This is a genomic window from Streptomyces sp. CBMA123, assembly GCF_014596465.1.
Lineage (GTDB): Bacteria > Actinomycetota > Actinomycetes > Streptomycetales > Streptomycetaceae > Kitasatospora.
Map to the genome: position 1 here is coordinate 1 of NZ_MECK01000290.1, position 51881 is coordinate 51881.

Genomic DNA, 51881 nt, shown 5'->3' on the forward strand with positions numbered 1-51881 from the left:
CGATCGAGGCCGGGGATGTCAACATATCTGGCGTTGACTTTTGGCACGCTGTTGAGTTCTCAAGGAACGGACACTTCCTTCGAGCCGCCTTCCAGCGGGCCCTCCGGGCGCTTCGTTCTTTCGTGTTCCCAGCTTATCAGATGTTTTCCGCTCCGTTTCCGGGGCTTCGTTCATCCAACTCGCCGGTGTCTTCCGGGGCTTGACGCCCTGTCCGACGTTTCAAACTCTAGCCGATCCCCGCTCCGAAAAGCGAATCCAGCTGCAATCCGATAAAAGGCGCACGCCGAATAAGCACCGAGCCGCCACGCGAAAAGCGAAACGACCGGCACGAACCGGAAGTGGTGTTTCAAGGGATTGGCTACCTCGGGACCGTCCGCGCAGACGCGTGTCCGGTGCTCCCTGCCAGGCAGCTCGAAGAACTGTACGCGCATCTGCGTCCGGATGCAAACGACCTGCAAAAGGGGCAGGCCGGGCCCCGGAGAGAGGGGTCCGGCCTGCTGGACGGGAGGGCTCAGCTGTTGGTGGGGAAGCCGAGGTTGATGCCGCCGTGGGACGGGTCCAGCCAGCGCTGGGTCACGGCCTTGCCACGGGTGAAGAACTGCACGCCGTCCGGGCCGTACGCGTGGGCGTCGCCGAACAGCGAGGCCTTCCAGCCGCCGAAGGAGTAGTAGGCGACCGGCACCGGGATCGGCACGTTGATGCCGACCATGCCGACCTCCACCTCGAACTGGAAGCGCCGGGCCGCGCCGCCGTCGTTGGTGAAGAGGGCGGTCCCGTTGCCGTACGGGTTGGCGTTGATGAGCGCCAGGCCCTCGTCGTAGGAGGCGACGCGCACGACGGAGAGGACCGGGCCGAAGATCTCGTCGTTGTAGACGGACATGCCGGGCTTCACGTGGTCGAACAGCGTGGGGCCGAGCCAGAAGCCGTCGGTGGTCGGGCTGCCGTTCTTGTCCTCGGCGGTGACCGGGTGCTTGCGGCCGTCCACGGCGAGCTCGGCACCGTCGGCGACGCCGGACTCGACGTAGGAGGTGACCTTGTCGCGGTGCTGGCCGGTGACCAGCGGGCCCATCTCGGATTCGCCGTTGCAGCCGGGGCCGACCTTCAGGGTGGCGATCCGCTGCTTGATCTTGTCGACCAGCTCGTCACCGATCGGGTCGACGGCGACCAGGACGGAGACGGCCATGCAACGCTCGCCGGCCGCGCCGAAGCCGGCGTTGACGGCGGCGTCGGCGGCGAGGTCGAGGTCGGCATCGGGCAGCACCAGCATGTGGTTCTTGGCGCCGCCCAGGGCCTGCACGCGCTTGCCGTAGCGGGTGCCGGTCTCGTAGACGTAGCGGGCGATCGGGGTGGAGCCGACGAAGCTGACCGACTTGATGTCCGGGTGCTCCAGCAGGCGGTCGACGGCCACCTTGTCGCCGTGCACGACGTTGAAGACGCCGTCCGGCAGGCCGGCTTCCTTCCACAGCCCGGCCAGGAAGTTGGCCGCGGACGGGTCCTTCTCCGAGGGCTTCACCACGACGGTGTTGCCTGCCGCGATGGCGATCGGGAAGAACCACATCGGCACCATGGCCGGGAAGTTGAACGGCGAGATGATCGCGACCGGGCCGAGCGGCTGGCGGATCGAGTAGACGTCGACGCCGGTGGAGGCCTGCTCGGTGAAGCCGCCCTTGATCAGCTGCGGGATGCCGCAGGCGTACTCGACGACCTCCAGGCCGCGGGCGATCTCGCCCAGCGCGTCCGAGTGCACCTTGCCGTGCTCGGACACGATGATCGCGGCCAGCTCGTCGCGGCGGGCGTTCAGCAGCTCGCGGAAGGCGAAGAGCACCGTGCTCCGCTTGGCCACCGAGGCGGTGCGCCATCCGGCGAAGGCCGAGGCGGCGGCGGCCACGGCCTGGTCGACCTCGGCGATCCCGGCGAAGTCCACCTGGCCGGCGACCTGGCCGGTGGCCGGGTCGAAGATGTCACCGCGGCGGGGCGCCGCACCGGCGGTGGCGACCGACTGGCCGCCGATCCAGTGAGTGATGTGCTTGCTCAAGTCCGTCTGCCTCCGAAGTCCCGGGCGGCGTCCTGCCACCGGTCCGGTCTGGCGCCGCCCGCGAGTGGGCCGGGCGACGGAAATTCACGGGGCTACCGCGCTACGTCTTCCAGTCTGGTGGCCGCCGGGGCACGGCTCAACGAACAGGCTGACGGGGATCGCGGATTCAGCCTTACAGGTCGTCCGGTCACTGCGCCGGACGGGTGAAGCAGGACGGGAGCAGCCTCAGGACTCCTCGTCCTCCAGGTACGGGTCGTGCAGCCCGTCCGCCGCCTCCTGGGTCTCCAGCAGGTCGAGCCGGAGGTCCTGCGCCCAGGCGAGCGCCCACCGCTTGAGCCCGTCCACCGCCCCGGCCTCGACGCCCCGGGCGCGGAACCGGCCGTCCGCCGCCTCGGCCAGCGTCTCCAGCCGGTCGGCGAGCGCGCCCGGCTGGAAGTCCGGGTCCAACTCCCCCGCCAGGGCGAGTAGTTCACCCTCGCGGTAGTTGCGGGTGAGGGCGTGCACATCGATCAGGTCACGCGGCATGCCCCGGTCGACCAGCAGCGTGGTGGTGAGTGCCGCCGCGTCCTCCAGGGCGACCACCGGCAGCACCACCGGTGGCTCGCCCGGCTCCGTCACATCGCGGTCCGCCCCCGGAGCACCGGCATCCGCCTCCGGAGCACCGGCGTCCGCCTCCGAAGTGCCGGGTCCTGCCTCCGGAACGCCGAAGTCCAGCCGCACGGGCCGGTGGCCGAGCGGCTCCTTCCGCAGTTCCACCGAGTGCGACCGCCCGCCCAGCGCCAGCCGTACGGTCAGCTGTTCCAGTCGCGGCGTGCCGGGCCGCTCGACGGCCACGCCGCCGGCCGCGCGGTACGCCTCGGCCAGCGCGGCGGCCACCTCCGGCAGGTCGGCCCCGCCGGTGGCCAGGGTGAGTCCGTCCTGCGGGCAGGCGGCGACGCCGTGGGCGCGCAGCGCGTGCCCACCGGCCAGCGCCAAGCCGTACCGGGCGCAGACGGGCCCGGCGAGCGCGGCCAGGCGCAGTTGGGCGGGTCCCGGCCGGAGGGACGCGTCGACGGCGTGCGGGGCGGTGGTCACGCCTCCAGTCTGACCCGGCCCACCGGCCCGCGCGCTGCCGTCGGGAACCACGCGCTGCCGTCGGAGGCACCCCGCGCAGTACCAGTCCCCGCAGTGCCAGCCCCGCGCTACCAGCCCCCGAGCCCCGCCGCCGCCTCGTGCAGGGCCAGCTCCAGCAGTACCGGGTCGTTGAGCCGCCCGGAGCCGTCGGGCGGCACCAGCCAGCGCACGCCCCGGCTGCTGCGCCCGGGATGGGGGACGACGATCCAGGTGCCCTCCCCCGCGCAGCGCACACCGGTGCCGACCCAGCGGGCGGCGGTGCCGACCGGCATCAGGAAGCTGACGTGCTCCTCGCCGAAGTCGGCGAGGACCGGACCGAGGACCGGGCCGCAGGACCCGGTGTGCAGGCCGCCCAGGACGTCCAGGGCGGCGCGCCCGAGCGGCCCGGCGACGGCGAGGACGTCCCAGCGGCGCCCGGCCGGTAGCAGCACCAGGCCCAGCCCGGTGCGTTCCCACTGCTCCCGGAAGTCCTCCGGGTCCGCTGCCACCTGGGCGAGCCAGTGCAGTCCGGTGCTCTCCATGTCGTGTCCCCGCTTCTCGCCGTTCGTGCTGGTCGGGCGCGGCGGGGATAACGAGACCCGCCGCCACCAAGGAGAGGCGGACGGCGGGTCCCTCTTACACAGGTCTCTTACACAGGTCTCTTGGTCAGGTCTCCTGCACAGGGCTCCTCCCCGGGCTCTTGCGCGAGTCCCGGGACGTACCAGGTCCTACCGGGCGGGGGCCGGCGGTCAGCTGTCGAAGCCGAGCCCCAGCCGGTCGAGGGTGCGCAGCCAGAGGTTGCGGTGGCCGCCGTTGCGGTCGGCGCGCTCCAGCGAGCGGGTGGTGATCTCGATCCCGGCCCAGCGCACCGGCTCGGGCGGGAACGGCAGCGGCTTGGAGCGCACCATGTCCAGCGAGGTGCGTTCGGTGCGCTCGCCGGCGAGCAGGTCGAGCATCACCTCGGCGCCGAAGCGGGTGGCGCCGACGCCGAGCCCGGTGTAGCCGACGGCGTAGGCGACCTTGCCCCGGTACGCGGTGTCGAAGAACGCCGAGAACCGGCTGCAGGTGTCGATGGCGCCGCCCCAGGCGTTGGTGAAGCGCAGCCCCTCCAGCTGTGGGAAGCAGCGGAAGAAGTGGTTGGCCAGCGTGCGGAAGGTCTCCGGCCGCTGGTCGTACTCGTGCCGGACGTGGCCGCCGTAGTGGTAGACGGCGTCGTAGCCGCCCCAGAGGATCCGGTTGTCGGCGGAGAGCCGGAAGTAGTGGAACTTGTTGGCGCTGTCGCCGAGCCCCTGCCGGCCGCGCCAGCCGATCGCGGCGAGCTGCTCGTCGTCGAGCGGCTCGGTCATCAGCGCGTAGTCGTACACCGGCACGACGTATGGACGGACGCGCTTGAGCAGGGACGGGAACACGTTGGTGCCGAGCGCGACCCGACGGGCGAAGACCCGGCCGTACGGGGTGCGGGCCGCCATCCCGCTGCCGTGCTCCCGCAGCTCGGTGGCCCGGGTGTGCTCGAAGATCCGGACGCCCTGGCCCAGGCAGGCCTCCTTCAGGCCCCAGGCGAGCTTGGCGGGGTGGACCATCGCCACGCCGTCCTTGTCCCAGAGGCCGCCGAGGAAGGTCGGCGAGTTCACCTCGGCGCGCAGCTGGTCGGCGTCCAGGACGGTGAGGTCGAAGCCGTAACGGGCGACGGCCTCGGCGACCTCGTGGAGTTCCTCGACCTGGTGGGGCTGGGTGGCGACGTCGATCTCGCCGGTGCGCTCCCATTCGGCGTCGATGCCGTAGCGCTTGAGGGTGGCCTCGATCGCGTCCAGGTTGGCGGCGCCGAGGCGTTCCAGCTGGGCGAGTTCGGCGGGCCAGCGCTCCAGGCCGTTGCCGAAGCCGTGGGTGAGGCTGGCCGCGCAGAATCCGCCGTTGCGCCCGGACGCGGCCCACCCGACCTCGTTGCCCTCGACCAGGACGACGTCCAGCGAGGGGTCGCGTTCCTTGGCGATGAGGGCGGTCCACAGGCCGGAGTAGCCGCCGCCGACGACCAGCAGGTCGCAGGTGGTGTCGCCGACCAGGGCGGGCAGCGCCTGCGGCCGGCCGGGGTCCTCCAGCCAGAAGGGGGTGGGCCTGGCGTCACTGAGCGCGCGGGCGGAGTCCATGCATTATCAGCCACTTTCCACAGATAGGTGATGGTTCGGGCCACCGCTGACCGACCGTACGTCAGGCGGTGGCCTTCCGGCGGTTGCCGAGCCACTGGCCGGCCACGGTCAGCGCGACCGCGGCGACGAACATCGCGGTGCCGATGACGTTCACCTGCACCGGGATGCCGCGCTGCGAGGCGCCCCAGACGAACATCGGGAAGGTGACCGTGGTCGGGCCCGAGTTGAACTGGGTGATGATGAAGTCGTCGAAGGAGAGCGCGAAGCTGAGCAGCGCGCCGGCGGCGATGCCGGGGGCGGCCAGCGGGAGGGTGACCCGCAGGAAGGTCTGGACGGGGGTCGCGTAGAGGTCCTGGGCGGCCTGTTCGAGCCTCGGGTCCATGCTCATCACGCGCGCCTTGACGGCCGTCACCACGAAGCTGAGGCAGAACATGATGTGCGCGATGAGGATGGTGGTGAAGCCGAAGGGGATGCGCATGTTGAGGAACAGCGTCCCCAGCGAGGCGGCCATGACCACCTCGGGCATGGCCATCGGCAGGAAGATCATCGCGGTGGTGGCCGAGCGGCCGCGGAAGCGGTAGCGGGCCAGCGCGAAGGCGACCATGGTGCCGAGCACGGTGGCGCCGATGGTGGCGAGCACCGCGATCTGCAGGCTGAGTGAGAGCGACTGGCACATGTCGGCCACGCCGCAGGGGTTGGTCCAGGCGTCGGTGGAGAACTCGTTCCACTCGTAGTTGAACTTGCCGACCGGCTTGTTGAACGAGAAGGCCAGCACGACCAGGTTGGGCAGCACCAGGTAGGCCAGGGCCAACAGCCCGGCTAGCACCACCAGGTGGGCGCGGACCCACTTCAGGATGCGGGACATCAGACCAGTTCCTCCGTCCCGGCCTTGCGCATGTAGACCGTCACCATGCCCAGGATCAGGGCCATCAGGATGAAGCTCAGCGCAGCCGCCGTGGGGTAGTCGAGCACGTTCAGGAACTGCTTCTGGATGCCGTTGCCGACCATCTGCTCGCTCGGCGAGCCCAGCAGCTGGGCGTTGATGTAGTCGCCGGAGGCCGGGATGAAGGTGAGCAGGGTGCCCGCGACCACGCCCGGAAGCGAGATCGGGAAGGTGACCTTGCGGAAGGTGGTGAAGGGCCGGGCGTAGAGGTCGCCGGCCGCCTCGTGCAGCCGGGGGTCGATCCGCTCCAGCGAGGTGTACAGCGGCAGGATCATGAACGGCAGGAAGTTGTACGTCAGGCCGCAGACCACGGCGAGCGGGGTGGCGAGCACCCGGTCGCCGGAGGTGAGCCCGACGGCGTTGGTCACGTCCAGGACGTGCAGGGTGTTGAGCGCGCCGACCACCGGGCCGCCGTCGGACAGGATGGTCTTCCAGGCCAGCGTGCGGATCAGGAAGCTGGTGAAGAACGGCGCGATGACCAGGATCAGGATGACGTTGCGCCAGCGCCGGCTCGCCTTGAAGGCGATGGTGTACGCCAGCGGGTAGCCGATGGCCAGGCAGAGCACGGTGGCGATGGCCGCGTAGGAGAACGAGCGGACGAAGTGCCACTTGTACTCGACCAGGGCGTCCCAGTAGGTCGCGAGGTGCCAGGTGACCTTGAAGCCCGCTTCGAGCGAGCCGGTCTGCAGCGAGGTGGACGCCTGGTAGACCATCGGGACGGCGAAGAAGACGACCAGCCAGGCGATGCCGGGCAGCAGCAGCCAGTACGGCGTGAGCTTGCGCCGGGGCTTCGGGGTCCGGTCGCCCAGCGGACTGCTGTTCGGAGGTACGGCCTGCGGCGGCGCCGCCGGGGTGGTGGTGGTCACGCGGCCTCCTCCCCGGTGCCCGCGTCGATCGCCTGCGAGGCGTCCAAGGCGAAGGAGTGCGCCGGGTTCCAGTGCAGCAGCACCGGGGCGCCGGGGACGATCCGGGCGTCGCGCTCCATGTTCTGCTCGAACACGGTGACCTCCTGGCCGCCGTCGGTGCGCACCACGTACTGGGTGGAGACCCCGATGAAGCTGGAGTCGAGCACCGTGCCGGCCAGCCTGTTGCGGCCCTCGGCGACCTCCTCGGCGGCGTGGGTGATGGTGATCTTCTCCGGGCGCACGCCCAGGTGGACCTGCTTGGCCTCGGTGGCGCAGCGGGCCTTCGGCACCGCGAGCCGGGCGCCGCCCACGCTGAGCAGCAGGTCCTCGCCCGCGCCGCCGGTGACCTCGGCGGGCAGCAGGTTGGACTGGCCGAGGAAGTTGGCCACGAAGGTGCTGCCGGGGTTCTCGTACAGGTCGGCGGGCGCCCCCAGCTGCTCGACCCGGCCGCCGTTCATCACCGCGATGGTGTCGGCCATGGTCATGGCCTCCTCCTGGTCGTGGGTGACGTGCACGAAGGTGATGCCGACCTCGGTCTGGATCCGCTTGAGCTCCAGCTGCATCTGGCGGCGCAGCTTGAGGTCGAGGGCGCCGAGCGGCTCGTCCAGCAGCAGCACCTGGGGGTGGTTGATCAGCGCGCGGGCGACCGCGACGCGCTGCTGCTGGCCACCGGAGAGCTGGTGCGGCTTGCGCCGGGCGTACTGGCCGAGCTCGACCAGCTCCAGCATGGACTCCACCTGCTTCTTGACGTCCTTCTTGCCGCGTCGGCGCAGGCCGAAGGCGACGTTCTCGAAGATGTCCAGGTGCGGGAAGAGCGCGTAGCTCTGGAAGACGGTGTTCACCGGCCGCTTGTACGGGGGCAGGGCGGTGACGTCCTGGCCGCCGATCAGGACGGTGCCGCTGGTGGGCTCCTCCAGGCCGGCGATCATGCGCAGGGTGGTGGTCTTGCCGCAGCCGGAGGCGCCGAGCAGGGCGAAGAAGGAGCCCTGGGGGACGGTCAGGTCGAGCGGGTGGACGGCGGTGAACGAGCCGTAGGTCTTGCCGATGCCGGTGAGGCGGACGTCGCCGCCGGCCGCGTCGCGCAGCTGGTCTGTCATGGGGTGTCTTCCTGGGTCTGTCGGCCGGGGGTGGGGTCAGGCGCCGATGAGCTTGGAGAACTTCTGCTCGAAGTCGCTCTCCTCGCCCTCGGTGAGGGTGCGGAACACGTGCGCCTTGGCCGCCATCTCGGGGGTGGGTACGACCAGCGGGTTGGCCGCGCTGTCCGGGGCGATGGTGGCGAGCTCGTCCTTCATCCCGGTGACGGCGGAGACGAAGCCGATGCCCGCGACCAGCTGCGCCGCGATCTTCGGCTGATAGTAGAAGTCGATCAGCTTCTCCGCGTTCGTCTTGTGCCGTGCCTTGGCCGGGACCAGCATGTTGTCGGTCGAGGCGAGGTAGCCCTTCTCCGGGATCACGAACTCGATGTCCGGGTTGTCGGCGCGCAGTTGGATCAGGTCACCGCCCCAGGCGACGCAGGCGGCGATGTCCCCGGAGGACAGCTCCTGGCCGTAGTCGTTGCCAGTGAAGCGGCGGATCTGCTTGTCGTCGACGGCCTTCTGCATCCGGGCGATCGCGCCGGCGTAGTCGTCCGCGGTGAACTTCGCCGGGTCCTTGCCCATGTCCAGCAGGACCATCCCGATGCTGTCGCGCATCTCGGAGAGGAAGGTGACCCGGCCCTTGAGTTCGGGGTCGTCCAGCAGTTGGGAGACGCTGGTGACCTCCTTGCCCCTGGTCGCCTTGCGGTTGTACGCGATGACGGTCTGGATGCCGGCCCAGGGGTAGGTGTAGAGCCGGCCCGGGTCCCAGTCGGGGGCGCGGAAGCGGGCGTCGACGTTGGTGATCGCGGTGGTGACGTTCGCCGGGTCGAGCTTCTGCGCCCAGCCGAGCCGGATCAACCGGGCGGCCATCCAGTCGGTGAGCACCACCAGGTCGCGGCCGGTGTCCTGGCCGGCCGCCAGCTGCGGCTTGACCTTGCCGAAGAACTCGACGTTGTCGTTGACGTCCTCGTTGTACTTCACCTTGACGCCGGTGGCCGCGGTGAAGGCGTCCAGGGTGCCGTGCTTCTGCTTGTCCTTCTCGTCGGTGTCGATGTACAGCGGCCAGTTGGAGAAGTCGACCTCCTTCTCGCTCTCCGAGAGGTCCTTGGCGGCGTTGGCGGTCGAGTCGCCGGTCGCCCTGGGGGCCGCCGGGATCCCGCAGGCGGCCAGGGTTCCCGCTCCGGCGGTCAGCGCGGCGGCGCGCAGCAGGCTGCGGCGGCCGACCGCGGCCCGCCCGCTGGTCAGACTGCGTTCCCAGGCCCTGCGGACCGGTTCGGGCAGACCGTCGGTGAGCTCGTCGAACGCCTTGAACGCCTTGAACGCCATGGAACGGGCCTCCTGGGGAAGAGGGGTGCGTGGGGGAGCACCCCGGTCTGGGGGGTTATCTGTCTCCGAAGACGGTGCGGTGCCAGTCCTTGCGGGCCACCGCGGTGGTGTCGAACATGACGTGCTTGACCTGGGTGTACTCGTCCAGCGAGTACTGCGACATGTCCTTGCCGTAGCCGGACGCCTTGTAGCCGCCGTGCGGCATCTCGCTGATGATCGGGATGTGGTCGTTGACCCAGACGCACCCGGCCGCGATCTCCCGGGTGGCGCGCAGCGAGCGGTGCACGTTGCCCGTCCAGGCCGAGGCGGCCAGGCCGTACGGGGTGTCGTTGGCCAGCCGCAGGCCCTCGTCGTCGCCGTCGAAGGGCAGCACCACCAGCACCGGGCCGAAGACCTCGCCCTGGACGACCTCGCTGTCCTGGGCCGCGCCGGTGATCAGGGTCGGCGCGTAGTAGGCGCCCCGGGTGAGGTCGAATCCGTCGTGGCCCCGAGCCGGCGCGGGGCCGCCGGTGACGACGGTGGCGTAGCCGCGGGCGCGCTCCACGAAGCCGGCCACCCGGTCCCGGTGGGCGTAGGAGACCAGCGGGCCGAGGTCGGTGTGGGGGTTAAGCGGGTCGCCGATCCGGATCGCCGCGTACAGCTCGGCGACCCCGGCCACGAAGGCGTCGTAGAGCGGGCGTTGGACGTAGGCGCGGGTCGCGGCGGTGCAGTCCTGGCCGCCGTTGATCAGCGAGGCGGCGACGGCGCCGTGCACCGCGGCGTCCAGGTCGGCGTCGTCGAAGACCACGAAGGGAGCCTTGCCGCCGAGTTCCAGGTGGGTGCGCTTGACGCCGGCGGTGGCCAGTTCGGCGACCCGCCGGCCGACGGCGGTGGATCCGGTGAAGGAGACCATCGCGACGTCGGGGTGGGAGACGAGGTGCTCGCCGGCCGTACGCCCGGCGCCGGTGACCACGTTGACCACGCCGTCCGGGATGCCCGCCTCGGTGCAGGCCCGGGCGAACATCAGCGAGGTCAGCGGGGTCAGTTCGGCCGGCTTGAGGACGATGGTGTTGCCCGCCGCGATCGCCGGGAGGATCTTCCAGGCGGCCATCTGCAGCGGGTAGTTCCACGGCGAGATCGAGCCGACCACGCCGATCGCCTCGCGTCGTACGTAGGAGGTGTGGTCGCCGGAGTACTCCCCGGCCGCCTTGCCCTCCAGGTTGCGGGCGGCGCCGGCGAAGAACGCGGCGTTGTCGACGGTGCCGGGGACGTCGAACTCGGTGGCCAGCTTGACCGGCTTGCCGGTCTGCGCCGTCTCCACCCGGGCGAGGTCCTCCCCGGCGGCGCCCAGCACGGCCGCCAGCCGGGTGAGCGCGTCGGACCGGGCCCCGGGGGTGGCGGAGGACCAGCCGGGCAGGGCGGCCCGCGCGGCGGCGACGGCGGCGTCCACGTCCCCGGCGGTGGCCAGCGCGACCTGTTCGACCACGCTGCCGTCGGCCGGGTTGACGACCTGGAAGGGCTCGCCGCGCCCCCGGGTCCGGCCGCCCGCGATGTACTGCGCGCCCGCGCCGAAGTCGGTCAGGTCCATCTGGGTTCCTCCAAGTGCTCGCGGTTCGACCGCGCTGCGGCGAAACGCTTCCGCGGTGGGGGTCTGCGGTCCCGCTGACCTTGCCAACTGCGGGGTTGACGTGACAAGGGTCACTTCGACAGTCTCGACACGAAGGGCCTTACAGAGTGCAAGGCTCATCGCAGGGCAACAGGTCGTCGGGCCGATGGATGATTCACCTGACACCCTGTCCCCTCCCCTTCCGCTCACCCCCCGGCCCCAGGAGGCCCGCGATGCTCCCCACCGTCGCCCGAGTCCTCGACCTGGAGGTGATGCGGCGCGGCCTGCCCCAGGTGGTGGCCGGCGCCGACCGCCTGGAGCGGCCGGTCCGCTGGGTGCACGTCAGCGAACTGCCCGACGTCGCCGGGATGCTGCAGGGCGGCGAGCTGGTGCTGACCACCGGCATCGCCCTGCCCGAGGACCGCGAGGGCCTGGCCCGCTACGTCCGCGACCTCGACGAGGTCGGCGTGGCCGGCCTGGTGGTCGAGTTCGGCCGGCGCTACTTCGACTCGCTCCCGCGCGCCCTGGTGCACGCCGCCGAACAGCGCGGACTACCGCTGATCGTGCTCCGCCGCGAGGTGCGCTTCGTCGCCGTCACCGAGGCCGTGCACGCCCTGGTGGTGAACGCCCAGCTGGAACAGCTGCGGATCTCCGAATCGGTCCACCAGGTCTTCAACGAGCTGGTGGTGGAGGGCGCCGAGCCGCCCGAGGTGATCCGCCAGGTGGCCCGGATGGCGGGCGCGCCGGTGGTCCTGGAGAACCTGGCCCACCAGGTGCTCGCCCACGACACCGCCGGACGCCCGGAGGCCGAACTCCTGGAGGACTGGGAGCGCCGCTCGCGCGGGGTCCGTCCGCCCGGCCGCACCGGCCACGACCCGCGCAGCGGCTGGCTGGTGACCACCGTCGGCGCCCGCGGCCAGGACTGGGGCCGGCTGGTCCTGGCCCTGGAGCCGGGCCCGCTGCCGGAGGGCGAGGCGCACCCGCACGCCATGCTGCTGGAGCGCGGTGCCTCCGCGCTGGCGCTCAACCGGCTGGTGGTGCGCGACCGGGAGAGCCTGGAGCGGCAGACCCACCGCACCCTGCTCTCCGGCATCCTCACCCACGCGCTCACCGTCTCCGAGGTGGCCCTGCGCGCCCAGGCGCTCGGCGTCCCGCTGGACGGCCGCCGGCTGGTCGGCGTGGTGCTGCGCCAGCGCCGCGGGCCGATCCCGGCCGCGCTGGAGGCGCAGGCCCGGCTGCGCGACTTCACCGAGCTGGCCGCCGGCGCGGTCCGGGCCTGCCGGCTCTCCGCCCTGGTCGGCGCGCTGGACGACGAGGGCGTCGGCCTGCTGATCGCGCTCGGCGCCCAGCAGGACGAGCACGTCGCCCTGGACTCCTTCTCCGCCACCCTGCGCCGGATGTCCGCCGAGGCCGGCCGGGAGGGCGCCGACGCCCCCGGCCCGGTGGTCGCGGTCGGCTCCTCGGTCGGCTCGGTCCGCGACGCCCGGCGCACCCTGCTGGAGGCCGCCCAGGTCGCCGACGCGGCCCTGCACGACGCGCCCGGCGGGGGCCGGACCGCCTCCTACTACCGGCTGCCGGACGTCCGGCTGCGCGGCCTGCTCCACCTGCTGCGCGACGACGCCCGCCTGCAGACGTACGTGGAGCGGGAGTTGGGCCCGCTGCTGGCCCACGACGCCGAGCACAACGGCCAGTTGGTGCAGATGCTGCGGATCTACCTGGAGCAGGGCCGGAACAAGTCGGCGGCGGCCGACGCCGCCCACCTGTCCCGGCCGTCCTTCTACGACCGGCTGCACAAGGTCGAGCGGATCCTCGGCGTCGACCTCGACCAGGTGGAGTCCTGCCTGTCCCTGCACGTGGCGCTGCTCGCGCTGGACGCCGTCCGCCGCTGAGCGTCACACCCCCGTGATGCGCCCCCACACCTTGTGCAGCTCCGGCCGCTCGGCCGAGGTGACGTCGCGCATGCCGTGCAGCCGGGCCCGCATCTCCTCGGTCGGGAACACCAGCGGGTTCTCGGCGAGTTCGGCCTTGTCCTTGTCCCCGCTGTCCGCCAGCACCTCGCGGGCGGCCGGCACCGGGCAGATGTACTCGACGGCCGCGGCGAGTTCGGCGGCCACCTCGGGCTGGTAGTAGTAGTCGATCAGCAGCTCGGCGTTGCGCTTGTGCACGGCCCGGTTGGGGATCATCAGGCTCTCCGCCCACAGCTCGCCGCCCTCTTCCGGCACCACGAAGGCGATGTCCGGGTTCCCGGCGGTGAGTTGGACGGCGTCGCCGGAGTAGGCCTGGCAGGCGATCGCGGCACCGGAGGCGAGGTCGCTGGTGTAGTCGTTGCCGGTGAAGCGGCGGACGTGGCCGGTGTCGACCATCCGCTGCACCAGGTCCATCGCCTTGTGGGCGTCGTCGTCGTCGAAGCGCGCGATGTCCGCGCCCTGGGAGAGCATCAGCAGCCCGAGCGCCTCGTCCAGCCCGGCGAACAGCGTGATCCGGCCCTTGAGGTCGGGCGCCCACAGGTCGGCGGTGGACTTCAGCTCCCGGCCGAGCGCCTTGCGGTTGTACGCGATGCCGGTGATCCCGGACTGCCAGGGCACGCTGCGCCGGCGCCCCGGGTCGAAGACCGGGTTCGCCAGCTGCGGGTCCAGGTTGGCGGTGACGTTGGGCAGGTTGTCCCGGTCCATCGCCTGCACCCAGCCGAGCGAGACGTACCGCCCGGCCATCCAGTCGCTGATCACCATCAGGTCCCGGCCCGGGTCGGCGCCCTGGGTGAGCACCGGGCTGATCTTGCCGAAGAACTCGTCGTTGTCGTTGATGTCCTCGGTGTAGGTGACCGCGATCCCGGTCTTCTCGCTGAAGGCGTCCAAAGTCGGGCGCCGACCCTGGTCGTCGGTGTCGATGTACTGCGTCCAGTTGGAGAAGTTCAGCCGCTTGTCGCGCTCCGAGCGGTCCGGCGCCGAGCGGCGGTCCTCGGCGACGTACGCGGACGGGATGCCGCAACCGGTCAGCGTGCCGGCGCCGAGCAGCGCGGCCCCGCCGAGCACCGAACGTCGGCGCATGACACGGAAGTCGGAGGGTCGGGTCAGGGTGGAGCTGCGGGACATGTGGGGCCTTCCGGAGCGTGGAACGGCCCCGGGAACACGCGGGTGCGCCCGGGGCCGTCCTGGTAGGTACGTCAGACGGTGTGCGCGTCGGTCAGCGACAGCACCTCGTCCAGCACCGCGAGGCCGGTCTTGGCCTCCTCCTCGGTGACGGTGCACGGCGGGACGACGTGGAAGCGGTTCATGTTGACGAACGGCCAGAGCCCGCGCCGCTTGCAGGCAGCGGCCAGCTCGGCCATCGGCGCGTTGTCGGCGCCCGCGGCGTTGTAGGGGACGAGCGGCTCCCGGGTCTCCCGGTCCTTCACCAGGTCCAGCGCCCAGAACACACCGAGGCCGCGCACCTCGCCGATCGAGGGGTGCCGCTCGGCCAGCTCGCGCAGGCCGGGGCCGAGCACCGTCTCGCCGATGTGCCTGGCGTTCTCGACGATGCCCTCCTCCGCCATGGCGTTGAGGGTGGCCACCGCCGAGGCGCAGGCCAGCGGGTGCCCGGAGTAGGTGAGCCCGCCGGGGAACGGCCGCTCGGCGAAGGTGGCGGCGATCTCCGCGTTGATCGCCACGCCGCCCAGCGGGACGTAGCCCGAGTTGACGCCCTTGGCGAAGGTCATCAGGTCCGGCACGACGCCCCAGTGGTCGGCGGCGAACCACTCACCGGTGCGGCCGAAGCCGGCCATCACCTCGTCCAGGATGAACACGATCCCGTACCGGTCACAGATCTCCCGCACCCCGGCCAGGTAGCCCGGCGGCGGGATCAGGATGCCGGCGGTGCCGACCACCGTCTCCAGGATCACCGCCGCGACCGTGCCCGGCCCCTCGAACGCGATCACCTGCTCCAGGTGCTCCAGCGCGCGCTCGCACTCCTGCGCCTCGTTCTCGGCGTGGAAGTTGGAGCGGTAGGCGTACGGGCCCCAGAAGTGCACCACGCCGGAGACGCCGGTCTCGTTGGCCCAGCGCCGCGGGTCGCCGGTCAGGGCGATCGCGTTGGCGGTGGCGCCGTGGTACGAGCGGTAGGTGGACAGCACCTTCTGCCGGCCGGTGTGCAGCCGGGCCAGCCGGATGGCGTTCTCGACCGCCTCCGCCCCGCCGTTGGTGAAGAAGATCTTGTCCAGGTCGCCCGGGGTGCGCTCGGCGATCAGCCGGGCCGCCTCACTGCGCGACTCGACCGCGAAGCCGGGGGCGATGGTGCAGAGCTTCGCCGCCTGCTCCTGGATCGCGGCGACCACCTTCGGGTGCTGGTGGCCGATGTTGGTGTTGACCAGCTGCGAGGAGAAGTCCAGGTAGCGGTTGCCGTCGTAGTCCCAGAAGTACGAGCCCTCGGCGCCGGCCACCGCGAGGGGGTCGATCAGCGCCTGGGCGGACCACGAGTGGAAGACGTGCGCGCGGTCGGCGGCCTTGACGGCCTGGCCGGCGGCTGAGTCAGCGGTGGGGATGCTCATGCCGGTAAGGCTAGGGCCGCCCGCCCCCGAAGTGCAGTTTCATCCTGTCAGCCGGACGCACGACCCGCCGACAGGGTGCAAAGCGACAGGGCCCGGGTCGAAAAGACCCGGGCCCCTCGTCAGTTCGGACGATTCCCGACTAGATCGCGGTCATGACGTGCTTCACCCGGGTGTAGTCCTCGAAGCCGTACGACGACAGGTCCTTGCCGTAGCCGGACTTCTTGAAGCCGCCGTGCGGCATCTCGGCGACCAGCGGGATGTGGGTGTTGATCCAGACGCAGCCGAAGTCCAGGCGGCGGGACATCCGCATGGCGCGGGCGTGGTCCTTGGTCCACACCGAGGAGGCCAGCGCGAACTCGACGCCGTTGGCGTACTCGACGGCCTGGTCCTCGTCGGTGAACTTCTGCACGGTGATGACCGGGCCGAAGACCTCGTTCTGGATGATCTCGTCGTCCTGGAGCAGGCCGGAGACGACGGTCGGGGCGTAGAAGTAGCCCTTGTCGCCGACCTGGTGGCCGCCGGCCTCGACCTTGGCGTGGGCGGGCAGCCGCTCGATGAAGCCGGCCACCTGCTTCAGCTGGTTGGCGTTGTTCAGCGGGCCGTAGAGCACGTCCTCGTCGTCCACGCCGCCGGTCTTGGTCTCGGCCGCGGCCTTGGCCAGCGCCTCGACGAAGGCGTCGTGGATCGACTCGTGCACCAGCACGCGGGTGGCGGCGGTGCAGTCCTGGCCGGCGTTGAAGTAGCCCGCCACCGAGATGCCCTCGACGGCCTCGGCGATGTCGGCGTCCTCGAAGACCACGACCGGGGCCTTGCCGCCCAGCTCCAGGTGGACGCGCTTGACGTCCTTGGAGGCCGACTCGGCGACCTGGATGCCGGCCCGGACCGAACCGGTGATGGAGGCCATCGCCGGGGTCCTGTGCTCGACCATCAGCTTGCCGGTCTCGCGGTCGCCGCAGATGACGTTGAAGACGCCGGCCGGCAGGTCCAGCTCCTTGAGCACGCCGCCGATGATCTCGGCCAGCAGCACGGTGGAGGCCGGGGTGGTGTCCGAGGGCTTCAGCACGACGGCGTTGCCGGCCGCGATGGCCGGGGCGAACTTCCAGACCGCCATCATCATCGGGTAGTTCCACGGCGCGACCTGGGCACAGACGCCGACCGGCTCGCGGCGGATGATCGAGGTCATCCCGTCCATGTACTCACCGGCGGCCTTGCCCTCCAGCAGGCGGGCGGCACCGGCGAAGAAGCGGATCTGGTCCACCATCGGGCCGATCTCCTCGGAGAGGGTCAGCGCGCGCGGCTTGCCGGTGTTGCGCACCTCGGCGTCGACGATCTCGTCGGCCCGGGTCTCGATCGCGTCGGCGATCTTGAGCAGCAGCTTCTGCCGGGTGCTCGGGGTGGCATCGCGCCAGATCGGGAACGCGGCGGCCGCCGAGGCCATGGCGGCGTCCACGTCAGCGGCACCGGACAGCGGCGACGTCGCGTACACCTCGCCGGTGGTCGGGTCGACGATGTCGAGCGTGCGGCCGTCGGCCGCGTCGACGAACTCACCGTTGATGTAGTTGCGCAGCGTGCGAAGGTCGCTCACGGGTCTCTCCTCGGTCTGGGCCTGCGGCATTGCAGATTCCGGCGCCATGGTACGTCGGCGGATCCGGCCTACGAAGGGTGCCGAGTGGCCGGGCCCGGAGCGGCACCGTCCACTGGTGGCGGAATGCGCGCCGCCCTGCGGGGGCTCGCGCGTACCGTGCCAGGGTAGCCGCAACACTGCCGGGATCGACAGGTGCTGCCCGCTCACGCGATGAAATCCGCATGCGTTTTCCCGGAGCGCGACGAAATCAGCAGTTTCCACGCTTGCGAACAGAGGAACGATCAGGCACAGTGGCCGCGTGGCCAACCGCGACCGGAACGCCAGCGTTCCCCTCGACGCCGCCTCCAAGGCGATCATCGAGCAGCTCCAGGAGGACGGGCGCCGCCCGTACGCCGCCATCGGCAAGGCCGTCGGCCTGTCCGAGGCAGCCGTACGTCAGCGCGTGCAGAAGCTGCTCGACCAAGGCGTGATGCAGATCGTCGCCGTCACGGACCCGCTCACCGTCGGCTTCACCCGCCAGGCGATGGTCGGCATCCGGGTCGAGGGCGACATCGAGCCCGTCGCCGACGCGCTGGCCGCCCTCGACGAGGTCGACTACGTCGTCTGCACCGCAGGCTCGTTCGATCTGCTGGCCGAACTGGTCTGCGAGGACGACGAACACCTGCTCGAAATGATCAACAAGCGCATCCGCGCGCTTCCCGGCGTGCGGAGCACCGAGAGCTTCGTTTACCTGAAGCTCCGGAAACAGACCTACACCTGGGGCACCCGATGACAGCCGACCCGGCGCAGAAGGACCTTTCCAAGACCGCCTACGACCACCTGTGGATGCACTTCACCCGCATGTCGTCGTACGAGAACTCCCCCGTGCCGACCATCGTCAAGGGCGAGGGCACCTACGTCTGGGACGACAAGGGCCGCAAGTACCTCGACGGCCTGGCCGGCCTGTTCGTCGTCCAGGCCGGTCACGGCCGCGAGGAGCTCGCCGAGGCCGCCGCCAAGCAGGCCAAGGAGCTCGCCTTCTTCCCGGTGTGGAGCTACGCCCACCCGAAGGCCGTCGAGCTGGCCGAGCGGCTGGCCCACTACGCCCCGGGCGACCTGAACAAGGTCTTCTTCTCCACCGGTGGCGGCGAGGCCGTCGAGACCGCCTGGAAGCTCGCCAAGCAGTACTTCAAGCTGACCGGCAAGCCGACCAAGTACAAGGTCATCTCGCGTGCCGTCGCCTACCACGGCACGCCGCAGGGCGCGCTGTCCATCACCGGCCTGCCGGGCCTGAAGGCCCCGTTCGAGCCGCTGGTGCCGGGCACCCACAAGGCCCCGAACACCAACATCTACCGCGCCCCGGCCTTCCTGGCCGGCCCCGACGGCACGGTCGACCCCGAGGCCTACGGCCGCTGGTGCGCCGACGAGATCGAGGTGGCCATCCTCAACGAGGGCGCCGAGACCGTCGCCGCCGTCTTCGTCGAGCCGGTGCAGAACGCCGGCGGCTGCTTCCCGCCGCCGCCCGGGTACTTCCAGCGCCTGCGCGAGATCTGCGACCGCCACGACGTGCTGCTGGTCTCGGACGAGGTCATCTGCGCCTTCGGCCGCCTCGGCACCATGTTCGGCGCCGACAAGTTCGGCTACCAGCCCGACATGATCACCTGCGCCAAGGGCATGACCTCGGGCTACTCCCCGATCGGCGCCACCATCATCTCGGACCGCCTCGCCGAGCCGTTCTACAAGGGTGACAACACCTTCCTGCACGGCTACACCTTCGGTGGGCACCCGGTCTCCTCCGCGGTGGCGCTGGCCAACCTCGACATCTTCGAGCGCGAGGGCCTCAACCAGCACGTGCTCGACAACGAGGCCGCGTTCCTGGGCACCCTGAACAAGCTGCGCGACCTGCCGATCGTCGGCGATGTCCGCGGCAACGGGTACTTCTACGGCATCGAGCTCGTGAAGGACAAGGTCACCAAGGAGTCGTTCAACGACGACGAGGTCGAGCGCGTGCTCTACGGCTTCCTGTCGAAGGCCCTCTTCGACAACGGCCTGTACTGCCGCGCCGACGACCGTGGCGACCCGGTCGTCCAGCTGGCCCCGCCGCTGATCTCCGACCAGTCGACCTTCGACGAGATCGAGCAGATCCTGCGGACCAGCCTCACCGACGCGTGGGCGAAGATCTGACCTCCTGAGCCTTCTTCCCCACCCTCCGCCGAAGGGCGGTCCCGCTCCCGCGGGGCCGCCCTTCGGCGTTCACACCACCGGCACGGAACATCACAGTCGTACGACCAAACATGCCTGAATGCGGGTGATTTGCCCGTGATGGCCCAGAGCGCCGCAACCGCGACCGGCCCCGGTCGTTCTAATCTGACGACTGTCATATCCCTGCGGCCACCCAGGATGGAACCTCATGTCAGCGGCACCGCCTGACAACGACGTGCTGTGGGCCCGAGGGATCGTCAAGTCCCACTCCGGCACCCCCGCCCTGCGCGGCATCTCCATCGGCGTCCGCGAGGGCGAGGTGCTCGCCGTCACCGGCCCCCGCGGCTGCGGCAAGAGCACCCTGCTCGGCTGCCTCTCCGCCCAGCTCCCGGTCGACGAGGGCGAGGTCTGGTTCAACAGCGCCCCCGTCCACACCCTCGGCCGGGCCGGCCGCGAACGCCTCCGCCGCGACCGCTTCGGCTTCGTCGGCTCCGAGCCGCACCTGGTGCCCGAACTGACCGCCCGCGAGAACGTCGCCCTGCCGCTGCTGCTCGCCGGCGCCGGCAACAAGGCCGCCTACACCGCCGCCGACGAATGGCTGGAACGCCTCGACGTCGGCGAGATCGCCCGGCAGCGCCCCGACCGGCTGGTCCAGAGCCAGCGCCAGCGGATCGCCGTGGCCCGCGCCCTCGCCCCGCTGCCACCCGTCGTCTTCGCCGACGACCCCACCGCCCCGCTGCACCGCGAGGCCGCCGACCAGGTCCTGCGGATACTGACCAGCGCGGCCCGCTCGCACCAGCTCACCCTCGTCCTGGCCACCCACGACCCCGAGCTCGTCCGGTTCGCGGACCGCGCCGTCGCCCTCGTCGACGGACGGCTCACCGCACCCGCCGCCCCCGTCCCGCGCGGCACCGCCGCCCCCGGCACGGCCGGTGCCTCCGCCGTCACGGCCACCCGCCGCTGACGAAGCCGGGAGCGTGTCCTGTGGGTCCTCGCCGCTGAAAGAGTCGACGTGTTCTACCTCCGTCTGGCCCGGGGCTACCGGGTGCCCGACCTCGGCCGCTGGCTGCTCACCGCACTGGCGGCCGCCGTCGTCGCCGCCTTCCTGCTGCGCTCCCTCGGCCGGGCGCTGAGCGACCCGCTCGGCGGCGCCGACGCCCTGGTGCGACTGCTCTGGTGCCTGCCCCCGCTCGCCGCCGTCGCCTGGTTCGCCGCCGTCGCCGCCCGCTCGGTGCCCGCCCGGCGCCCCGAGCGGATGGCCGGCCTCACCGCCGCCGGGGCCGGCTCCCGCCGGATCCGCACCCTGATCGCCGGCGAGGTCGCCCTCGCCTGCACCCTCGGCAGCGTGCTCACCCTGCTGGTCTTCCTGGTGCTGCGCAACGACATCGCCGGGCCCTCGCTCGCCCCCGACCTCGGCATGGGCGTGCCGCTGCCGGCCGCCGCGCCGGTCACCCTGCTCACCCTGGTCCCGCTCACCGCGGGCCTCGCCGCCGGCTGCGCGGTGCCCGTCGCCGAAACCCTGCCCGGCGGCCGCACCCACGGCCGGACCGACTTCGGCCCGCTGCGGATCGCCGTACCGGTCGGACTGGTCGTCATCGGCGCCGCACTCGAACTCATCGCGCTGCGCCCCGGCGCCCCCGCCGACGGCCGTCCGATCCACCTGCCGGCCGGACTCGGCAGCACCAGCACCGCCGCCCTCGGCGGCTGGACCGCCAGTGCGCTCGGCCTCGCCCTGCTCACCGGCCCGCTGCTCGCCTGGACCGGGCGGCTGCTCGCCCTCGGCCGGCCCACCCCACTGCGACTGCTGGCCGGACGCGGCCTCACCGCCCAGGCCCGCCGGCTCGGCCCGCCACTGGCCGTCCTCACCCTGGTCGTCGCCCTGGTGCTGACCACCGTCCGCTACTGGATCGGCACCCCCGACAGCGCCGACGCGCTGCCCGCCGTCGAGGCCTGCCTGGTGCTCGGCTGCGCGGCCGCCGCGGTGATCGCCCGGCTCGCCGAGGTCCGCACCGACCGACGGGAGATCACCGACGCGCTGCTGCGCCTCGGTGCCTCCCCCCGGCTGCTGTTCGGCGCGGTCGCGCTGCGCACCCTCGCGGTGGGCACCACCCTACTGCTGACCGGCGGGGCGACCGCCGCACTGGCGGCCGCCGGGCTGCGCTAGCTCCCGCTCGGTTCCTCAGCCCGCCGGTCCCTCAGCCCGCCGCTTCCTCAGCCCGCCGCGGCGAGCTGGCCGCAGGCGCCGTCGATCTCCTGGCCGCGGGTGTCCCGGACGGTCGTCGGCACGCCGTGCGACTGCAGCCGGCGGACGAACTCGCGCTCGTCCTCGGGCCGGGAGGCGGTCCACTTGGAACCAGGGGTCGGGTTCAGCGGGATCAGGTTGACGTGCACCCGGTGGTTCTTGATCAGTCGGCCGAGCAGGTCGGCGCGCCACGCCTGGTCGTTGATGTCCTTGATCAACGCGTACTCGATGGAGATCCGGCGACCGGACTTCTCCGCGTAGTTCCAGGCCGCGTCCAGCACCTCGGCGACCTTCCACCGGGTGTTCACCGGGACCAGTTCGTCGCGCAGCTCGTCGTCCGGAGCGTGCAGCGACAGCGCCAGCCGGCAGCTGAGACCCTCGTCGGCCAGCCGGTTCATCGCCGGAACGAGACCGACCGTGGAAACGGTGACGCCGCGCTGGGACAGACCGAAGCCGTCCGGCGCCGGGTCGGTCAGCCGGCGGATCGCGGCCAGCACCCGGTTGTAGTTGGCCAGCGGCTCGCCCATGCCCATGAAGACCACGTTGGACAGCCGCGCCTCGCCGCCCGGGATCTCACCGGCCTTGAGCGCGCGCATCCCGGCGGCGATCTGCTCGACGATCTCGCCGGTGGACAGGTTGCGGGTCAGCCCCGCCTGGCCGGTGGCGCAGAACGGGCAGTTCATGCCGCAGCCGGCCTGCGAACTGATGCACATGGTGACCCGGTCCGGGTAGCGCATCAGCACCGACTCGACGAGCGTGCCGTCGAACAGCTTCCACAGCGTCTTGCGGGTGGCGTCGTCGTCACAGGACACGTGCCGCACCACCGACATCAGCTCGGGCAGCAGGCTCTCGGTGAGCTTCTCCCGGCTGGCGGCGGGGATGTCCGTCCAGCTCGCCGGGTCGTTCGACATCCGGCCGAAGTAGTGGTTGGAGAGCTGCTTGGCGCGGAACGGCTGCTCGCCCAGCTCGGCGACGGCCTCCTTGCGCTCGGCGGGGCTCAGGTCGGCGAGGTGTCGCGGGGGCTTGGCGCCGCGCGGCGCGACAAAGGTGAGTTCTCCGGGCTTAGGCATGGTTGTTCCAGTGTCGCAGACGCGCGAGGGCCCCGGACGCCTGGCGTCCGGGGCCCGTGCTCGGATCCGCGGGTCAGCTTCCGACGAAGGCCGCCAGCAGCAGCCAGACCACCGGAGCGGTCGGCAGCAGCGAGTCCAGCCGGTCCATGATCCCGCCGTGGCCGGGCAGCAGGGTGCCCATGTCCTTGATCCCGAGGTCGCGCTTGATCATCGACTCGCCCAGGTCGCCCAGAGTCGCGGTGACCGCGGCACAGCCGCCCAGGATCAGGCCCTGCCACCAGCTGCCGCCGTCGATGATCAGCTGCATCAGCAGGGCGCCCGCCAGCATCGACAGGCCGATACCGCCGGCCAGGCCCTCGCGGGTCTTGCCGGGGCTGATCGTCGGGGCCAGCTTGGTCCTGCCGAACTTGTAGCCCACCGCGTAGGCACCGGTGTCGCTGCAGATCGTGACGATCAGGAAGAGCACGATCCGTTGGGGGCCGTCGTCGGCCGCCAGCATCATCGCCACGAAGGTCGCCAGGAACGGCACGTAGAAGGCGGTGAACACACCCGCCGTTATGTCGCGCAGGTAGTTCTCCGGTGGCGCGGCCATCCGCCAGACCATCACCGCCAGCCCGGTCAGCGCGAGCGAGGCCGCAGCCCACTGGACGCCGGCCCAGTAGCCGGTGGCGACCATCGCGATGCCGCCCACCACCAGCGGGATCAGCGGCACCTTGATCTGCTTGCGCTCGGCGAGCCGGCTGGTCAGCTCCCAGCTGCCGACCGCGACCGCGGCCATCACGACGAACAGGAACAGCGCCTTGACCACGAACAGCGTGGCGACGATCACCACGCCGAGGCCCACCCCCACGCCTATGGCGGCTTGGAGGTTACGGCCACCGCGCTGCTTGCGCGGCTCCGGCTGCGGGGCGGGCTGGGCGGCCACGGGTGTCTCCTGCCCTGGATGGGACGACGGCACGAAGGGGGGCTGCCCGGCCGCCCAGTGGCTCTGCGGCGGCGCGGGATGCACCGGAGCCCCCGGGTACGGCCGGGCGCCGTGGCCGGGGGCGGGGGTGACGTCGTCGGATATCGCGCGCAGCACGACCGTCTCCGTCACTCCGGGCGGCGCCGTCTCGGGCTGCTCGTCCCGGAACAGCGGGCCGCCCATCCGACCGGGCTCCCGGGCCTGATCCGTACCGGGGTCGGCGGGCGCGCCGGGGGCGGTCGGCCGACCGTGCGCCGGGTGCCGGCCGGGGGCCGGGTGCTGACCCGGGCCCGGGTACTGGCCGGGGGCCGGGTACCCGCCGGGCGCCGCCGACGCGCCCTGGGCCGGGCCGTGGTCGGGCGCGCCGGGGTGCGGGCCGGGATCGGCCGGTACGGGAGGCATGACCTGAGTCTCCTCCGCGTCGCCGCCCCAGTACACCGGAGGCTGCTGCGAGTGATCCGAACGGAGGGCCCGGTCGCCCGGCACGTCCTGGTGGGCGGCCCGGTCGCCGGGGCGCCCGGGGATGGGCTGCGCCTGGTCCGGCGCGCCGGGAACGGGCCGACCGGGAGCCGGCCGGCCCTGCTCCGGCGCCGGGTGCTCGCCGTACCCCGGCGCCGGACTGGCCGGCGGCCGGGGTGCCTGCGCCTGCGGCTGCGGCGCCGGACGATAGGGCTGGAACTGCTGGTCGGACGGGCCCCAGTAGCCAGGGGCGTCAGGGGCGTCGTTCATCAGACCTCGAGCAGCTCGGCTTCCTTGTGCTTCAGCAGCTCGTCGACCTGGGTCACGTACTTGGCCGTGGTGTCGTCGAGCTCCTTCTCGGCGCGGCGGCCGTCGTCCTCGCCGACCTCACCGTCCTTGACCAGCTTGTCGATGGCGTCCTTGGCCTTGCGGCGCACCGAACGGATCGAGACCTTGGCGTCCTCGCCCTTGGTGCGGGCGATCTTGATGAACTCGCGCCGGCGCTCCTCGGTCAGCTCCGGCAGCACCACCCGGATGATGGAGCCGTCGTTCGACGGGTTGACACCCAGGTCGGAGTCGCGGATCGCCTGCTCGATGGCCTTCAGAGCGGTCTTGTCGAACGGCGAGACGACCGCCATCCGGGGCTCCGGCACCGAGAACGAGGCCAGCTGGTTGATCGGCGTCACGGCGCCGTAGTACTCGGCGACGATCTTGGCAAACATCGCCGGGTGGGCCCGGCCGGTGCGGATGGCCGCGAGGTCGTCCTTGGCGACGACGACGGCCTTCTCCATCTTCTCCTCGGCCTCGAGGAGGGTCTCTTCGATCACTGTGGTCTCCCTGTCCGGTTCATCTGCTGTTGTCCCGACCGGCGTCGGCATCGGGGCCGGTCGCGGCGGACGCCGCCCCGCACGGCTGGTTGCTGCTCAGGCCCGGACAGAATCCTGGCTGATGAGTGTGCCGATCTTCTCACTCTTCACCGCACGCGCGATATTGCCCTCCGCCAGCAGTTCGAAGACCAGCATCGGGAGGTTGTTGTCCTTGCACAGCGTGATCGCGGTGAGGTCGGCGACCTTGAGGTCGCGCGCGATGACCTCGGAGTACTCCAGCGCGTCGAACTTCACCGCGTCCGGGTTGGTCCGGGGGTCGGAGTCGTAGACGCCGTCCACGCCGTTCTTGCCCATCAGCAGGACGTCGGCGTGGATCTCCAGGGCGCGCTGGACGGCCGTGGTGTCGGTGGAGAAGTACGGCATGCCCATACCGGCCCCGAAGATCACCACCCGGCCCTTCTCCAGGTGCCGGACGGCCCGCAGCGGCAGGTACGGCTCGGCGACCTGGCCCATGGTGATGGCGGTCTGGACCCGGGTCTCGATGCCCTCCTTGACCAGGAAGTCCTGCAGCGCCAGGCAGTTCATGACGGTGCCGAGCATGCCCATGTAGTCGGAACGGGCCCGGTCCATGCCGCGGACCTGCAGCTCGGCGCCCCGGAAGAAGTTGCCGCCGCCGATGACCACCGCGACCTCGGTACCGGCGCGGACGACCGTGGCGATCTCACGGGCGATCGCGTGCACGACGTCCGGGTCGACGCCGAGCCCGCCACCACCGGCGAAGGCTTCACCGGACAGCTTGAGCAGCACCCGGCGGCGCGAGCCCGCCTTGGGGTCCTGCGCGGTCTCCTGCGTCTCCTGCATGGACTTCTCCTTTATTGCACCTGCTGGCTCACAGGCCTGGGCGTGCGGGTGCCCGGTCTGCGTGTACACGAGAGGAGGCCACTGCCGCGGGAACCGGTTCGGTGTCCTGCACGGCAATGGCCTCCTCGTCGTTCATGGTGCCGACACGGCCCGCCCATGGACGGTTGGCGCTGGGTGAGCCCGTTCGGCGTTCCGCCCGCCCTGGTCAGCGGGCGGGGGCGGTTCCCAGCCTAAAGGGGCCGGGGACCAGGTGGAACGTGGCTCAGGCGCCGACGCGGAAGCGGGCGAAGCGCTTGAGGGCGACGCCGTTCTCCTCGAGGACCTTGGCGACGGTCTTCTTGTTGTCCTTCGCGAAGGCCTGCTCCAGGACGGAGTTCTCCTTCACGAAGCCGGTGACGCGGCCCTCGACGATCTTCGGCAGGGCGGCCTCCGGCTTGCCCTCCTCGCGAGCGGTGGCCTCGGCGACGCGGCGCTCGTTCTCGAGGTCCTCGGCCGGGATGTCCTCGCGGGACAGGAACTTCGGCGCGAAAGCGGCGATGTGCTGCGCGACGTCCTTGGCGACCTCGGCGTTCTCCTTGTCCAGCTCGACCAGGACGCCGACGGCCGGCGGCAGGTCGGGGCTGGTCTTGTGCAGGTAGACCGCGACGAAGCCGTCACCGTCGAACTGGGCGAAGCGACGGAAGACGATCTTCTCGCCCAGGGTCGCGTTGGCCTCGTCGACGAACTGCTGAACGGTCTTGCCGGCCTCGATCTCGGAAGCCAGGGCGGCGTCCAGGTCGGCCGGGGCGGTCTTGGCGACGTGGGCGGCGATCGCGTCGGCGACCTCGACGAACTTCTCGCCCTTGGCGACGAAGTCGGTCTCGCAGTTCAGCTCGACCAGAACGCCGGACTTCTTGTCCTCGGCGATCAGCGCGGCGACGGCGCCGTTGGAGGCGTCACGGCCCTCGCGCTTGGCAACACCCTTCTGGCCCTTGATGCGAAGGAGCTCGACGGCCTTCTCGACGTTGCCCTCGGCCTCGTCCAGGGCCTTCTTGCAGTCCATCATGCCGGCGCCGGTGAGCTCACGGAGCTTCTTGACGTCCGCGGCGGTGAAGTTCGCCATGGTGTGAATCTCTTCTCGCGTCTCGCGTGTCTGCGTGGGGATGCGCCGGGACCGATGGTTCGGTCCCGGCGCGGGAGAGAGGGGCACCTGCCGGTGTCGTACCGGCGGGTGCCCCTCACCCTTGGTACGTCAGGCCTGCTCGGCCGGAGCGTCGGCGGCGGGGGCCTCCTCGGCCGGAGCCTCGACGGCGGGGGCCTCGACGGCGGGGGCCTCAGCGGCCGGGGCCTCAGCGGCGGCGGGGGCCTCCTCGGCCTTCTTCTCGCCCTCGATGAGGTCCTTCTCCCAGTCGGCCAGCGGCTGGTCGGCGCCCGGCTCGGCCTTGGTGTCGCCCTTGGCGACACCGGCGCGGGACTTCAGGCCCTCGGCGACGGCGTCGGCGATCACGCGGGTCAGCAGGGTGACGGAGCGGATCGCGTCGTCGTTGCCCGGGATCTTGTAGTCGACCTCGTCCGGGTCACAGTTGGTGTCGAGGATGGCGACGACCGGGATGTTGAGCTTCCGGGCCTCGCCGACCGCGATGTGCTCCTTCTTGGTGTCCACGATCCAGACGGCGCTGGGAACGCGCTGCATGTCGCGGATACCGCCGAGGGTCTTCTCCAGCTTGTCGTGCTCGCGCTGGAGGACCAGGAGCTCCTTCTTGGTGAGGCCGGAGCCGGCCACGTCCGAGAAGTCCAGCTCGCCGAGCTCCTTCAGGCGCTGCAGACGCTTGTAGACGGTCGAGAAGTTGGTCAGCATGCCGCCGAGCCAGCGCTGGTTCACGTAGGGCATGCCCACGCGGGTGGCCTGCTCGGCGATGGCCTCCTGGGCCTGCTTCTTCGTGCCGACGAAGAGGACGCTGCCGCCGTGGGCAACGGTCTCCTTGATGAACTCGAAGGCGCGGTCGATGTAGTTCAGCGACTGCAGCAGGTCGATGATGTAGATGCCGTTGCGCTCGGTGATGATGAAGCGCTTCATCTTCGGGTTCCAGCGGCGGGTCTGGTGACCGAAGTGGACGCCGCTCTCCAGCAGCTCCCGCATCGTGACGACGGCCATTGCCGTGCTCCTCAGGTGTTACGGCCCGACTGTGGCGGTCCCTCGGGGGTTCCCCTCGGGTGAAGTGCCTACGGCCGGGTCAGTCTCGGTTGTCCGTGGCGGCCAGGTGACAGCCACGCCTGACGCCCCGATCGTGCCGAGCCGCTTCCACCCGTTCGGTCCGGGGACCGGTCGGGCTCGGCGGACCGAGCGGCACTCGCACCTGGCGGGGCCGCGGAAGAACCGCGTCCGACCGCCGGTGGCGGGGCGTGCGAAGTCGACCCGGTGGACCGGGTCGCGTGTGAAGTGTACGGGAAGCGTCGAGCAGCGAGCCACTTCGCGGGCGCGCGAGGGCCTGCGGACGGGCTGCGGAGGAGCAGGCCACGAGCGGCCGACGGTCCGTGGACGGTCTGGGAGGCCGGCGGGCAGGAGCCCTGGGGAACGGCTTCGGCGGACGGGGCCGCTGCGGACGGAGGACGGGTGCCGACTGCTCGGCCCATTGCCCGCCGAACGGTCCTCGTATGCCGTTTGTACACCGGATGGCGGCGCCCGTACACCCGTCCGGGGGATGGCGGTCGGAGTGAGGGGTGGTTTGTCCACAGGCATCCGGATGTGGGTGGTGCGGGAGTGGGGGCACGGCCAGCCTCGGGGCATGACTGGACGCCGTGGGGTTCGAGGGATGGTCACGGGGGTGGCGCTGGCGGCGCTGCTCGCCCTGGTGGGGGTTGCGGGTGCGCGGGAAGTGCCGGGGGTCGGGTGGGCGGCTGGTGCGGTGGGGGCAGCGGAGGCCCTGACGGGGGCTCCGGCGGGCGGCGTACCGGGTGGAGGTGGCGCCGGCGGTGATTCCGGTTGGGGTGTGGCGCGGGCCTGGCCGGTGGGCGGGCCGGGCGGGTTGCTTGGGCGGTTCGAGCCACCGGCGAAACCGTGGGCGGCCGGGCACCGGGGAGTGGACCTCGCCGCCGCACCCGGGACGGATGTGCGGGCGGTTGCCGCCGGCGTGATCGCCTTCTCCGGGCTGGTCGCGGGGCGCCCGGTGGTGACCGTCAGCCATCCGGGATCCGGGACTCCCCCGCTGCGGACCACCTACCTGCCCGTCCTCGGCAACCTCCCGGTCGGCACCGCGGTGGCCGCCGGGCAGGTGATCGGGCAGCTCGCCCCGGACGGGCGGCACTGCGGCACTCGGGACTGCCTGCACTGGGGGCTGCTGCGTGGCGGCCGCTACCTCGATCCGCTGGCCCTGCTCGGCACGGGCCGGGCACGCCTGCTGCCGCTGACCAGGACGGGGCGCGCGGACGGGGCGGACGGAACGACCCGGGGGCAGGGCAGCGGACCGGGCGGGAGTTCGACGGCGGTTCGGGCGGTGGTTGCGGTGGCTCAGGTGCGGTCGAGACCGCGCAGCGCCAGGGCGACGGCGGCATCGGCGACCGCCTCGGGGGACTCGACCGGGCAGCCGGCCCGGTCCCCGGCAGCGAACTGCTCGGCCCGGCGGACGGCCGCCTCCACGATCCCCTGCAGCAGCGCCGCGGCGAGCCGGGGCTGTTCGTGGCCGAGGTCCTCCAGGGCCCGGACGACCAGACCGGCGAGCCGGCTGTGCGCCGCACGGATGCGCTCACGCGCGGCCTCGTCCAGTTCCAGTGCCGAGATGGCCATGACCGCGCGGTGCCTGGGGTCGCCGGCCAGCACCAGCTGACCGCGGACGTACGCCTCGATCCGCCCGGCGGCGGTGTCGCAGTTCGCCATCCCGGCTTCGATCTCGGCCGCCCAGAGCGGGAAGTCCGCCTCGCACAGCGCCTCCACCACGGCGGCGCGGGAGCGGAAGTACTCATAGACGGAGGAACGCGCCAGCCCGGTGCGGGCCGCGAGCGCGGAAAAGGTCAGGGCCTCCATGCCACCCTCGGTGAACAGGATGCGGGCAGCATCCAGGAGGGCTGCCCGCTGCAGCTGGCGATGCTCGGCCACCGTGGCCGCTCGGATCTTCGGCACGCTCCCACTGTACGGAGCCCTACCTACGGCCGGTACAGCGCCGCGCATCCGGGCGCGGGGGGCGGGCCCGGCGGGCGGCTCCGGCGTTCGCTACCGGACGTCCGAGAGCTTGGCGCGCAACTGGAGGACGGACTTGGTGTGGATTTGGCTCACCCGGCTCTCCGTGACCCCCAGCACCTGTCCGATCTCGGCGAGGGTGAGCCCCTCGTAGTAGTAGAGCGTCACCACGGTCTTCTCCCGCTCGGGGAGGGTGTTGACCGCCTGGGCCAGCAGTCTGCGCAGCTCGCGGTCCTCGGCCACCTCGACCGGGTCGTCCGCGCCGTGGTCCTCCAGGGTGTCCACCAGGCTCAGCCGGTCGCCGCCCTCCCCCACCGGGTGCAGCAGTTCGTCCAGCGCCACCACGTTGGCGAGTGACAGCTGGCTGAAGATCGCGTGCAGGTCCTCGATCGCGATGCCCATCTCGGCCGCGACCTCGGGGTCGTGCGGCGTCCGGCGCAGCCGGGCCTCCAACGTCGCGTAGGTCCGTTCGACGGCCTTCGCCTTCTGGCGCACCGAGCGGGGGATCCAGTCCAGGGCGCGCAGCTCGTCGATGATCGCGCCACGGATGCGGCTGATCGCGTAGGTCTCGAACTTGATGGCACGCTCGATGTCGAACTTCTCGATCGCGTCGATCAGCCCGAAGACCCCGGAGGAGACGAAGTCGGCCTGCTCGACGTTGGAGGGCAGACCGACCCCGACCCGACCCGCCACGTACTTGACGAGCGGTGAGTAATGCAGGATCAGCTGCTCGCGCAGCCGTTGGTCGCCGGTCTCCTTGTACGAGCGCCAGAGCTCTTCGAGCGCGCTGCGCCCCGGGGCGCCGCCCTCCCGCCCGTCCGCGCCCTCCCCCGCACCCATCCGTTCGCGACGGGGCCGGGACACGGGTGGGGACGTGGCGTCCGGCGCGGGGGCGCTCAAAGGCAACCGGGGGGCGCGGTCGACGGCCGCGCCACCCGGCGCGTCCGCCTCGCCCACCGCCCCGGTGGTGTGGGCCGGCTGGGCCGGCTCGGTGGTGTGGAGCGTGTCGGTGCTGTGGGCCGTGTCGGCACCCTTGGTCGTGTCAGCGTCCCTGGTCGTGTCCGCGGGCTGGCCCGGCACCACCGTCGGCCGGCCGCCCTGACGCGACAGGCCCCCCATCGTCCCCGCCGCTTTGGGCGGGAACTCGGTCACGGTGCGCCGCTCGGTCCGCGGCCCTCCCGAGGACCGAGCGCCACCGGTCACTCTGTGTCCGGGAATGTGTGTGGGCATACGTTGGTCTGCGCCGTTCTGCCGAGTCATGTGCTGATAGGGAAGGCATGTGGAGCGTAGCGTGACCGACTCACTGCAAAGCGCTACCGCCACTCGGTCGTCCCCCGATCCGGTGGCGTTCACTCACCGGATCCGGGCACACGAGCGGAAGAACCGGATCAGCAGGTCAGCCGGACCGTGCCCGCTCGCCTCCCCCGGGCGCACCCGTGTTCGTCCTTCCGCCGCTCACCTCCTCCGCACCGCTCGCCAGTGCGCCCCGTGCCGCTCCACGAAGCCGAGCGACACCAACTCGTAGAGCCGCTGCAGGACTTCGTCCGGCGGGAGACCGGACTGGCGGGCCAGCCGCTCGACCGGAGCGCCCTCCGCCGTGGCCGGCACGGCCTCCAGCACCCGGGCCACCGGCGGCTCCAGCAAGTCCCTCGGCAGGACCGGACCGCTGCGCTGCGGGGCCAAGTCCTCCCCGATCGCGCCGACCAGTTCGGTGATCTCGGCCGCGTCGGTGACCAGCGTGGCGCCGCCGCTGCGGATCAGGGCGTGCACCCCGGCGGAGAGCTCCGAGGTGACGGGGCCGGCGACGCCCATGGTGTGGCGATTGAGGTCCCGCGCCCGCCTGGCCGTGCTCAGGGCTCCGCTGCGCACGGCCGCCTCGACCACCACGGTGCCCCGGGTCAGCGCCGCGATGACCCGGTTGCGGAGCACGAAGCGGAAGCGGTTCGGGTGTTCTCCGGGCGGGAGTTCACTGACCAGCAGGCCCTGGACACCGATCCGCCGGATCAGTTCGGCGTTCCCCTTCGGGTAGGCCACGTCAACTCCGCAGGCCAGCACGGCGACGGTCATCCCGCCGACGGCCAGCGCCCCTCGGTGGGCCGCGGCGTCGATCCCGTACGCGGCTCCGGAGACCACGACCCAGCCGCGCTCGGCCAGTTGGGCCGAGAGCTCACCCGCGACATGGGCGCCGTAGGCCGTGCAAGCCCGCGAGCCCACCACCGCCACCGAGCGGAGGGCGAGCAGCCGCAGTGACCCGGTGCCGGTGGTCCACAGCCCGATCGGGCGTCCGTCGCCCAGGTCGTCCAGTTGACTGGGCCATTCCGTGTCCCCCGGAATGATGAAGCGCCCACCGATGTCCCGTACCCGTTTCAGGTCGTTCGCCGGGTCGAGGCCCGGGAGTCGCGCCTGGTAGGCGGCCAGCCGGGCGGCGTCCAGCCCGGGATGGTCGGGGACATCGCCCTCCCGGATCGCCCGGACCACCTCCACGGCGGGGAGTTGGCCGAGCCAGCGACCGACCACCGCGTCGCCCGGTTCGCTGAGCCGGTTGAGCAGGGCCCGGGCGTGGCGCTCCGCTTCGAGCCCGGCCGGCGGACCGGCCTCGGCCGTTCGCGGTGCTCGGGGTGCTTGGGGTGCTTGAGGTGCTTGGGGTGCTCGGGGTGCTTGGAGGTGTCCCAACAGCTGGTTCATACCGCCTCCTCCTTGTTCGCCGGGGGCTCCTTCGGTGTGTCGGGCCAGTCGTCCTCCGGGCCGGTCCTGCGCTGCGCCGGGATGACCCCGGCCCGGCCGTAGCCGCGTTCGGGCAGCGGGAGCCCCTGCTCGACCCCGGTGCGCAGGACCAGGGCGGTGCGCACGTCCCGCTGCTCCGGCCGGTCGCGGCCGGCGAGGTCGGCGACCGTCCAGGCGACCCGGAGCACCCGGTCCAGACCGCGGGCGGTCAGCAGACCGCGCTCCAGCTGACGGGCGACGTCGTTGAGCGCACCGGGCCCGAGCTGCCACCGGGTCCGCAGTTCGTGGCCGGGCACCTCCGCGTTGGTCCGCCACGGGGTGTGCGCCAGCCGGGCCGCGGCCCGCTCCCGCGCGGCCAGCACCCGGGCCGCGACGGTCTCGGTGCTCTCGGCGGTGGTGTCCCGCTCCATCAGCTCGATCCTGGTCACCGGGGCGACCTGGACCTGGAGGTCGACCCGGTCCAGCAGCGGCCCGGAGAGCCGCCCCTGGTACCGGCTGACCATGGCCGGGGTGCACTCGCAGCCCTCGCCCCGCCGCGAGTACCGGCCGCACGGACAGGGGTTGGCGGCCAGACAGAGGAGGAACCGGGCCGGGAGCCGGAGCGATCCGGCCGAGCGGGCGATCACCACCTCGCCCGACTCCAGCGGCTGACGCAGCGCGTCGAGCACCCGCACCGGGAACTCCGGCGCCTCATCGAGGAAGAGCACTCCCCGGTGGGCGAGGGACACCGCCCCCGGTCTCGGCAGACCGCTGCCGCCACCGACGATCGCGGGCATCGTGGTGGAGTGGTGCGGGGCGCAGTAGGGCGCGGTGTCGATCAGTGGACGCCCGACCGGGAGCAGGCCGGCCACCGAGTGGACGGCGGTGACCTCCAGCGACTCCTGTTGGGTCAGCGGCGGGAGCAGTGAGGGCAGCCGCTCCGCCAGCATCGTCTTGCCCGCGCCCGGCGGCCCCTTGAGGTAGAGGTGGTGTCCTCCGGCCGCGGCGATCTCCAGGGCTCGCCGGGCCTCGTACTGACCGGCCACGTCGGCCATGTCGAACCGCAGGGCCCGGTCGTCGGACAGGCCCCGGACGCTCGCGCTCGGCAGCATCAGGCCGGCCATCAGCGGATCCGGTCGACCGCCGATCGGCTCGGGCGGCTCCTCCGGTGGCGTCGCCCCGGTCAGGACGGCGACCAGCTGGCGCAGGCTGCGGACCCCGAGCACCGTCACCCCCGGGACGAGCGAGGCCTCGGGCGCCGTCTGCTCGGCGACCACCACTCGTTCGTACCCGGCTTCGGCGGCGGCCAGTACCGACGGCAGCACCCCGCGGACTGGCCGCACCCGGCCGTCCAGCCCGAGCTCGCCGATGAGCAGCAGGTCGGCGATGGAGGACGGGTCGAGCCGTTCGGCGGCGGCCAGCACGGCGCAGGCCACCGCGAGGTCGAAGCCGCTGCCGCTCTTGGGCACCGAGGCGGGGCTGAGCCCGACGGTCAGCTTGCGCTGGGGCCAGGCCTCCCCGCTGTTGCAGACTGCGGCGCGGACCCGGTCGCGGGCCTCGGTGAGTGCCTTGTCGGGCAGGCCGACCAGGGTGAACGCGGCCACCCCGGGCTCCAGATCGGCCTGGACCTCGACGATCACCCCGTCGACCCCGACCAGCGCGACGGAACAGGTACGGGCGAAGGCCATCTCAGAGCACCCCCCGCAGGTGGTCGACCAGGGCCGCACCCCGCGCCCGGTTGACCACGGCGACCAGGTCGATCCGCACCCCGCCCGGTGGGGCGGGCGGCCACTGCGGATCGGACGGCCCGGGGTCGTACCCGGGCCCGGCCAGCCGGGCGAAGTGCCCGGGCCAGCGTTCGGCCAGCCAGCGCTCCGCCAGCCGCTGCAGCCGGGCGGCCTTGACCCGGTCGATGGCCTCGCTGGGCTGCTGGAAGCCCCGCTCGGAGCGGGTCTTCACCTCGCAGACCGCGACGGTGTCGCCGTCCAGGGCGACGATGTCCAGCTCGCCCTCGACGCAGCGCCAGTTGCGGTCGAGGATGCGGAGCCCGGCCTCCGCGAGGTGACGGGCGGCGACCCGCTCCCCGTAGCGGCCGAGCCCGCTCCTGGTGGTGCGGTCCTGGTCCGCCCGGTCGTCCGCCTCGTTCTCGGCCGCGTTCGGTACGGCCTGGTCCTGCACGATGGTGTTCTGCATGGTGACCACCTCCGCCGAGGAGGCTGCACCACCGCGCAAGCCGAAGCCGGGAATTACCGGTTGCCTGTGGATAACCCGGGCCTGGGGACAACTCCTGTCACCCGCAGGAGTGAGAAGCCCTCGTCACGCGAAATTCGGCTGGACAACGCGGGACGGAGTCGTCCAACGTCAGTTCCCGAAGCCGGACTCGTCCGAGGGCAGCTCCAGATCGCTCTTCGCGAGTTCCTCGATGTTCACGTCCTTGAAGGTCAGCACCCGGACCTTACGGACGAACCGGGCCGGCCGGTACATGTCCCAGACCCACGCATCCGCCATCGACACCTCGAAGAACACCTCGCCCTGGACCGAGTGCACCTGCAGCTCGTAGTCGTTGGTGAGGTAGAAACGTCGCTCGGTCTCGATCACGTACTTGAACAGGCCGACGACGTCCCGGTACTCCCGGTAGAGCTTGAGCTCCATCTCGGTCTCGTACTTCTCGAGATCTTCGGCACTCATCCAGGCGTCCCCTCAACTTGTCACGTCCACCCATTGTGGACCACCGCACCCACGCTCAGAGCCGTACCGGATCGACCGGCGGGCCCTCTGCCAGCAGTCGTCCCAGGAAGCCCGCCAGCCCGACCGGATAGACCGTGTCGGCGGTCCCCCGCAGTTCCTCGACCGTCCACCAGCGCGCCGCGAGCAGCTGGGCGTGTTCGTCCTCGCCCATGCCCGAGTGGTCCAGATCCGTCTCCGCGGTCCGGGCCAGGTGGAACCACTGCTCCTGCTCGTAGCGCTGTCCCTGAAAGGAGAACGACACCGTGCCGTACGCCACCAAGGGCCCCAGGTCCACACCCCGCAAGCCGGTCTCCTCCGCGAGCTCCCGCTCGGCGGCCTCCCGCACGTCCTCCCCCGGCTCCAAGCCGCCGCCGGGCGTGAACCACCACGTCTCGTCGGGGACCGCGGGGTCGGCCCCCCGGAAGAGGAGGATGCGGTCCTGCCCGTCCAGCAGCAGGATCCGCGCCGCCCTGCGACGCTGTGCAGTCATGGCAGCGCTCCACGCTCCTTCCGTTCGCATCGATGGCGCTACCGATCCTGCCACCCGGCGCGTCCGTCCGGGGCGATGTTCGGCAGAGCGGCCCGGCCCGCGACGGCCGCGCTCAGGAGCTGCGCTCCCGGCGGAACCGACGCGCCAGTCCCGTGACCCCGCCCACCGCCGAGGTCACGACGATCAGCGCCGCGCCCGCAACGCTGGCGTAGGCGGCCGGCTCCAGCGGTCCCGGGTCCGCGGCCCTCGGGCCCGCGAAACCGTCGAAGGCCGCGGTCCGGTGCAGCAGGCCGGTCCGCCCGGAGGGCAGCAGAGTGGCCTCGACCCTGGCCTCGACCGCGGTGGCCGGGACGGTCCCGCCGTCGACCTCCAAATGGGTGCGGGAGTCGAGCGAGCCGACCCGGTTGTCGCCGAGCAGGAACAGCCGGCCCTGCGGCACGGTCACGCTGAACGACTCGCCCTGGCGGCCCTGGGTCGCGAGGTACGGCTCGTCCACCGGTTGTCCGTTGACCGTCAGCCGGTGGTCGTCCGCGGTGGTGGCGACGGTGTCGCCGCCGACCGCGACGACCCGCTTGACCATGAGCTCCCCGCCCCAGGCCTGGTCGCGGAAGACCACCACGTCGCCCCGGCCGATGGCGCCGCCGTCGACCTTGCGGGCGAGCACGGTGTCGCCGACCTGGAGCGTCGGGTGCATCGAGGCGGTGGGGATCTTGTACGGCCGGTAGTCGACCGCGATCAGGGCGAAACCGCCGATCATCATCAGCAGCCCGAGCGCGAGCGCGACGCCCTGCAGCACCGCGGCGGGCCTACGGCCGGGACGGGTGGGCGCGTCCGGCTGGCCGGCCGACTGTTCCACGACACTGCTCATCGAAACCGTCCACCTCTGGCCGACCGGAGAACACCACTGGCACGCCGGTGGCTCGGACGCGAACGCCGACGGGCCGTGGCACGTCCGAGCAGATTACTCGTCGGTACCACGGCCCGCGCAAGGGTCGGGGAGGAGCTGGTAGAGCTCAGGACTCCTTCCGGTGCTCCGTCCGGGCCCGCACCCGGCGCACCAGCGGAAGCAGGACGACAGCCCCCACCGCACCGGCCACGGGGGGCGCGACCGGCAAGGCCGCCGCCAGACCCTTCTGGTCGAAGGTGTCCGGCACCGGGAGCGTGGACCAGTGGCTGACCGGCCAGGCCACCACGAAGGCGCGCCCGATCACGTTGTCCACCGGCACGGTGCCACCGCCCGGCTGGTCCATGTGGAAACGGGAGTCGAGCGAGTCGGCGCGGTGGTCGCCCATCACCCAGATCCGGCCGTTGGGCACCTTCACCGGGCCGAAGGGCTGCGTCCCGCAAGGGGTGTTGCCCGGGTAGATGTACGGCTCGTTGAGCGCGACACCGTTGACCTTGACCGGCCCGTCGTCCTTGCACTCGACGGTGTCACCGCCGACCGCGATGACCCGCTTGATCAGGTCCTTCTCGTTGGCGGAGGGCATCAGCCCGACGAAGCTGAGCACGTCCTGCACCCCGCGGACGAAGGAGTTGCTGCTCTGCTGGGTCGGCTCGTCGTTGAGCCAGCCGCCCGGGTCGTGGAACACCACCACGTCTCCGCGCTCGGGCTCGGATCCGAACCAGGGGGTCAGCTTGTCCACCAGGACGCGGTCGCCGACCTGCAGCGTGTTCTGCATCGACTCGGACGGAATGGAGAACGCCTGGACGAAGAAGGTCTTGATCACCAGCGCGAGGATCAGCGCGATGCCGATCAGGATCGGCAACTCCTTCAGGAAGGAGCGCTGCTTGCGCGGCTTGGCCGGCGCCTCCGACTCCGACTCGTCCGCCGACCCGCTCTCCGGCCGCGGGGGCTCCGCGGGGCCGTCCGACCCGGTGCCGTTCTCATCTGCGGTCTGGGCCGCCGTGTCCTCGACCGCGGCGGAGGGCGCCGAGGACTCGGCGGACCGGCTCACCCGTCCGCCCGGGCCCTCGGGTTCCCCGGCACCTGAGCGGGCACCGATCACCAAATCCCCCACAACGTCTCCTCCCTGCTGTGCGGACGCCTGCGCGCCCGCGCTCAGAGTGCCGCACAGCGGGCACCACGCTCACCACGACCATGAACGCATCAGGGTTGCCCACAGTGGACTCCCCTGACACCAACACGACCTCGGCACACGGCCGGAACCGCTCCCGGCCGCACCTGCACTTCTCTATCACTCCAAGGCATCCGGCTCGCGGTTCCACACGCACTGTCCGTCCGTTCAGGGACCGCGGCGGCTCACTCCGGAGGCCGCCTCGACCGGCGAACGACGAGCGGAAGGATGCCCAACACACCCATAACGAGCGGAGGTTCCATGGGAACCGGCCCAACGCCCATCGATTCCGGCGCAGTTCTGGCGACCTCCGGGGTCGCGGCAAGAGCGGAGAGTGAACCCGGTTCATCGAGTTGATGGAAGCGGCCCAGTGGCCAGGCGATCACGAAGGCGCGACCGACCACATCGGTCAGCGGGACGGTGCCCTGGCCCGGATTGCCCATGTGGAAGCGGGAGTCGGCGGAGACGTCGCGGTGGTCCCCCATCACCCACAGCCGCCCCTTCGGCACCGTCACCTTGAACGGCTGCCGCGACGGCGGGTTGCCCGCCGCGAGGTACGGCTCCTCCACCGGGTGGCCGTTGACGCTGAGCCGCCCCTGCGCGTCACAGCACTCGACGGTGTCCCCGCCGACACCGATCACGCGCTTGATCAGGTCCTGCTCGTTGTCGGACGGCAGCAGTCCGACGAAGGTCAGCACCTGCTTGGCCGGGCCCAGTACCGGACCGTCGTCGGACGGCTTGCGATCGTTCTCCAGCCAGCCGCCCGGGTCCTTGAACACCACCACGTCGCCGCGCTGCGGCTCACTGCCGAACCAGGGGGTCAACTTGTCCACCAGCACCCGGTCCCCGACCTGGATGGTCTGCTCCATCGAGCCCGAGGGGATCACGAACACCTGGATCAGGAAGGTCTTCATCACCAGCGCCACCAACAGGGCCACCAGGATGATCAGCGGGAACTCGCGCAGCAGCGAACGCTTGCGCCGACGCGCCGCGCGTCGGGCGCTACGGCGTCGATCGGCGCGGCCGCGGACCGGTACGGCCGGGTCGGCCCCGGCGTGGGCAGCCTCGCCCCCGCCCGGCTCCGGGGCCGGGCGGTCGGCGACCCGCCCCCTACCCCTGCTCCCCATGACCGTCCGTCCCCCCGATCGCGGCGAAGGCCGCGGGCCGGTCCAGGCTGGTCAGGCGCGAGAACGGGTAGATCACCCAGTCGGCCCGGCCGATCACTCTGTCCTCGGGCACGAAGCCCCCGCCGGGCTCGCCGAGGTGGTCGCGCGAGTCCCGGGAGGCGCTGCGGTGGTCGCCCAGCACGAACAGCTTGCCGCGCGGCACCAGGATGTCGAAGGGCACGTCGGACGGCTGGTCGCCCGGGTCCAGGTAGGCGGTCTCCTCCACTGGCACGCCGTTGACGGTGAGCGGGGCACCCGGACCGGTGCTCCGCACCCGGTCCCCGGCGACGCCGATCACGCGTTTGACGTAGACCGTGTCCCCGGCCGGGGCCAGCCCGAGGTCCCGGCCGGCCGAGCGCAGACTGTCCCAGAACCCCGGCGGCTCGGCCGACTCGGGGAGGAAGGAGCCCGTCCCGTCGAAGACCACGACGTCGCCCCGCTGGGGGTGGCTACCGAAGGCGTAGGCGAGTTGGTTGGCGATCAACCGGTCGCCGGGCCGCAGGGTGTTCTCCATCGAGCCGGAGGGCACCGTGAACGGACGGGCCACGAACGCGTTCACCAGGAGCAGGGCCGCCAGGCAGATGCCGACCAACAACAGCAGGTCCCACGAACGCGGTCGCCCGGGTTCCTCGTCGTCGGCCTCCTCGTCGGCCTCGCCGTCGGCCGCGTCCTCGCCCGCATGCGCCGTCTCGGCCCGGCCCTGGCCCGGGTCCTGGCCGCTGCTGTCGGCACCGCTCTCGGCGTCGCCCTGGCCACTGCCCGAGCCCTGGTCGAAGCCCCGGCCCTGGTCGAAGCCCCGGCTCTGGCCCGCATCGCCGGCCGGAACCGGCACCGCCCCCGGCACCGCCCCCGCCCCCGTTCCCGCCCCCGGCACAGAAACGACCGCGGACCGCGACAGCGAGTCCGCACCGGTGGGTGCGGGACTGCTGTCGCGGTCCGCGGGTGGTTCGTGCGTGCTCATCGGGCGCTGAGCTTACCTTGCGGCAGCCCGGCCCCTCGGAGCGATCCGGTCCCCCGGCGCGGCCGGGGGTCCGTGGATCAGCGGTCGCGCTTCTCCTTGATCTTCGCGGCCTTGCCGCGGAGGTCACGCAGGTAGTACAGCTTGGCGCGGCGAACCGCACCGCGGGTCACGACCTCGATCTTCTCGACGACCGGGGTGTGCACCGGGAAGGTGCGCTCCACGCCGACGTTGAAGCTGACCTTGCGGACGGTGAAGGTCTCACCGACGCCGGCGCCGTGGCGACGGATGACGACGCCCTGGAAGACCTGGACACGGGAGCGGTTGCCCTCGATGACCCGGACGTGAACCTTCAGGGTGTCACCGGCGCGGAAGGCCGGGATGTCGGTGCGCAGCGAGGCCGCGTCGACAGCAGCGAGCTTGTTGCTCATGTTGCTCTCCATCGCAGGCGCCACGGGCCGCCTACGGAAGTTCGTCACAATGGGGTGAGCTGCGGGCCGCATCGGCTGGCGGCGATCCCCCCGTGGCGAGGGCGCCGGTCCATGTGTTCCCTACGGAAGGGAACCAGCGACAGACAGCAGCGGCCTATTCTTCCACATCACCGGGTGCGGACCGAAATCGGCCCAGCTCCTCGTCCCAGGCCAGGCCCAGGACGCTGAGCGCGGCCCGGTCCTTCTTGTCGAAGGCGCCGGCCTGCCAGCGCCCGACCAGGTCGGGCCGGTTGGCCAGGGTGCGGGCGAAGGCCTGCTCCCGCCGCCACCGGGCGATCTTGCCGTGGTTGCCGCTGAGCAGCACGTCCGGCACGGTCCGGCCGCGCCACTCGGCGGGCTTGGTGTAGACCGGGCCCTCCAGCAGGTCGGCCATCGCACCGGGGGCGAAGGAGTCGTCCCGGTGGGACTCGGCGTTGCCGAGCACGCCGGGCAGCAGCCGGGCGATGGCCTCGACCATCACCAGCACCGCGACCTCGCCGCCGGCCAGCACGTAGTCGCCGATCGAGGCCTCGACCACCGGCATGCGGGTGGCCGCTTCCTCGATGACCCGGCGGTCGATGCCCTCGTACCGCGCGGGGGTGAACGCCAGCCAGGGGCGGCCCGCCAGTTCCTGGGCCAGCTCCTGGGTGAACGGGCGCCCGCTCGGGGTCGGCACGACCAGCGTGGGCACCTCGCCCGCGGGCCCGCCAGCCACCACCGCGTCCAGCGCCTCGCCCCACGGCTCGGGCTTCATCACCATGCCGGGGCCGCCGCCGTACGGGCTGTCGTCGACCGTGCGGTGCACGTCGTGGGTCCATTCCCGCAGGTCGTGGAGGTGCACGTCCAGCTGGCCGCGGGCCCGGGCCTTGCCGACCAGCGAGATGTTCAGTGGTTCCAGGTACTCGGGGAAGATCGAGACGACGTCGATCCGCATCCCCGACTGAGCGCCCTGAACTCCCTGAGCAGCCCGAACAGCGTCCCGGTCGGCCTCCTGGGCTGAATCCTGGACGGCGTCCCGGGGAGTCTGCTCGACACTCACTCCGACTCCTCCGGCTCCTCCGAAGCGCCGCCGGCGACGTCGGCCTCCCCGAGGTCGATCAGCCCGGGCGGCGGGGTGATCACGGCCCGCTGGTTCTCCAGGTCGATGGTCGGCACGATCTGGCTGACGAAGGGCACCAGCACCTCCGTGCCGTCGGCCTTCTCCACCATGAGCAGGTCCTGGTACGGCAGGTGGAGGACCTCGGTCAGCTCGCCGACCCGGGTGCCGTCGACCAGCACCACGTCGAGGCCGACCAGCTGGTGGTCGTAGTACTCCTCCGGGTCGTCCGGGCGCTCCTCCGGGTCGACCTCGGAGATGAGCAGGGTGCCCCGCAGCGCCTCGGCCGCGTTGCGGTCCTTGACGCCGGCGAAGCGCAGCAGCAGTCGGCCGCTGTGCACCCGGCCGGACTCGATGGTCAGGGGCCCGGCCGAGGCCGGGTCGGTGAGCAGGACGGCACCGGGGCCGAGCCGGAGTTCCGGCTCGTCGGTGCGGACCTCGACACTGACGTCCCCCCTGATGCCGTGGGCGCGGCCGATCCTGCCGACGACGAGCTGCACGGTGATCGTTCTCCTGGGGTTGCTGAGCGAGAAGGCAAAGACAGATGGGCGGGGACGGACGGGACGCACGCGGCCGGAGCCGACGGGTGCAGGCCTACCGACCGGGCCGCGGATGCGAAAAAGGCCGACCGGGACGACATGCGTCCCGGTCGGCCTCAAGCCTGACGGCTGAACGAGCAGCAGCGTCAGCGAATGCTGTCCACGTCGACCAGGTCGACCCGGACGTTGCGACCGCCGAGGGCGCCGACCACGGTGCGCAGTGCGCGCGCCGTGCGGCCGCCCCGGCCGATCACCTTGCCGAGGTCATCGGGGTGCACCCGCACCTCGATGGTGTTACCCCGACGCAGGTTGCGCGAGCGCACCTGCACCTCGTCGGGGTGCTCGACGATGCCCTTCACCAAATGGTCGAGGGCGTCCTCGATCACGATCAGGCCTCGGCGGCGGCGTCGGCCTCAGCCTCGGCCTTGTCCGACTTCTTGGCCTTCGGGGTGATGGCGACACCGGTGGTGGCGTCCTCGAAGCCGGCGACGGCCTTCGCGAACAGGTGCGAGAAGTCCTCGACCTTGGGCTCGGCGACCTTCAGCGGCTCCGGAGCCGGCAGGCCCTTGAACTTCTGCCAGTCGCCGGTCAGCTTGAGGATGGCGAGGACCGGCTCGGTCGGCTGGGCGCCGACGGACAGCCAGTACTGGGCGCGGTCGCCGTCGACCTCGATCTTCGAGGGGTTGTAGGTCGGCTGGTAGATGCCGATCTCCTCGATCGCGCGACCGTCACGCTTGGTGCGGGCGTCGGCGACGACGATGCGGTAGTGCGGGGAGCGAATCTTGCCGAGACGCTTGAGCTTGATCTTGACTGCCACGGGAGTGGGTTCTCCTGGTGTTGACGTGGGTGAGCGGCCCTGCCGTCCGCGTGGGGTTGCGGGGCGGGCCGTTCAAGGGACACGCCAGCCGTAGGAGAGAGGGGTCCTGCTCGGCTGCCGAGTACTCAGCTGTCCATTCTGCCATACCGGCGCGAAGGGTCTTCACCCGGCCGTCGCGGCCGGCACCCGCCGATGCCCGGCGGACAGGGCCACGCCCGGCAGACAGCGCCCGGCGAACGGCACCCGGCGGAGCGCCTCGCGAACGGCATCCAGCGGACAGCGCCCGGCAGACAGCGCCCGGCGAACGGCGCCAGGACAGGCGCCGCGGGTGGACGGCTCAGGGCTCGACCGGGAGCCCCCGCTCCCGGTCAGCCCACAGACTCACCGATGTCACCGATGTCACCGTCGCCGATCACCCCGGCCGCGCCGACTGCCCGCACAGTCGCCGACCGGTCCCGGCTCCGGGTTATGCGATCTTGAACGGTTGCTGGCACGCACCGCAGACGATGGACGCCTGGGCGAGCACCGACGGCACCACCCGGACGTTGCGACCGCAGCCGCAGACCGCCTTGACCCGGACGCCGCCCCCGGAGGAGCCGTGCCGGGCGGCCGGGCCGCGGAAGGCGCGGTTGGTGCCGTCGCCGGCCACCGCTTCCTGGTGCGCACCGAGGGCGCGGTCCAGGCGCTCGATGGTCTCGGCGTACCGCTCCTGCGTCTCCTTGAGCATGGTCACCTGGGAGAAGCCGCTACTGGCGTGCGGTTCGACCGGGTGCGCCAGGCCCAGCTCGGAGGCGAGCATCAGGAAGCGCCGGTTGTGGTAGCGGCCGGCGCGCGAGGTGTCCCGGATGTCCCGGGCCGCGGCCAGACCGTGGGCAGCCTCGTGGAGGAGCCGCTCGAAACCGAGCCGCGTGCCACAGGCCGAGGAGGACTCGCCGATCAGCGCCTCGGGAGAGGCCAGATCGGGAAGGTCCTGGTGGTAGGCCTGGATGTCACTCCAGGCGGCGGCCAGTTCGGCCGCGAGGACGAGGGGCTGTGTCGTGCTCACGCTAGACCAACGATGCAGAGTTGGCCGATGTTCCGCATGTTCCCGTTCTCCGGGAATTCCCAGGGAACTCCCAGGAATGCGCGACTGCGCGCGAATTGCGCGTTCCGGATCTGACGCAAGACCAACCCCCTGCCGGTTTCGGCCCGTCGCAACGTCGGCGGGCCTCGTGAATTCCACCCAGGAGGCGGGCTGTCGCCCCCAGGACGTACGGCCCGTGGACCCGCCGAAGTTGACAGGGCCACGGGCCGTACACCGTACCGCTATTCCGTTAATACCGGCAGTTGACCGGCCAGTAGGGATGTAGCCCACTCGGGCTCCTCCGGCAGAGTTACCGGATTCTTACCCATCCGCATTCCGGGCAAATGTCGCCGGTAACGGTCATTAGCTGCCGACGGCCGTCATCAGTACGGGCATCAGTATGCGCGACAGTACGCGTAGCAGTGCGTGCCGGTCCGCACATCAGTACGGTCAGTACGCGCGCGAGACGATCGCGATATTGCCGTCCTGGTCGTCCGTCTGCGGCACCGAGCCGTCGGCCGCGATGATGCAGCGCACCGTGACGCCCTGCTCGGACAGCTTGGCCTCGCCCTCCGGACCGAGGTCGGCCCAGGAGATCCGGCCCCAGCCGGTCGCGGCGGCCTCGACGGCCTCGTCGAGGGTCTTGACGTCGACGGTGCGGGCCTCGCGGCGCTCGCGGGACTGGCGCAGCAGCAGCGCCTGGTCCTCCTCCAGGATGCCCGGCAGCAGGGCGGCCAGGGCGTCGATGGAGACCGGCTCCTTGCCGCCGGGGATGCGGCGGGCCAGCATCGCGGTGCCGTTCTCCAGGTCGCGCGGACCGACCTCGATGCGCAGCGGAACGCCCTTGAGCTCCCAGTCGACGGCGCGGCGGCCGAACGGGGTGTCGGTGCGGTCGTCGACCACGATCCGGATGCCGGCGGCCTCCAGCTGGGCGCCGATCTCGCGGACCTTGGCGATGACCGCGTCGTCGCCCTTGATGGCCAGCACCACGGCCTGGACGGCGGCCAGGCGCGGGGGCACCCGCAGGCCGTTGTCGTCGCCGTGGGACATGATCAGGCCGCCGACCATACGGGTCGAGACGCCCCAGGAGGTCTGCCAGACGTACTCGCGCTCGGCGCCCTGCAGCTGGTAGGTGGTGTTGAACGCCTTGGCGAAGTTCTGGCCCAGCTCGTGGCTGGTGCCCAGCTGCAGCGCCTTGCCGTCGCCCATCATGCCCTCGAGGGTGAGGGTGTTGATGGCGCCGGCGAAGCGCTCCTTGGCGGTCTTGCGGCCGAGCACGACGTCGATGCCGAGCACGTTGGTCATGAAGTCGCCGTAGACCTGGGTGTGGATCATCGACGCGTACGCACGGGCGTCCTCGTAGGTGGCGTGGGCGGTGTGGCCCTCCTGCCAGAGGAACTCGGTGGTGCGCAGGAAGACGCGCGGGCGGAGCTCCCAACGGACCACGTTGGCCCACTGGTTGATCAGCAGGGGCAGGTCCCGGTGGCTCTGCACCCACTTGGAGAAGTACTCGTTGATGATGGTCTCGGAGGTGGGCCGGACGACGACCGGCTCCTCCAGCTGCTTGCCGCCGCCGTGGGTGACCACCGCGAGTTCGGGCGCGAAGCCCTCGACGTGCTCGGCTTCCTTGGTCAGGTACGACTGCGGGATGAACATCGGGAAGTAGGCGTTCTGCGCGCCCGCCTTCTTGATGCGCGCGTCCATCTCCTGCTGCATCCGCTCCCACAGGCCGTAGCCGTACGGTCGGATGACCATGGTGCCGCGCACCGGACCGTTGTCGGCCAGCTCGGCCTTGTTGATGAGGTCCTGGTACCAGCGCGGGAAGTCTTCCGCCTGAGGGGTGAGAACGGGTGCCTTAGCCATGGGCGGAATGGTACGGGGATCGGCCCCCTCACTTCGAATCGCCATCACACCCGCGGCAGGGGGAGGACACCCGCAGCCGTGGGACGCCGCCCGCAGGGGGGCGCACGACCGCGACACGCGCGCACCACCCTGCACCCCTCTGGACGCCGGGCCCGACCCGCTGTTCGCTGGAGTGGGGCGGGACTTTGGGGGAGCCATAGCAGCACACCGAAGGACCGGATGGGAGGCCGCGATGGCTTCAGCTCGGACGACCGGCACAACCGCACGACCGACGGGCGCACGACCGCACCACCCGCAGCAGGGGGCCGCCGGGCCCGCGCGGGCGCGCGACTGGGCGGAGATCCAGGAACGCATGCTGGTACCGCTCTACGAGGCGGTGTACGACCGTCTGGAGGTCGGCCCGGCGAGCAGCGTGCTGGGACTGGGCTGCCGGTCCGGACTGGCCCTGCTGCTCGCCGCCGGGCGGGGCGCCCAGGTCGCCGGGCAGGAGCCGCGGGACGAGCTGCGCGAACTGGCCCGGGACCGCCGGCTGCGGGTGTGCGCGGGGGCCCGGCCGGCCGCCGCTGTCCCCCGCTCGGCCCATTCGCTGGTAACGGTCTTCGACCAGCTGCCCGGCGCCGCCGAGCCCGGCCGGGTGGTCGCCGAGGCCGCCCGGCTGACCCTCCCGGGCGGGCACGTGGTGCTGGCCGCCTGGGGGCCGCCGGAGCGCTGCGAGAGCGCCCCGGTGCTGGACGTGGCCCGCCGGATGGCTGGGCGGACCACCGCGCGCGACCCGTTCGAACTGAGCGCGCCGGGTGCGCTGGAGGATCTGCTCGTCCCGGGCGGCCTGCGCCCGGCCGGCAGCGGCCGGGTGAGCTGCCCGTTCGCCTACCCGGACCTCGACAGCGCGGTGCGCGGGCTGCTCTCCACCGGGCTGTTCGAGGCGGCCGAGGAGTTCTCCGGCGGCGCGCTGGTGGCCAAGGAGCTGGAGGAGGTGCTGCAGCCGTACCTGCGCCCGGACGGCTCGGTCCGGATGGAGAACCTCTTCCGCTACCTGGTCGCCGAGCGGCCCCGCTGAGCCGCGACGGGAACCCCGAGCGGCCCCGCTGATCCACGACGGGAACCCCGAGCGGCCCCGCTGATCCACGACGGGAACCCCGCGCGGGACGGCTCCGCCGGCACACCGAAACCGGGGGCGCCCGCCATCACGGCGAGCGCCCCCGGCTACCGGTTCACGCCTCCTCGTCGGAGGTCTTCCGCGGCACCCCCGCCGCCCGGTAGGCCGCCTCCTCGTCCAGCGTCTCCGCCTCCAGCAGTGCCGCCGCCAGCGCGTCCAGCCGGGGCCGCTGCTCGGTCAGGATGCGCACCGCGTCCTCGTAGCACTCGGCGACGATCCGCCGGGCCTCCTCGTCCACCGCGTCCAGCGTGGTGGGCGCCGCCGAGAGCCCGTACGCGCCCTGCGCGTCCGCGGGCACGGCGGTGAGCCGTCCGACCCGCTCGCTCATCCCCCAGCGCCCGGCCATCCCGCGGGCGATGTTGGTGACCTGCTCCAGGTCGCTCTCCGCGCCGGTGGTGATCACTCCGTAGACCACCTGCTCGGCCGCCATCCCGCCGAGCGCGCCGATGATCCGGCCGCGCAGGTAGGGCTCGGTGTACGAGTAGCGGTCGTTCTCCGGGGTGGAGAGGGTGACGCCGAGGGCCCGGCCGCGCGGCACGATGGTGATCTTGCGGACCGGGTCCGCGCCCGGCTGGAGCATGCCCAGCAGCGCGTGCCCGCTCTCGTGGTACGCCGTCCGCTCGCGCTCCTCCTGCGGCATCACCAGCGGCCGTACGGCGCCCAGTTGGACCTTCTCCAGGGCGTCCGAGAGGTCCCGCTCGTTGACCGCGTCCTGCTCCCGCTTGACGGCCAGCAGGGCGGCCTCGTTGACCAGGTTGGCGAGTTCGGCGCCGGTCATCCCGGGGGTGACCTTGGCCAGTTGGGTGAGGTCGGTGTCGCCGGCCAGCGGGACGGTCCGGGTGTGGATGCGCAGGATCGCCGCGCGCCCCTCCCGGTCCGGCGGGCTGACGGTGATCCGGCGGTCGAAGCGGCCGGGGCGCAGCAGCGCCGGGTCGAGCACGTCGGCCCGGTTGGTCGCGGCGATCACGATGACGCCCTCGGAGCCGGTGAAGCCGTCCATCTCGGTGAGGATCTGGTTGAGCGTCTGCTCGCGCTCGTCGTGCCCGCCCATGCCGCCGCCGGCGCCGCGCTGGCGGCCGATGGTGTCGATCTCGTCGATGAAGATGATCGCCGGGGCGACCTTGCGGGCCTCGGCGAAGAGTTCGCGGACCCGGCTGGCGCCGACGCCGACGATCATCTCGATGAACTCGGAGGCGGAGGCGGAGAAGAACGGCACGTCGGCCTCGCCCGCCACGGCCCGGGCCAGCAGGGTCTTGCCCGTCCCGGGCGGGCCGCTGAGCAGTACCCCGCGCGGCATCTTGGCGCCGAGCCTGCGGTAGCGCTCGGGGTTCTTCAAGTAGTCGACCACTTCGGTGAGTTCGGCCTCGACCTCGTCGATGCCGGCCACGTCGGCGAAGGTGGTGCGCTTGCCCTGGTCGGCGGTGACCGGCTTGGGCGGGGCCTTGCGGCCGAGCGGCCCGCCGCCGAGTCCGCCGGCCATCCGGCGGGCGAGCAGCACCCAGATGAAGATCAGCAGCAGCATCGGGGCGAGCGAGAGCAGCAGGTTGGTGAGGAAGCTGCGCTGCTGGACCGGCGAGGTGGCGGTGACCTCGACGCCCTGCTGCTGCAGGGTGGCCCACAGGTTGTCGCCCGCGAAGGAGGGGCGCTGGGTGTCGAACTCCGTGTAGTCGCCCTTGCCGCCGTCGGGTTTGGGCTGGGCGCTCTTGAGGGTGCCCTCGATCGCGTCGCCCTTGGAGTAGATCTTGGTGATGTTGCCCTTGTTCAGCTGGTTGTTGAACTCGGTGTAGGAGATCGTGGTGGCGCCCTCGTTGCCGAAGAACGACAGCAGCAGGTCGGAGATCAGGAACACCACGAGTGCGGTGAGGACGAGGCCCGCCCAGCCGCCGGGCATCCGGCGGCGGGGCGGCGACGGGGGCGGGGCGCCCTCGGACCGCCAGGGCTGGTCGGGGGTCTGGCGCGGCGGCACGGGTTCGGTCACCCACCGGACAATACGGACGGGCGCTCGGACGGGCCAACCGCAACGCCGCGCCCGACCGGCCGTACGGCCGCGCCCAGGCCCCGCAACCAGGCCCGCGACCAGACCCCCCGAGCGGGCCCGCGACCAAGTCCCCGACCAGGCCTCCGACCAGCGGTGATGACGTCCCGTCGGAAGCTACCCGGCGGAGCCCGGCCACTCCTCCGCGGTCAGCGCGAACCGCTCGTGGTCGCGCCAGTCCCCCTGCAGGAACAGCATCCGCGGGGTGAAGCCCTCGTGCCGGAAGCCCAGCCGCTTGGCCAGCGCGATCGAGCGCCCGTTCTCCGGCTGCACGTTGATCTCCAGCCGGTGCAGGCCCAGTCCGTCGGCCGACTGCGGGGCGAAGCAGCGGTCCAGGACCAGCCGCAGGCCCTCGGTCATCCGCCCGGTGCCGGCGAACGGCAGGTACGAGTCGTAACCCAGCGAGGCGTTGCAGAACCGGCCCATCACGATGTTGGCGACGTTCACCTTGCCGACCAGCCCGCCGGTGTCCCGGTCGACGACCAGGAACGTGCGCAGGCCCGCCCCCTGGCGCCCCAGCAGTTCCGGCAGGCCGTCCGGCTCGACCGGGTTCCACCGCCCGATGTGCTCGGCGGACCGTCGGACCGCCTCCGCGTACGCAACCTCGTCCTCGGCCCTCGGGGCCCTGATCGTCACTCGCATGCCGACATCATCGGACACGGCGGCGGCACGCCGTCCTCGAACACGGCAAGGCACCCGGGTACCGCCCCGGGCCCGGCCACGCGAACGGCCACGGACACGCGAACGGCCCGCCGCCCGGAGTGCACCGGACGGCGGGCCGAACAGGACGGCCGGGCCGAGGCCTACAGCATGTCCTTGAACTCCTTGGGCAGTTCGAAGTCGGCCGGGCCCTTGCCCGCGCCGAGGCCGAACGCACCGCCGTCGGCCGGGCCCTGGCCGCCGCCCGGACCGAGCGCGCGGCGCTCGGCGGCCGCGGCCTCCTCCTGCGCCCGCTTCAGCGGGTTGCCGCTCTTGCGCTTGCCCTTGGCCTGCGGGGCCTTCTTACCGGACTTCTTCGCGCCGCCGCCCATGCCCGGGATCCCCGGCATGCCGGGCATGCCCTTGCCGGAGGCCATCGCGGACATCATCTTGCGGGCGTCGAAGAACCGCTCGACCAGGTTCTTGACCTCGCCGACCTGGACGCCCGAGCCCTTGGCGATGCGGGCCCGGCGGGAGCCGTTGATCAGCTCCGGCTCGGCGCGCTCGGTCGGGGTCATCGACTTGATGATCGCGCCGACCCGGTTGACGTCCTTGTCGTCGATGTTGTTGATCTGCTCGCGGATCTGGCCCATGCCGGGCAGCATGCCGAGCAGCTTGGAGATCGAGCCCATCTTCTGGACCTGCTCCAGCTGGGACAGGAAGTCGTCCAGGGTGAAGGCCTTCGGACCGCCGCGCAGCTTGGCGGCGATCTTCTCGGCCTCCTCCTGCGAGAAGGTCTGCTCGGCCTTCTCGATCAGCGAGAGGACGTCGCCCATGCCCAGGATGCGCGAGGCCATCCGGTCCGGGTGGAAGGCGTCGAAGTCGTCGACCTTCTCGCCGTTGGAGGCGAACATGATCTGCCGACCGGTGACGTGGGCGACCGACAGGGCGGCACCACCGCGGGCGTCGCCGTCGAGCTTGGAGAGCACGACACCGGTGAAGTCGACGCCGTCGAGGAAGGCCTGCGCGGTGGTGACCGCGTCCTGGCCGATCATCGCGTCGACGACGAACAGGACCTCGTCCGGGTTCACCGCGGCGCGGATGTCGGCGGCCTGCCGCATCAGCTCGGCGTCGATGCCCAGGCGGCCGGCGGTGTCGACGATGACGACGTCGTACTGCTTCTGCTTGGCGTACTCGATCGAGTCCTTGGCGACCTGCACCGGGTCGCCGACGCCGTTGCCCGGCTGCGGGCCGTAGAAGGCCACGCCGGCGCGGTCGGCGACCACCTGGAGCTGGTTGACCGCGTTGGGCCGCTGGAGGTCGCAGGCGACCAGCAGCGGGGTGTGCTTCTGGGACTTGAGCCAGTGGCCGAGCTTGCCCGCGAGGGTGGTCTTACCGGCACCCTGCAGACCGGCGAGCATGATGACCGTCGGGCCGCTCTTGGCGAACCGCACCCGGCGGGTCTCGCCACCGAGGATCGCGATGAGCTCCTCGTTGACGATCTTGATGATCTGCTGCGCCGGGTTCAGCGCGCCGGAGACCTCGACGCCGAGCGCCCGCTCCTTGACCTGCTTGATGAAGGCCCGGACGACCGGCAGCGCGACGTCCGCCTCCAGCAGCGCGATGCGGATCTCGCGGGCCGTGGCGTCGATGTCCGCCTCGCTCAGGCGGCCCTTGCCCCGGAGGTTCTTGAACGTCGCTGCGAGGCGATCGGAAAGAGTGTCGAACACGTCGGCGCGGGTCCTCTGCGGCATCGGTATCAGTACGGTCGTCGTCCCCCAGGGTATCCGGCCGCCCCGGGTACGGTCTCCACCCCCGTACGGAAGACCTCCCTCCCCCGTACGGCGGCCCCCTCAGCCCAGCGCCGCCCGGACCGCCGCCACCACCTCCCCGGCCCGCCCCGCGGTGAGCGGACGCCCCGCCGGATCGGTCAGGTAGAACGAGTCGACGGCCTCCGCTCCCAGCGTGGAGACGTGCGCGGTGCGCACCCGGACGCCCGCCCCGTCCAGCGCCCGCCCGATCCGGTGCAGCAGCCCGGGGGCGTCGTGCGCGCGGACCTCCAGCACGGTCGCGGTCGCCGAGGCCACCGCCGGCGCCACCGCGACCAGCGGCGG

Annotated in this window: 46 protein-coding genes and 1 pseudogene; 7 read left to right on the top strand and 40 right to left on the bottom strand. The window is 71.8% G+C overall.

The features are described 5' to 3' along the window. Positions 1-511: 511 nt before the first annotated feature. From BG452_RS27470 to BG452_RS27510, 9 genes are all read right to left on the bottom strand, one after another. On the bottom strand, positions 512-2035 hold the full coding sequence (locus BG452_RS27470; RefSeq protein ID WP_188307045.1) for a CoA-acylating methylmalonate-semialdehyde dehydrogenase: 1524 nt from the start codon (positions 2033-2035) through the stop codon (positions 512-514). Positions 2036-2260: 225 nt separating this feature from the next. Further along, positions 2261-3109: a nucleotidyl transferase AbiEii/AbiGii toxin family protein gene (locus BG452_RS27475; RefSeq protein ID WP_188307046.1), complete on the bottom strand. Its 849-nt coding sequence runs from the start codon at positions 3107-3109 to the stop codon at positions 2261-2263. Between the two features lie 107 nt (positions 3110-3216). Further along, on the bottom strand, positions 3217-3669 hold the full coding sequence (locus BG452_RS27480; protein WP_188307047.1) for a hypothetical protein: 453 nt from the start codon (positions 3667-3669) through the stop codon (positions 3217-3219). 207 nt (positions 3670-3876) lie between these two features. Beyond that, positions 3877-5271, bottom strand: coding sequence for an NAD(P)/FAD-dependent oxidoreductase (locus BG452_RS27485; protein ID WP_188307048.1), 1395 nt, complete (start codon positions 5269-5271; stop codon positions 3877-3879). 61 nt (positions 5272-5332) lie between these two features. Next, complete coding sequence (locus BG452_RS27490) at positions 5333-6136, bottom strand: ABC transporter permease (protein ID WP_188307049.1); 804 nt, start codon at positions 6134-6136, stop codon at positions 5333-5335. Then, a complete protein-coding gene (locus tag BG452_RS27495) occupies positions 6136-7080 on the bottom strand; it encodes an ABC transporter permease (RefSeq protein WP_411293030.1) in 945 nt (314 codons plus the stop codon). Before BG452_RS27495 ends, BG452_RS27490 begins: the two co-directional genes overlap by 1 nt. Further along, positions 7077-8216: an ABC transporter ATP-binding protein gene (locus BG452_RS27500; RefSeq protein ID WP_188307050.1), complete on the bottom strand. Its 1140-nt coding sequence runs from the start codon at positions 8214-8216 to the stop codon at positions 7077-7079. Before BG452_RS27500 ends, BG452_RS27495 begins: the two co-directional genes overlap by 4 nt. A gap of 36 nt (positions 8217-8252) precedes the next feature. Beyond that, positions 8253-9521, bottom strand: a complete 1269-nt coding sequence (locus BG452_RS27505) for a spermidine/putrescine ABC transporter substrate-binding protein (protein WP_188307051.1) — start codon at positions 9519-9521, stop codon at positions 8253-8255. A 55-nt stretch (positions 9522-9576) separates the two neighbouring features. Further along, positions 9577-11088, bottom strand: a complete 1512-nt coding sequence (locus tag BG452_RS27510) for a gamma-aminobutyraldehyde dehydrogenase (RefSeq protein ID WP_188307052.1) — start codon at positions 11086-11088, stop codon at positions 9577-9579. A gap of 251 nt (positions 11089-11339) precedes the next feature. On the opposite strand from BG452_RS27510, the gene BG452_RS27515 reads away from it, so the two are divergent. Next, complete coding sequence (locus tag BG452_RS27515; RefSeq protein ID WP_188307053.1) at positions 11340-12995, top strand: PucR family transcriptional regulator; 1656 nt, start codon at positions 11340-11342, stop codon at positions 12993-12995. A gap of 3 nt (positions 12996-12998) precedes the next feature. On the opposite strand, the gene BG452_RS27520 is transcribed toward BG452_RS27515, so the two are convergent. From BG452_RS27520 to BG452_RS27530, 3 genes are all read right to left on the bottom strand, one after another. Continuing rightward, positions 12999-14198: a spermidine/putrescine ABC transporter substrate-binding protein gene (locus tag BG452_RS27520; RefSeq protein ID WP_188307054.1), complete on the bottom strand. Its 1200-nt coding sequence runs from the start codon at positions 14196-14198 to the stop codon at positions 12999-13001. Between the two features lie 71 nt (positions 14199-14269). After that, positions 14270-15628, bottom strand: coding sequence for an aspartate aminotransferase family protein (locus tag BG452_RS27525; protein ID WP_188307055.1), 1359 nt, complete (start codon positions 15626-15628; stop codon positions 14270-14272). A gap of 139 nt (positions 15629-15767) precedes the next feature. After that, positions 15768-17243, bottom strand: a complete 1476-nt coding sequence (locus BG452_RS27530) for a gamma-aminobutyraldehyde dehydrogenase (RefSeq protein WP_188307056.1) — start codon at positions 17241-17243, stop codon at positions 15768-15770. 268 nt (positions 17244-17511) lie between these two features. Here BG452_RS27530 and BG452_RS27535 point away from each other — a divergent pair, with 268 nt between their 5' ends. The 4 genes from BG452_RS27535 to BG452_RS27550 all read left to right on the top strand — a co-directional run bounded on the left by BG452_RS27535 (position 17512) and on the right by BG452_RS27550 (position 21558). Next, on the top strand, positions 17512-17985 hold the full coding sequence (locus BG452_RS27535) for an Lrp/AsnC family transcriptional regulator (protein WP_030306695.1): 474 nt from the start codon (positions 17512-17514) through the stop codon (positions 17983-17985). Continuing rightward, entirely contained in the window at positions 17982-19376 is a 1395-nt protein-coding gene (locus BG452_RS27540) for an aspartate aminotransferase family protein (protein ID WP_188307057.1), read from the top strand. The genes BG452_RS27535 and BG452_RS27540 overlap by 4 nt, the downstream gene beginning before the upstream one ends. A 226-nt stretch (positions 19377-19602) precedes the next feature. Further along, positions 19603-20358, top strand: a complete 756-nt coding sequence (locus BG452_RS27545; RefSeq protein ID WP_188307058.1) for an ABC transporter ATP-binding protein — start codon at positions 19603-19605, stop codon at positions 20356-20358. Positions 20359-20406: 48 nt separating this feature from the next. Next, positions 20407-21558, top strand: coding sequence for a hypothetical protein (locus tag BG452_RS27550; RefSeq protein WP_188307059.1), 1152 nt, complete (start codon positions 20407-20409; stop codon positions 21556-21558). A gap of 47 nt (positions 21559-21605) precedes the next feature. Here BG452_RS27550 and rlmN read toward each other — a convergent pair whose 3' ends face one another. From rlmN to rpsB, 6 genes are all read right to left on the bottom strand, one after another. Next, the gene (rlmN, locus tag BG452_RS27555; RefSeq protein ID WP_188307060.1) at positions 21606-22706 is read right to left on the bottom strand and encodes a 23S rRNA (adenine(2503)-C(2))-methyltransferase RlmN; all 1101 of its coding nucleotides are present in this window, start codon (positions 22704-22706) and stop codon (positions 21606-21608) included. Positions 22707-22779: 73 nt separating this feature from the next. Beyond that, positions 22780-24072 (bottom strand): phosphatidate cytidylyltransferase, encoded by a 1293-nt coding sequence (locus tag BG452_RS27560; RefSeq protein WP_223242805.1) that lies wholly within the window; start codon positions 24070-24072, stop codon positions 22780-22782. A gap of 326 nt (positions 24073-24398) precedes the next feature. Then, positions 24399-24956: a ribosome recycling factor gene (gene frr / locus BG452_RS27565; RefSeq protein WP_188307061.1), complete on the bottom strand. Its 558-nt coding sequence runs from the start codon at positions 24954-24956 to the stop codon at positions 24399-24401. 96 nt (positions 24957-25052) lie between these two features. Further along, entirely contained in the window at positions 25053-25817 is a 765-nt protein-coding gene (gene pyrH / locus BG452_RS27570; protein ID WP_030056790.1) for a UMP kinase, read from the bottom strand. Positions 25818-26079: 262 nt separating this feature from the next. Beyond that, positions 26080-26919 (bottom strand): translation elongation factor Ts, encoded by an 840-nt coding sequence (gene tsf, locus BG452_RS27575; RefSeq protein ID WP_188307062.1) that lies wholly within the window; start codon positions 26917-26919, stop codon positions 26080-26082. 129 nt (positions 26920-27048) lie between these two features. Then, positions 27049-27951, bottom strand: a complete 903-nt coding sequence (gene rpsB, locus BG452_RS27580; protein ID WP_188307063.1) for a 30S ribosomal protein S2 — start codon at positions 27949-27951, stop codon at positions 27049-27051. Positions 27952-28609: 658 nt separating this feature from the next. Between rpsB and BG452_RS27585 the strand changes: the two are divergent. Next, positions 28610-29101, top strand: a pseudogene (locus BG452_RS27585) (peptidoglycan DD-metalloendopeptidase family protein); the annotation flags it as partial. Between the two features lie 203 nt (positions 29102-29304). Here BG452_RS27585 and BG452_RS27590 read toward each other — a convergent pair. The 18 genes from BG452_RS27590 to proS form a co-directional block, all read right to left on the bottom strand. Beyond that, positions 29305-29889, bottom strand: a complete 585-nt coding sequence (locus tag BG452_RS27590) for a TetR/AcrR family transcriptional regulator (protein ID WP_188307082.1) — start codon at positions 29887-29889, stop codon at positions 29305-29307. Positions 29890-30003: 114 nt separating this feature from the next. Further along, on the bottom strand, positions 30004-30810 hold the full coding sequence (gene whiG, locus BG452_RS27595) for an RNA polymerase sigma factor WhiG (RefSeq protein WP_188307083.1): 807 nt from the start codon (positions 30808-30810) through the stop codon (positions 30004-30006). A 615-nt stretch (positions 30811-31425) separates the two neighbouring features. Continuing rightward, positions 31426-32655: a DNA-processing protein DprA gene (gene dprA, locus BG452_RS27600; RefSeq protein WP_188307064.1), complete on the bottom strand. Its 1230-nt coding sequence runs from the start codon at positions 32653-32655 to the stop codon at positions 31426-31428. Further along, entirely contained in the window at positions 32652-34361 is a 1710-nt protein-coding gene (locus BG452_RS27605; RefSeq protein WP_188307065.1) for a YifB family Mg chelatase-like AAA ATPase, read from the bottom strand. The genes dprA and BG452_RS27605 overlap by 4 nt, the downstream gene beginning before the upstream one ends. Position 34362: 1 nt before the next feature. Beyond that, positions 34363-34866 (bottom strand): YraN family protein, encoded by a 504-nt coding sequence (locus BG452_RS27610; RefSeq protein WP_188307066.1) that lies wholly within the window; start codon positions 34864-34866, stop codon positions 34363-34365. 168 nt (positions 34867-35034) lie between these two features. After that, positions 35035-35361: a DUF2469 domain-containing protein gene (locus tag BG452_RS27615; RefSeq protein ID WP_030056781.1), complete on the bottom strand. Its 327-nt coding sequence runs from the start codon at positions 35359-35361 to the stop codon at positions 35035-35037. A gap of 55 nt (positions 35362-35416) precedes the next feature. Beyond that, a complete protein-coding gene (locus tag BG452_RS27620) occupies positions 35417-35890 on the bottom strand; it encodes an NUDIX hydrolase (protein WP_188307067.1) in 474 nt (157 codons plus the stop codon). A 112-nt stretch (positions 35891-36002) separates the two neighbouring features. After that, positions 36003-36758 (bottom strand): signal peptidase I, encoded by a 756-nt coding sequence (gene lepB / locus BG452_RS27625; RefSeq protein WP_188307068.1) that lies wholly within the window; start codon positions 36756-36758, stop codon positions 36003-36005. Positions 36759-36903: 145 nt separating this feature from the next. Beyond that, positions 36904-37908 carry a signal peptidase I gene (gene lepB, locus BG452_RS27630; protein ID WP_188307069.1) on the bottom strand — a complete coding sequence of 335 codons (1005 nt, stop codon included), beginning with the start codon at positions 37906-37908 and terminating at the stop codon, positions 36904-36906. A gap of 242 nt (positions 37909-38150) precedes the next feature. Next, positions 38151-39092: a signal peptidase I gene (gene lepB / locus BG452_RS27635; protein ID WP_188307070.1), complete on the bottom strand. Its 942-nt coding sequence runs from the start codon at positions 39090-39092 to the stop codon at positions 38151-38153. Beyond that, a complete protein-coding gene (gene lepB, locus BG452_RS46025) occupies positions 39076-39963 on the bottom strand; it encodes a signal peptidase I (RefSeq protein WP_317621256.1) in 888 nt (295 codons plus the stop codon). The genes lepB (BG452_RS27635) and lepB (BG452_RS46025) overlap by 17 nt, the downstream gene beginning before the upstream one ends. Positions 39964-40169: 206 nt before the next feature. Beyond that, on the bottom strand, positions 40170-40520 hold the full coding sequence (gene rplS / locus BG452_RS27645) for a 50S ribosomal protein L19 (protein WP_030243502.1): 351 nt from the start codon (positions 40518-40520) through the stop codon (positions 40170-40172). 154 nt (positions 40521-40674) lie between these two features. After that, positions 40675-41493, bottom strand: a complete 819-nt coding sequence (gene trmD, locus BG452_RS27650) for a tRNA (guanosine(37)-N1)-methyltransferase TrmD (protein WP_188307084.1) — start codon at positions 41491-41493, stop codon at positions 40675-40677. A gap of 101 nt (positions 41494-41594) precedes the next feature. Continuing rightward, entirely contained in the window at positions 41595-42155 is a 561-nt protein-coding gene (rimM, locus tag BG452_RS27655) for a ribosome maturation factor RimM (RefSeq protein ID WP_188307072.1), read from the bottom strand. 185 nt (positions 42156-42340) lie between these two features. Beyond that, a complete protein-coding gene (locus tag BG452_RS27660; protein ID WP_030306741.1) occupies positions 42341-42580 on the bottom strand; it encodes an RNA-binding protein in 240 nt (79 codons plus the stop codon). Between the two features lie 2 nt (positions 42581-42582). Then, positions 42583-43011 carry a 30S ribosomal protein S16 gene (gene rpsP, locus BG452_RS27665; protein ID WP_188307073.1) on the bottom strand — a complete coding sequence of 143 codons (429 nt, stop codon included), beginning with the start codon at positions 43009-43011 and terminating at the stop codon, positions 42583-42585. Between the two features lie 466 nt (positions 43012-43477). Then, on the bottom strand, positions 43478-44056 hold the full coding sequence (locus tag BG452_RS27670; protein ID WP_188307074.1) for a hypothetical protein: 579 nt from the start codon (positions 44054-44056) through the stop codon (positions 43478-43480). Between the two features lie 468 nt (positions 44057-44524). Next, the gene (gene proS, locus BG452_RS27675) at positions 44525-45937 is read right to left on the bottom strand and encodes a proline--tRNA ligase (RefSeq protein ID WP_188307075.1); all 1413 of its coding nucleotides are present in this window, start codon (positions 45935-45937) and stop codon (positions 44525-44527) included. A 232-nt stretch (positions 45938-46169) separates the two neighbouring features. Between proS and BG452_RS27680 the strand changes: the two genes are divergently transcribed. Then, positions 46170-46994 carry a class I SAM-dependent methyltransferase gene (locus tag BG452_RS27680; RefSeq protein WP_411293031.1) on the top strand — a complete coding sequence of 275 codons (825 nt, stop codon included), beginning with the start codon at positions 46170-46172 and terminating at the stop codon, positions 46992-46994. A 154-nt stretch (positions 46995-47148) separates the two neighbouring features. On the opposite strand, the gene ftsH is transcribed toward BG452_RS27680, so the two are convergent. The 4 genes from ftsH to BG452_RS27700 all read right to left on the bottom strand — a co-directional run. Continuing rightward, the gene (gene ftsH, locus BG452_RS27685) at positions 47149-49071 is read right to left on the bottom strand and encodes an ATP-dependent zinc metalloprotease FtsH (RefSeq protein ID WP_188307077.1); all 1923 of its coding nucleotides are present in this window, start codon (positions 49069-49071) and stop codon (positions 47149-47151) included. Between the two features lie 174 nt (positions 49072-49245). Continuing rightward, positions 49246-49770: a GNAT family N-acetyltransferase gene (locus BG452_RS27690; RefSeq protein ID WP_188307078.1), complete on the bottom strand. Its 525-nt coding sequence runs from the start codon at positions 49768-49770 to the stop codon at positions 49246-49248. A gap of 161 nt (positions 49771-49931) precedes the next feature. After that, positions 49932-51497, bottom strand: coding sequence for a signal recognition particle protein (gene ffh, locus BG452_RS27695; RefSeq protein WP_188307085.1), 1566 nt, complete (start codon positions 51495-51497; stop codon positions 49932-49934). A gap of 123 nt (positions 51498-51620) precedes the next feature. Next, positions 51621-51881, bottom strand: a 261-nt coding sequence (locus BG452_RS27700; RefSeq protein WP_188307079.1) for an ACT domain-containing protein, incomplete at its 5' end; no start/stop codon positions are given.

Coding starts and splice junctions, on each gene's coding strand:
- BG452_RS27480 (WP_188307047.1), bottom strand. CDS start 3,669: ATGGAGAGCACCGGACTGCACTGGCTCGCCCAGGTGGCAGCGGACCCG.
- BG452_RS27485 (WP_188307048.1), bottom strand. CDS start 5,271: ATGGACTCCGCCCGCGCGCTCAGTGACGCCAGGCCCACCCCCTTCTGG.
- BG452_RS27490 (WP_188307049.1), bottom strand. CDS start 6,136: ATGTCCCGCATCCTGAAGTGGGTCCGCGCCCACCTGGTGGTGCTAGCC.
- BG452_RS27500 (WP_188307050.1), bottom strand. CDS start 8,216: ATGACAGACCAGCTGCGCGACGCGGCCGGCGGCGACGTCCGCCTCACC.
- BG452_RS27505 (WP_188307051.1), bottom strand. CDS start 9,521: ATGGCGTTCAAGGCGTTCAAGGCGTTCGACGAGCTCACCGACGGTCTG.
- BG452_RS27510 (WP_188307052.1), bottom strand. CDS start 11,088: ATGGACCTGACCGACTTCGGCGCGGGCGCGCAGTACATCGCGGGCGGC.
- BG452_RS27515 (WP_188307053.1), top strand. CDS start 11,340: ATGCTCCCCACCGTCGCCCGAGTCCTCGACCTGGAGGTGATGCGGCGC.
- BG452_RS27520 (WP_188307054.1), bottom strand. CDS start 14,198: ATGTCCCGCAGCTCCACCCTGACCCGACCCTCCGACTTCCGTGTCATG.
- BG452_RS27525 (WP_188307055.1), bottom strand. CDS start 15,628: ATGAGCATCCCCACCGCTGACTCAGCCGCCGGCCAGGCCGTCAAGGCC.
- BG452_RS27530 (WP_188307056.1), bottom strand. CDS start 17,243: ATGCCGCAGGCCCAGACCGAGGAGAGACCCGTGAGCGACCTTCGCACG.
- BG452_RS27540 (WP_188307057.1), top strand. CDS start 17,982: ATGACAGCCGACCCGGCGCAGAAGGACCTTTCCAAGACCGCCTACGAC.
- BG452_RS27545 (WP_188307058.1), top strand. CDS start 19,603: ATGTCAGCGGCACCGCCTGACAACGACGTGCTGTGGGCCCGAGGGATC.
- rlmN (WP_188307060.1), bottom strand. CDS start 22,706: ATGCCTAAGCCCGGAGAACTCACCTTTGTCGCGCCGCGCGGCGCCAAG.
- BG452_RS27560 (WP_223242805.1), bottom strand. CDS start 24,072: ATGCCTCCCGTACCGGCCGATCCCGGCCCGCACCCCGGCGCGCCCGAC.
- pyrH (WP_030056790.1), bottom strand. CDS start 25,817: ATGCAGGAGACGCAGGAGACCGCGCAGGACCCCAAGGCGGGCTCGCGC.
- tsf (WP_188307062.1), bottom strand. CDS start 26,919: ATGGCGAACTTCACCGCCGCGGACGTCAAGAAGCTCCGTGAGCTCACC.
- rpsB (WP_188307063.1), bottom strand. CDS start 27,951: ATGGCCGTCGTCACGATGCGGGAGCTGCTGGAGAGCGGCGTCCACTTC.
- whiG (WP_188307083.1), bottom strand. CDS start 30,810: ATGGGTGCGGGGGAGGGCGCGGACGGGCGGGAGGGCGGCGCCCCGGGG.
- dprA (WP_188307064.1), bottom strand. CDS start 32,655: ATGAACCAGCTGTTGGGACACCTCCAAGCACCCCGAGCACCCCAAGCA.
- BG452_RS27605 (WP_188307065.1), bottom strand. CDS start 34,361: ATGGCCTTCGCCCGTACCTGTTCCGTCGCGCTGGTCGGGGTCGACGGG.
- BG452_RS27610 (WP_188307066.1), bottom strand. CDS start 34,866: ATGCAGAACACCATCGTGCAGGACCAGGCCGTACCGAACGCGGCCGAG.
- BG452_RS27615 (WP_030056781.1), bottom strand. CDS start 35,361: ATGAGTGCCGAAGATCTCGAGAAGTACGAGACCGAGATGGAGCTCAAG.
- BG452_RS27620 (WP_188307067.1), bottom strand. CDS start 35,890: ATGACTGCACAGCGTCGCAGGGCGGCGCGGATCCTGCTGCTGGACGGG.
- lepB (WP_188307068.1), bottom strand. CDS start 36,758: ATGAGCAGTGTCGTGGAACAGTCGGCCGGCCAGCCGGACGCGCCCACC.
- lepB (WP_188307070.1), bottom strand. CDS start 39,092: ATGGGGAGCAGGGGTAGGGGGCGGGTCGCCGACCGCCCGGCCCCGGAG.
- rplS (WP_030243502.1), bottom strand. CDS start 40,520: ATGAGCAACAAGCTCGCTGCTGTCGACGCGGCCTCGCTGCGCACCGAC.
- trmD (WP_188307084.1), bottom strand. CDS start 41,493: ATGCGGATCGACGTCGTCTCGATCTTCCCCGAGTACCTGGAACCACTG.
- proS (WP_188307075.1), bottom strand. CDS start 45,937: ATGGCTAAGGCACCCGTTCTCACCCCTCAGGCGGAAGACTTCCCGCGC.
- BG452_RS27680 (WP_411293031.1), top strand. CDS start 46,170: ATGGCTTCAGCTCGGACGACCGGCACAACCGCACGACCGACGGGCGCA.
- BG452_RS27690 (WP_188307078.1), bottom strand. CDS start 49,770: ATGCGAGTGACGATCAGGGCCCCGAGGGCCGAGGACGAGGTTGCGTAC.